Consider the following 41,304-nt stretch of genomic DNA (forward strand, 5'->3'; position numbering starts at 1 on the left):
TCAGCGTTGTTGATGAGCCCGGCTCCCTCCATTTCATCCGCCGCTTTCAGCAGTTTGTCGTAGTGTTCTTCACAATCCATCCCGGCCTCCGGTTCTCTCAAGAGCCGGTACCAGGCATCGAGGGCTGCCTTTTTTCGATCATCATTCATAGCCAAACTCCCGGGGACTGTTTGCTCTTGGAAGTTATTTCAGGAATGACCGTTCCTGGATTCCGACATATGGCTCCGACATACGGCACAGGTCGTCACGCATACTGAAAAACGGGAAATGTAATCTGTACATCCAGCGGACACCCGACGGTCTCTATACAGGGGCTTCGCCCTGCCCCGGCTCGGCCCCCGAGCCAGAATCGGGATACGACCTCGCATTCAGATACGTCATCCATCGCTCGTACGCTTCATGCTGCCATTTTGTGACCCGCTCCCATTCCGGGCCGCTCAACTGATGGGCCGAGATGAGTTTCATCATTTCCGTGGTTGCCGCATCCAGGTCAACAATCAGCTCATGCGCATGGTGTCTGAAATCATCGGTAGTCGTCATTCGAGATGGCCTCCCTAGCGAATAGATCATTACCTCAATACGACAGCAGAGCTGTTCACTCGCGTTAATGTTCCCGACCAATGGAGGTCCTTCCCTTCCTACCCCTTCACGCAGACCACCTGTCGCAAGGTGTGCAGTACTTCCACCAGATCACGCTGGGCGTACATGACTTTGTCGATGTCCTTGTAAGCCATCGGAATCTCATCGATGACCGCCGCATCCTTGCGGCACTCCACATGAGCGGTCGCGCGGATCTGGTCTGCGACAGTGAAAGTATTTTTGGCTTTGGTGCGGCTCATGGTCCGACCGGCACCGTGACTGCAGGAACAGAACGATTGTTCGTTGCCGAGCCCTCGAACGATGAAGCTTTTGGCCCCCATGGAGCCGGGAATGATCCCCAGCTCGCCCTTCTTCGCTGACACCGCGCCCTTGCGGGTGACCAGGACGTCTTCACCGAAGTGCCGCTCTTTCTGCACGTAATTGTGGTGGCAGTTCACAGCCTCCAGCGCGACCTCGAAAGGTTTGCGAATCACTTGCCGCGCGGCCTGAATCACCGCCTGCATCATCAACGCGCGGTTCTGCCGGGCGAAGTCCTGAGCCCAGCCCACCGCTTCGACGTAGTCGTCGAAATGCCGGCTGCCTTCCTTGAAATAGGCCAGATCGCGGTCCGGCAGATTGGCGATGTGCTGGCGCATGTCCGCCTGGGCCAATTGAATGAACAGGGTCCCGATGGCATTGCCAACGCCGCGAGAACCGCTGTGCAGCATGAACCAGACGCGATTGGCCTCGTCCAGGCAGACCTCGATGAAGTGATTGCCGGTACCGAGGGTGCCAAGGTGATGGCGGTTGTTGGTACTGGCAAGTTTCGGGTACTTGTCGGTGATCGCCTTGAACCGTGAACTCAGCGCCGCCCAGGCTTGATCGGCTTGATGTGGAACGTGATTCCAGGCGCCTTCATCGCGGCGGCCACGGCTCAACGTGCGGCCATGGGGCACGGCCTTTTCGATGGCGCTGCGCAGGCCGTGCAGGTTGTCCGGCAAGTCGGCGGCGGTCAGTGAAGTGCGCGCGGCAATCATGCCGCAGCCGATGTCCACCCCCACGGCCGCCGGAATGATCGCGCCCACGGTGGGGATCACGCTGCCGATGGTGGACCCTTTGCCCAGATGCACATCCGGCATCACTGCCAGGTGCTTGAAGATGAACGGCATCTTCGCGGTATTGATCAATTGCTGCCGGGCTTCGCTTTCAACCGGCACACCCTCGGTCCAGAGTTTGATCGGCTTGCCGTTGGCGACTTCCAGCAGTTGGTAGACGGGTTGTTGCATGATTTCGACTCTCTTGCGATCAGACGAACATAACGCTCCAGACAGGTAAATGGGACTACTATTTCGTAGCGGGGAATTGCAGGAGGTCATCATGTGGCTTAATGAATATGAACAGCAACTTCGGCGCGACCTGCAAGGTGTGGCCTCGGATCTGAGGTGGTCGGCGGTAGAGCTTTTGCGCATTGCAGAGCAGTTGCGCCTGGCCGGCAATGATGTGGACGCAGAGGCAACGCTAAGGCTGTGCGCGTTGTTCCAGGGCGATGAAGAGCGACTGGCGGGCTATGCTGAAGAAGTAAAAGCAAAATCCATCAGTCGGATGAAACCTCATTAGAGAGCGCTGCCATGAACAAGCGTCTATGCGCGCTGATCGCCGTGCTGGCGGCGTCAGGTGGCTGCAACACGGAATCACACGTTTATCGAGACCAACCGCTGGTCGCCAAGGTCGAGACCGGCATGAGCAAGGAACAAGTCCAGCAGATTGGCGGCCAGCCTTTATCGATAACGCAGCGCACGGTGGAACCTGGCACCTGCTTTGACTACAAGCTGACCCAGGCCGGCCATCAGCAGCCGTATAATGTCAGTTTCGACAGCCAGGGCAAGGTCGACCACAAAAGTTTCATGACCTGCGCGCAATGGAGTCGTGCCCAACAAAAAGCCAGAGAGTACTCCCCGTCCACAGGCGGGATGGGTGGCAGCGGTTACTGATCTCCACGCCTGACAGCGATTAAAAGCCCCGGCGAACCGGGGCTTCAGGCGCACTATTTGTCTGATTTGTGGCTTTCTGATTTGTGGCTGCGCGACGCTTTACCCGACCGGGCTCTGTAGGCGGGAAGCGAAGCCGCATAGGCCAGTGCTTCCTCTCTGCTGCCAAAGGCTCCAAGCCGGTCACCTTTGGTGCACACCCGCCAGGGGCCGTTGTTCACGCTGAGTACGTCATAGCCGTTCATGTGCATTTTAGTCAGCATCGGAACGCTCATAGTCACCTCCATTTCGGCAGTGATAGTCCTGGATCGACTCAACTACCTTACACCCGACCTTCACTGAGGTGCCAACCAGACGTCGCGTCAGGATTCCGGCATTTCATTGCACTTTCAGCCGCCCTGTCGACTCCAACCCTTGAAGCAGACACTTCTGCGGATTTCGGTCTGAATATTGCATTTTCATAACTGTTTTGTGACAGATAGCAGTCGGGTAATCCATGAAAGTACGTGCAACCGTCATTTGCGAGCAGGATCGGCATATCCTCTTCGTGCGCAAACCCAGGGGGCGCTGGACCCTGCCGGGCGGAAAAATCGAGCCTGGCGAAACTGCTGCGGGCGCGGCCACAAGAGAGCTTTACGAAGAAACAGGGCTTGAGGTCGACGACCTGCTGTACTTGATGGAGTGGGAGACGACCAGCACTCGGCATCATGTCTACGAGGCGTTGGTCGTAAACTTGGCAAAGGCTCGGCCACAAAATGAAATCTTTGATTGCATCTGGTATCCGCTGGACGCGGTACAGAACCTGAACACAAGCGACGCCACACTCAGAATCGTCAAAGCGTTTCAGCGTCGCTTGTAGATCACAGGTATTAACCGCGCGACTGCAAGCCACTCAACCCAAATCACCGCCACCGACCGGCATGATCATGCCGGTGATGTAGGAGGCTTCGTCGCTGGCCAGAAACAGGATAGCGCTTGCCTGCTCATCCAGCGTGCCATAGCGCTTCATCAAACTGCTGTCGAGGGTCTGGTCGACAATCTGCTGGTACCAGAGTTTTTCCTGAGCGCTTTGCTGCGCGGTGTTGCGCGGGATCAGCCGTGGCGGCGCCTCGGTGCCACCGGGGGCAGTCGCGTTGACCCGCACGCCACGACCGGCCGTTTCGAACGCCAGGCAAGCGGTCAGCGCATTGACCCCGCCCTTCGCCGCACCGTACGGCACGCGATTGACGCTGCGGGTCGCAATGGACGAAACGTTGACGATGGCGCCGCTGCCTTGCTCAAGCATGAACGGCAGCGCAGCATGGCAACACCACAACGTAGGGAACAATGAACGGCGGACTTCGGCCTCGATCTGCGCCTCTTCATAGTGCTCGAAAGGCTTGGCCCAGATCGTGCCGCCAACGTTGTTGACCAGCACATCGAGGCGATCAAAACGTTCGACAGCGGTGCGCATCACGCGGCTGCATTCGCTGTACTGCTCAAGGTCGGCGGTCAGGGCGAGCACCTGGCTACTCTTACCCAATTCCTTCTGGAGTTCGAACACCAGATCGGAGCGGTCGACCAGAATCAACCGCGCACCTTCGGCGGCCATGCGTTCAGCCACACGCCGGCCGATGCCTTGGGCGGCACCGGTAATCAGCGCGACTTTTTCGTGGAATCTGTTCATGTGTACCTCTATTGCGAAAATTGTTTTCACGGGAAACACGATCTGTAGCAGCTGTCGAGCTCCAGCGAGGCTGCGTTCGGCTGCGAAGCCGTCGTAAAATCAGAAACTGCGATACATCAGGCAGACCGCATTAGCCGGACTCACGACTGCTTCGCAGCCGAACGCAGCCTCGCTGGAGCTCGACAGCTGCTACAGCCGAACGCAGGCTTCGCCAGCTGCTACAAAGGTGCATCGCCGCGAAAATACTTACGCCGCGCTGGCGGCAAATTTTTCGTAGTAGAAGTTCACCGGCGCAATGCCTTGTTCGCGGATGAACTGGCTGACCGCTTCGACCATCGGCGGCGGGCCGCACAGGTAGACGTCGACGTCGCCATCGTTCAAATGCCGCGGCTCGATGTGTTGGGTCACGTAACCCTTGAGCGGGTGCCGACTGTCGGGATTGGCCACGCAGGCGCTGAAGCTGAAGTTCGGAATGCGTGCGGCGAAAGCTTCAAGCCGATCGAGTTCCACCAGATCGAAATCGTTGGTCACGCCATAGATCAAATGCAGCGGATGCTCGCTGCCCTGTTCGGCGATTTTTTCCAGCATCGCGGTGAACGGCGCCAGACCGGTGCCACCGGCCAGCAGCAACAACGGACGGCGGATGTCGCGCAAATAGAAGCTGCCCAACGGTCCGGCCAGGCTCATGCTGTCGCCGGCCTTGGCCATGCCGGTCAGGAAGCTGCTCATCAAGCCGCCAGGTACGTTGCGAATCAGAAAGCTGACTTCGCCGTCACGCTGCAACGAGCTGAACGAGTAAGCGCGAGTCTGCTCGCTGCCGGGAACCCCGAGGTTCACATACTGCCCCGGCAGGAACGCCAGTTTGCTCAAGGCTTCGCCCTTGATCGACAGCGCGATGGTGCTGTCAGACAACTGACGCACGGCGCTGATGGTCGCGTCATAACTGGCCTGACGGGTACGGCAGACATCCGATGAAACCGGCACCCGCACCACGCAATCGCTCTGCGCCCGCATCTGGCAGGTCAGGACAAAACCCTGTTGCGCTTCGTCGGCGCTGAGGGCGTCTTCGATGTAGTCCTCACCCAAGTCGTAGCGGCCAGCCTCGGCGAAGCACTTGCAGGTTCCGCAAGCGCCATCTCGGCAGTCCAGTGGAATATTGATGCCTTGGCGATACGCGGCATCGGCCACGGTTTCCCCAGCATTGGCGTCGATGAATCGGGTGACGCCGTCTTCAAAATTGAACGCAATGGAATGAGTCATGACGGCCGCCTCAGAGGTGGTAAACATCAATGACCTGTCGAACGTAGTCGTTCTTCAGGATCACTTTCTTGGCCTTGATCAACGGGTTTTCTCCGCGCACATCCAGGGTGTAGAAACTGCTGCCGAAATAGCTGTCGACGGTCTTGTAGCGAAAGCTCAGGGTGTGCCAGTTGAAGCGCACCTTGCACAGCCCGTCGGCCTGTTCGATCAGCTCGATATTGCTGAGGTTGTGCGAGGTGCGGGTGTCCGGCACGCTGGCGCTGGAGCGTTCGGTCTTGATGCGGAAGATGCGATCTTCCAGGCCCGTGCGGTTGCCGTACCAGATCAGCGAAATTTCCCGCTGCGGGTCTTCAGTCAGCTCGTCGTTGTCGTCCCAGGACGGCATCCAGAATGTTGCGTCCGGTGCGTACAACTCCAGCCAGTCATCCCATTGTTTGTCGTCGAGGTAGCGTGCTTCGCGGTAGAGAAAATCGCGCACCGCGTCATAGGTAATGGTCATTGCACGGCCTCCACTGCAATCAGTTCGGACTGTTCAGCGGCCAACGCCTTGAGCATCGTTTGCTGCCAATACTTGTGTTGCAGCACGAACAGGCCTTCGTCTTCGGTGCGCACGCCGCTGAGCAGCGGGTGCAGGTCGATCTCTTTAGCCGCGTCATCCGCGCCTTCCACCCAGTGTTCGGCGCCACGGGACATGTCGTTCCAGGCGGTAACGCTGCCCTGGTAACCCGTCTGGCAGGAGCGAAACTCTTCCAGATCGTCCGGGGTCGCCATGCCGCTGACGTTGAAGAAATCCTCGTACTGACGAATCCGGCTCGAACGAGCGTGGTCGCTTTCGCCTTTGGGGGCGATGCAGTAAATGGTGATTTCCGTACGGTTGACCGAGATCGGCCGGGCGATGCGAATCTGCGAGCTGAACTGGTCCATCAGGTACACGTTCGGGTACAGGCACAGGTTGCGCGAGTTCTCGATCATCCAGTTGGCGCGGGCCTGGCCGAAGTCCCGGGCCAACTCGTCGCGACGCTCGTACAGCGGGCGGTCCTCGGGGTTGGACCAGCGGGTCCAGAGCAGCATGTGGCCCTTGTCGAAGGAATAGAAACCACCGCCCTGCTTGGCCCAGGTGCCGGCGCTCATGGTCGGATTGCAATCGCCGGCTTCGCGCTGTTTGCGCTGGTTCTGGGTCGCCGCGTAGTTCCAGTGCACCGAGCTGACGTGATAGCCGTCGGCACCGTTTTCGGCGGTGAGTTTCCAGTTGCCTTCGTAGATGTAGCTGGAGGAACCGCGCAGCACTTCCAGGCCATCGGCGGACTGATCGACGATCATGTCGATGATCTTCGCCGACTCGCCCAGGTGCTCTACCAATGGCACCACGTCAGCCCTGAGGCTGCCGAACAGGAAACCGCGATAGGATTCAAAACGCGCGACTTTGGTCAGGTCGTGGGAGCCTTCGCAATTGAAGCTCGCCGGGTAGCCGGCCGCCGCCGGGTCCTTGACCTTGAGCAGCTTGCCGGAGTTGTTGAAGGTCCAGCCATGGAAGGGGCAGGTATACGAACTCTTGTTGCCGGTCTTGTGCCGGCAGAGCATCGCTCCACGGTGGCTGCATGCGTTGATAAAGGCGTTCAGTTCACCGTCCTTGTTGCGCGCGATGAAGATCGACTGACGCCCCATGGTGGTGGTGTAGAAATCGTTGTTGTTGGGGATCTGGCTTTCGTGTGCGAGGTACAGCCAGTTGCCTTCAAAGATGTGTTCCATCTCAAGGTCGAACAGCCGCGGATCGGTGAACATCTCGCGTTTGCAGCGATAGATGCCCTGCTCAGGGTCTTCTTCAAGCAGGGAGTGAAGGTATTCAGGTCGCAGGGTCATGGCCGCCGCCTCCATTGTTTTTATTCAGGCAGGGCCATGCTAGGACGAGGGGATGGGGCGCACTATCCGCCGGGTGCAGACCTGTATCCGTTTTGTGCAGAGGGTATCGCGCACGCCCGTAACATATCGGGCGGACACAAAACTGTAGGAGCTGCCGAAGGCTGCGATCTTTTGATCTTGTCTTTTAAAAACAAAGTCAAAAGATCGCAGCCTTCGGCAGCTCCTACAGGGATTGGGGGCACGTTCAATGGCGGCGCTTGAGGGTGTCCGATGGCAATTCGCCGAACTGTCTGCGGTAGCTGTCGGAGAACCGGCCCAGGTGCAGAAAGCCGTAATCCATGGCCACTTCCGTGACGTTGCGCACGTTGCAGGTCGGGTCGCTCAGGTTGGCGTGGATGCGTTCGAGCTTTTTCTGCCGGATGTAGTTTTTCGGCGTGTCCCCCGCATTGCGTTCGAACAACCCGTACAGCGAACGCAGGCTCATTCGCGCCTGGCGTGCCAGTTCTTCGCTGTCGATGTCCTGCTTGAGGTTGCACGCGATGTAATCGACCAGCGCCTCGAACGTGGCCGAGGGTGAGCCGGGATCAGTGCGCATAACGTTGGTCTTCATCAGGCCAAGCATCTTGCTGACAACGATTTGCGCATAGTGCTCCTGCACCCGGGGAATCTGCTCGGTGGCCTCGGCTTCCTGGCAAATCATCGCCAGCAGACCGACGAAACCTTCCAGCTCATTGAGCTGATAACGGTTCTCCAGAAACCGCACGCCCTGCCCTGGATACCGCCAGCGCTGCTCTTCGCACACCGACTCCAGCAGCCGCGTGGGAACTTTCAGGATGAATTTTTCGCAATCACTGGAATAGGTCAGATCCACCGGATCATCGGGGTTGATCAGCAGTAACTCGCCAGGCGCGAAGTAATGTTCCTGACCATGGCCACGCCACAGGCAGTTGCCGCGCAGCAGCACTTGCAAGTGATAGATGCTGTCCAGCGCATGGGACACAACCCCCACGCTGGCGCCGTAACTTATACGGCACAGGTCGAGGCTGGCGAATTTGCGATGATCCAGGCTGGCCAGCGGCCGGCCGGACCTGGGCATCTGGAGGCAATGATTGCCGACATGCTGATTGACGTAGCCTGATACCGCGTAAGGGTCGGCGTGGTCGAAGACTCTGCTGCGATGACTCAACAATTGCGCTTGCATCATCGGTTCGCTCTCATTGTTGTTTTAGGGTGCGTCGGGCGATTCTAGAGCAGTGCTCGCATCGATGTGTCAGTTGACCGACCTGTGGGAGCGGCCTGCTCGCGAAAGGGTCATCAGCTTCAACATCAACGTTGACTGACACTCCGCTTTCGCGAGCTGGCTCGCTCCCACAAAGGTTCGGCTGATCGAAGGTATCAGTCCTCGAGCGCGCGAACCCGTTCGTGGCGTTGCTGCTCCTCAGGCTGGGCAGACGACTGCAGCGTGAAGTCAAAATCGATTTCGGCAAAACGACCGCTGACGCCATGGGCCGCCGCACGCTGCGGATCATCGCTGAAGGTGATTTTGGCAATCAGCTCATCACGGGTGGCATAGGCAAAATCGTCATGCAGGTACTGATCGCCGTCGAGGTTGATCTGGGTGGTCAGGTGACGATGATCCGCTGCCGAAATGAAGAAGTGGATGTGCGCCGGCCGCTGACCATGACGGCCCAGTTGATCGAGCAGTTGCTGAGTCGGACCGTCCGGCGGGCAGCCGTAGCCCGACGGCACGATACTGCGAAAACGGTAACGGCCCTCGGCATCGGTGACGATGCGTCGACGCAGGTTGAATTCCGATTGAGTGGTATCGAAGTAGGAATAAGTGCCGCCGGTATTGGCGTGCCAGACATCCACCACCGCGCCGGCCAACGGTTCACCGGCGGTGTTGCGCACTTGGCCTTGCATGAACAGCACCACACCCGGATCGACGCCGTCATCCAGCCGCGCTTCGCCTTCCGATATTGGCGCACCCGCCACGTACAGCGGCCCTTCGATGGTCCGCGGTGTGCCGCCGGCCTTGCCGGCCTGCTCGTCTTCGGCGTCCATCAGCAGGTCGAGGTAATGCTCCAGACCGAGCCCGGCCACCACCAACCCGGCCTCTTGACGCGCGCCCAGCACGTTGAGGTAGTTGACGGCTTTCCAGAACTCTTCCGGGGTCACGGCCAGGTCTTCGATGATGTTCACCGAATCGCGCAGGATGCGATAAACCAGCGCCTTGACTCGCGGATCGCCGGCGTCATTGAGCAGACCGCTGGCCTCTTCGAGAAACTTCTGGACACTGGCAGTGTGGGAAATCTTGACGTTCATGGTGGTTCCTCATCTTGTAATTATTAGCGTAGCGAACTGAACAGGCTGGGTTCAGCGGTCATCCTCGCGAATGGAAGAAGGATGCCGGCACAGCGCGTTGACCTCGATGGCCATGTACGGGTACAGCGGCAATTGCATCAGCAGGTCGTGCAGGTCCTGAACGCTGTCGACATCGAACACGCTGTAATTGGCATAGAGCCCGGCGATGCGCCACAGATGACGCCACTTGCCTTGCTCTTGCAGGCGCTGGGCCAGGGCTTTTTCGTCGGCCTTGAGCTGAGCGGCGCGTTCCGGGTTCATGTCGACCGGTAAATTCACAGTCATTTTTACGTGAAACAGCATGATGCCCTCCTCAGGCTTGATGAACGGCAGTGGATGTGGCATTGGATATTTTGTCCCGACGGAAAAACGCCAGGCGCTCTTCATCCAGAACAAGGCCCAACCCCGGTGTTTGCGGGACGTGCAATTGGAAATCGCGGTAGACCAATGGCTCACTGAGGATGTCTTCGGTGAGCAGCAGCGGGCCGAACAGCTCGGTATCCCAGCCCAGTGTGTTCAGTGTGACAAAGGCATGGGCCGAGGCCAGCGTGCCGATACCGCCTTCAAGCATGGTGCCGCCGTACAGGCCGATGCCGGCCGCCTCGGCAATCGCGGCGGTTCGCAGCACGGCGCGTGGGCCGCCGTTCTTGGCGATTTTCAGGGCGAATACCGAAGCGGCGCCCTCGCGGGCCAGGTTGAAGGCATCCTCCACGCATTCGATGGACTCATCGGCCATGATCGGCGCCGGGCTCATGGCATTCAGGCGCACCATGCCGGCGCGGTTATTGCGCGAGATCGGTTGTTCGATCAGGTCGATACCGTTGGTTCCGAGGATCCGGCAGGCCCGCAGGGCAACCGCTTCGTCCCAGGCCTGATTGACATCGACCCGCACGCTGGCGCGATCGCCCAGCGCCTTTTTGATCGCAATGACGTGGGCCAGGTCGCGGTTGACCTCGCCAGCGCCGATTTTCAGCTTGAAGATCCGATGCCGGCGCAGGTCGAGCATTTTTTCCGCTTCGGCGATGTCCTTGGCGGTGTCTCCGCTGGCCAGGGTCCAGGCCACCGGCAGCGCATCGCGAACGCGGCCGCCCAGCAGTTCGCTGACCGGCAGGCCCAGGCGCTTGCCCTGGGCGTCGAGCAAGGCGCTTTCGATACCCGATTTGGCGAACGTGTTACCCCGAATGCTGCGCTCCAGGCGCAACATCGCGGCATTCACATTGCCGCTGTCCTGGCCAAGCAGCAATGGCGCGAAGTGTTTATCGATATTGGTCTTGATGCTGTCCGGGCTTTCGTTGCCATAGGCCAGACCGCCAATGGTGGTCGATTCACCGACCCCTTCAATGCCGTCGGCACAGCGCACACGAATGATCACCAGGGTCTGGTTCTGCATGGTGTGCATCGCCAGCTTGTGCGGGCGAATGGTCGGCAGATCGACGATGATCGTCTCGATCGATTCAATGGCAGTTGCACGCATGTCGATACCCGTCAGGTTCTTAAAGTTCTGGAACGGATTCTCGTACGGCTTTTTCCGGACGGCCAATATAGAATTGGTCTGGCTCGATACCTTATAGGTATTTAACAGATCAACGTTCGGAGGCCTCATGGAACTGCGTCACCTGCGGTATTTTCAGGTGTTGGCTCAAACCCTCAACTTCACCCGCGCCGCCGAACTGCTGCACATCGCCCAACCGCCGCTGAGCCGGCAGATCCAGCAGCTGGAAGACGAACTCGGGGTGCTTCTGCTGGAGCGCGGCCGACCGCTGAAGCTGACCGACGCCGGGCGGTTTTTCCATGAACATTCCACCGCCCTGCTCGAACAGTTGGGCAAGGTGTGCGACAACACACGACGGATCGGTTTGGGTGAAAAGACCTGGCTGGGCATCGGCTTTGCGCCATCGACCCTCTATGGCGTGCTGCCGGAACTGATTCGCCGACTGCGCAGCGGCGAGCCGCTGGCGCTTGAGTTGGGGCTCTCGGAAATGACCACGTTGCAACAGGTGCAGGCGCTCAAGGCCGGGCGCATCGACATTGGTTTCGGGCGGATCCGCATCGACGACCCGGCGATCATCCAGACTGTTTTGACTGAAGACCGGCTGGTCGCCGCCCTCCCCGCCGGCCATCCATTACTGGCCGGGCCCATCAGCCTTCGTGAACTGGCAAAAGAACCCTTCGTGCTCTACCCCGGCAACCCGCGCCCCAGTTACGCCGATCATGTAATCGCGCTTTTTGAATCCTATGGCGTACACATCAACGTGGCGCAATGGACCAACGAGCTGCAAACAGCCATCGGTCTGGTGGGTGCGGGGATCGGGGTGACGTTGGTGCCGGCCTCAGTGCAATTGCTGCACCGCGACGACATTGGCTTCACCCCGGTGCTGGAAGACAACGCCACCTCGCCGATCATCCTCAGCAGGCGCGTGGGCGATGTATCGCCGGGGTTGAATCATTGTTTGCAGATGATCGATGAACTGCTGCCGCGCGACAGGCTTGAAAACTAAGCCATTACCCCGGCGAAGGCTCTGCGCCCGGCGCGCATTTCGGTGCGAAGTTCGCCGATCAGGTTGGAAATATCGCGGACACTGGTCAACTCATCGGGCGACACGCCGGTGATCAACAGCTCAATCCGCCCGGTGCTGTGATCGAAGACCTTGATCCGCAACGTTTCATCGCGATTCACGGTGCATTCGCAGGACAACGGTTTGAAACCGGACTCCACAATGCTGCAAAGCTGGGGAACTGGAACCATGGCGGGCGCCCTCGGGGACGGTTTTCCGATTGGATCCACTCAGAGTAGATCAACTTGCGCAACGCGCCAGCGAGTTTTGTAGCAGCTGTCAATCGTCCGGCATCGTTCAGTGAGCATCCCCGTCCCACAACCAGTTCCAGATCCCTGGTAGCTCAACCGCCTCAGAACTGTCACGGACCGTACGCGCCATGGCCGCCCGCTGCAGCGCTGCCGTGTCGTCGTAAAACGCTTTATGCGCCGTGACCAGACCTGTGGCACTGGCACTGTCGAGAAGGATTTGCAGGTATTCCCGGGTATGCCGGGCGGTATAACGATTCAGGTCATGAAAGGTCACTACCACCGGTATCACCCCGTCCACCGCCGGCAACTCGCCGAGGGCAATGCGCTCGCGGACTTCGGACAGTTGCCGCAGCATATTGGCCCGCCGACGGGGGCTGGCGTTGAAGCCCCAGATCTTGCCGTCATTGGCGCTCAGGTCGGTCAGCAGTACGTGCATGCCATGCTGTTGATAGGCCGCAAAGGTGCGCTTGTCATAGTTCCAGAACGGCGGACGGACCAGGGTCGGCGAGGCGCCAGTGATCGCGGCGATGTCTGCGCTGCCATCAGTGAGCGACTGCTCCAGTTCTTCCGGGTCCAGTGAACGATGATTGGTGTGCCGGGGCGTAGCCGTGTGGAAGGCCAGCAGGTGTCCTTCGGCATGTTCGCGACGCATGATCTGTCGACCCGCTTCACCGCCGCCGGCGCGTGAGTCACGGGTCTGCACGAAGAACACGGCTTTAATGTCGGGTTGCAGCGGATTGCGCGCGAGGCTATCGAGCACGGTGACGGTCGGGTTGTAAAAACCGGACGCGCTGGGCCCGTCGTCGAAGGTCAGCAGAAAGCGGATCGGCGCTTGTGCGCGCAGACCCTGTTGCGTCTGCGGCGTCATTTCAATGGGCGCGGCGATGCAGCCAAACAAGCCGACTGCGATGGCGAACGCGGAGAGAACCTTGACCAGCTGCTTCATGTTTTGCCTTGGACCAGACCTTGCGGTCATCACGTTTAATGGCAAAAACCCCTCGCCCATTCATCCCTTGACCGGCCCGCAGACCGCTGCAAGCCGAGGTTGGATAAGGGTACACAGTGTTTGGTTCCAGCGCCCGCTCTCGGAGGCGCCCGTCAGATTGTTTTGCCCCCAAAAATCAAAAGATCGCAGCCTTCGACAGCTCCTACATTAAATGCGTAGGAGCTGCCGAAGGCTGCGATCTTTTGATTTTGATTACCAGCCGATCAGGGCTTCAGCGGGCGCTCCTGGTCACGGTCTGACAGTTCTTTACCGTCGTCAGGATGCTTCCAGTCCGGCCTCGAACGCCTTTGCTGCTCGAGCTCCTCCTCCGTCGGTTCATCGATGTCCTCATCCGGGTCCGGACGCGTTGGTTCAGTGGCCATGTCCACCTCCCTTCCTTTCTCAAAAAGATCTGTCATCTGTTTTAAGCGTAGAACAGTTTCGGATAAGACGACTCAGAGCCACCACCGCAGCAAAAAGAAGAACCCCATGCTCAACAACATGCTGAGCAAGGTGTTGCGGGTGTAAAGCACCAGGCCCACGGCCACCAGCGAACTGATCAGATAAGGGTTGTCCCACTGCAGGTTCAACTGCTTGTCGGGCATGAACACGATCGGTCCGCAGATTGCTGTAAGCATGCCCGGCACCGCGAAACCGAGGAATTGCCGGGCATTGCTGCTCAAGCGCACCGGCAGCCGAGGCTCGAGAAATACGTAGCGGTTCAGGAACACCAACAGGCCCATCCCGATAATCACAGCCCAGACCATCATGTGCGCCCCACATAGAGTTTGTTGCAGATAAAGCCCGCGGTCATGCCCGCCAACCCCGACAACACCAGGGCCGAGCCCCATTGCCAATAGCTGAACAGCACCGAACAGAACAGCGAAACCGCCACGCAGACCACCGTCGGAACGTTGCGCACCACGGGTGTGATCAAGGCGATAAAGGTCGCCGCGATGGAGAAGTCCAGCCCCAGGTGTTCAAGACCCGGAATGCTGCTTCCCAGCACAATGCCCGCCAGAGTGAAGAGGTTCCACGCGATGTAGAACGTCAGGCCCACCCCCAGGGCGTACCAGCGATTGAACTGCTGTTTGTCATGCTGACTGGTCAGGGCGAACAACTCGTCGGTGAGCAAAAAGCCCAGCCCCACACGCCAGCGGCCTGGCAACGGGGAAATCACTGAACGCATGCTCATCCCGTAAAGCAAATGCTGGGAGGTCAGCAACAGCGTGGTCAACAGAATCGAAAAGACCCCGGCACCGCCCTTGAGCATGCCGATGGCGACCAATTGAGCCGCGCCGGCAAACACGATGCTCGACAGCCCCTGGCCTTGCAGCGGTGTGAGATTGGCCTCGATGGCCATGGATCCGGCCAGCAACCCCCAAGGCGCAGTCGCCAGGGACAACGGCATGATGGCCGCGGCACCGCGAAGGAATGCACTGCGCGGCATGAGTGAGTTGGACATAACGCTCTACAACCAGGGAAGGACCCCAGACTGTGCCAGCAGTCGCGGTGGATGGCTTGAACAATCTTGCGCAATTGCACGCAACCGGTGCTGATTTTCGAGATTGACAAATATCGCGCCAACTTTTAAAACTGAGCACCTCATTCAGGGTGTAAGCAACCATGTCCGCAACCTTCAACCTCAACACTGTCGTCATTGGCTTGAATGCCAAGGCGCAAGGTTGCGTTGCGCACGCCCTTAAATCGAAGAAACAGTCGCTCATGTGACCGGGGCGCGCTGTCCCGTCAGATGAGCTGACAGGACATTGAGCGCGGCGGACACTCCCTCCTTCTTGCTGACTTCCTTCTACGCTTCTGACGGTGACGAAATCGGTCAACCTTCAGGAGAAAGTGCATGTCATCGTTTCAAGGTATCTGGGTTCCCATCGTTACGCCGTTTCACCATGGAGCGATCGACTTCGACGGGTTGCGGCGGCTGGTCAGTCATCTGCTGGAAAAAGGCGTCGATGGCATTGTGGTCTGCGGCACCACCGGGGAAGCCGCAGCGCTGGGCAAACATGAGCAGCTGGCGGTGCTCGATGCGGTGCTGGAACTGGTTCCGCCAGAACGTGTGGTCATGGGCTTGGCCGGCAACAATCTTGCCGAATTGCTGACATTTCAAAGCGAAATCCTGAAACGTTCTCTGGCGGGTTTGCTGGTTCCACCGCCGTACTACATCCGCCCGTCCCAGGCTGGCCTTGAAGCCTTTTTCAAGACCGTCGCCGATGCTTCCAGCGTCCCGGTCATTCTCTACGACATTCCCTATCGCACCGGCATAGCCTTCGAGCAGGCAACCTTGCTCCGGATCGTCGCCCATGAGCGGATCGTCGCGATCAAGGACTGCGGCGGCAATCCAGCCACCACGCTTGCGCTGCTCGCCAGCGGCAAGGTTGACGTGCTGTGCGGTGAAGATAACCAGATCTTCGGCGCTTTGTGTCTGGGTGCCAAAGGCGCGATTGCCGCCTCGGCCCATGTTCATCCCGAGCTGTTCGTGGCGCTGTATCAACAGATCCGCGACAACCGGTTAGCGGCCGGCCGAACGACCTTCTTCCAGTTGCTGCCGCTGATTCACAGCCTGTTCATCGAGCCCAATCCTGCCCCGGTGAAAACCGCCCTGGCCCTTGAGGGGTTGATCCATGACGAGCTGCGCGCGCCGATGCAATGCAGCAGCGAAGCCACGGCGGTGCGTTTGAAAGAAGTATTGGCAGTGCTTGAAAACAGCAATCGATAGAGCACACGCACCCAGCCCGAGTAACATGGAGCGATTCACATAACGCGTCAGGGAATCGACATGCTTTACCGAATCGCCGCCGACGGGCTGGTGCTGTCTCACTTGTTGTTCATTCTGTTCGTGCTGTTCGGCGGGCTGCTGGTGCTCAAATGGCACCGCCTGGCCTGGTGGCACCTGCCCGCCGCCGCGTGGGGCGTGATCGTGGAAGTTTTCCACCTGACGTGCCCACTGACCGATTGGGAAAACCTCATGCGCCAAGCGGCCGGGCAAACCGGCTACGGCGGCGGTTTTATCGAGCATTACGTGTGGCCGATTATTTATCCGGCCGGGCTGACACCCACGATTCAGCTGGGGCTGGGCAGCGTGGTGCTGGCGATCAACGTGCTGATCTACCTGCGGCTGATCCGCTTATGGAAGCTGCGGCACCCAACCCGTTCGGGGCAGTGACCGGTCTGGCTGAGTTCAGTTGGCAATGACACTCATGTTCCGGCCACTGGCCTTGGCCACATACAGCGCCTTGTCTGCTGCGCCGATCAAATCTTCGGGCTGGCTCTGCGCCGTCTGGTTGTAGGCACAGACCCCCAGACTGACCGTGACGAGGCCTTCGGGACTGCCACTATGCTTGATGTCCATTTGCTGAACCGCGCGACGGATCTTTTCCGCCACCAGAAACGCCCCCACATAATCGGTGCCGGGCAGCACCACCGTAAACTCCTCGCCACCGAAGCGGGCAGCAAGATCGCCGGGGCGCTGGATATTGTCAGTGATGATGGTGCTGATCTTGCGCAAACACTCATCGCCCGCCAAATGACCGTAGTGATCATTGAAACTCTTGAAATGATCGACATCGATCATCAGCAACGCCAGGCTGGTGTGGGTACGCCTGGCACGGCCCATTTCCGCCAGGATGAACAGGTCGAATTGACGTCGGTTGGAAAGCCCGGTCAGTGCATCCTCCAGAGCCAGCAATTTAAGGCTGTGGTTGACCTCAATGAGTTTTTCCTGAGCCTCCAGCAATTCGTTCTGAATATGATTCTGCTGCTTCATGACGCGGATCAGGCGATAGCCGAGAACGCCCAGGAACCCCAGCAGCAATGAGACGATGCCCGCACTGAGTATTGACTCCCGCAGCCAGCTGGCCAGGACTTCTTGCTTGTCGAGCGCGGCAAAAACAATAAGCGGATAACCCTCGACCCGCCGAAAACCCACCACCCGCTCCACCCCGTCCACGTAGGATTTGACGATTGCCGTACCGGAATCGCCCTTGGGCAACAGCTGGGTAAACAGCGGCCCCTTGGCGACACTGGTGCCGATATCGGCTTCGTTGAACGGGCGGCGAACGACGATGGTGGCGTCGTCGGCGATCAGATTGACCACCCCGTTACTGCCCATGTCGATGCTGTTATACAGGTCCAGGAAATGGTTGAGATAGATCGAAGCCGCCACCACGCCAGCAAACCGCCCATCGGCGTGATTGATCCTGCGTGACACGGTCATGACCCACTCACCGGTCGAGCGACTTCTTATCGATGGACCGATATGAGGACCGCGGTCGGGATGATCACGGTGGTAGATGAAATATTCACGGTCAGAGTTATTGGCATTGGGCAGGACAGCGTTATTGGAGTTGGCGAGCCAGCGTCCTTCTTCGTCGTAAACGAACAGCCCATGGATCTGCGCCAGCTCACCGCGCTGGGCGTGGAGCAAACGTTGCAGTCTGGGAATTTTCGCTGGTTCCATGCCATCGTTTTCGAGACGGTCCACCACGGCAAACAGCAGCGTGTCGGCCTGTTTGATCGATGCTCGCGCCTGCGAGGCCAGTGTTTGCGCCAGGTTAGACATCGCCACTTCGCTGTTACGCAGATGATACTGCCGCGCGTTCCAGCCTTCCCCGATCACAATGGCCGTCATGGACAGGCACACCGCAACGAGCAGGATGACTGCGTATCGAACCTTGAGTTTCGACTCAACCTGCTCGGGTACCCAAGGCGTGGCGAGCCGGGTGCTTTCAGTACGATCTTTGACGAACGGATGCCCCATGACGCTCCCTTAATCCCTTATGACATGGCGAATTTTCCCGTTCGCCCTTTTAGCGCCAGCCAGCCGTGGCTGGCGCTCGGACCACTATGACTCATCAACGAATACGATAGGTGATTTGCACGAAATTGCTCATCGCCAGTGATCGTCAGCCTACATCTGCGTCTGCTTCACCGCCTCAAGCCAGGCCGGATTCAATTGCGTCTGTTCGGTCTCGATGCCCAGCGCCTCCATCCGCGCCTTGTGCTGGTCCATCTCACGGGTCAGCTGGCTATGGTCGCTGGAATTGCCGTCCAACTGGTGCATCTGGCTCAGTCCCAGATGATAAAAACGCAGCAGCTTCATGGCGCTCGGATCGCCCTTCTCCACTGCCGCCGTCACCTGGTGCATGACGTTGGTGATGCTCATCAGGCTGCGTTTGAGCTGCCAACCGTAGACCGCTGGCGCCATCCATTCCTGGGTCCAGAACTTGCCGCGCATCAGCGCCGCCATCAGCAACAATGCGGCAAACACGCCACCCACGTTAAAACGCAGATTGTCACCGCCGGGCTCACCGAACAGCGCCACCGCCGCCGTGGACAGCACCATCGCCAGCGCCAGGAACATCAGGGCGATGATTACCGTGCTGCGTCGCGTCTGGCGTCGATAGGTTTCGGCATTCATTGGCTGGATTTCGAACATCGCGACGGGGTTCCTTGCATCAATGGGAAAGGCTCTGTAGCAAAAAGACTGCGGGGCATTATCGCCTCCCCGAAGGATTTAGCTATGCTGGGGCTCCTTTTCATCTTTCCATCGTCAAACGGGGAACATGGCGATACAGCGCAGTTCGTGCCATCTTCTCCATGGATACACACTATTCGGATGCCATGCGCCTGCCGGCGGGTGACATCGTTTTAAGGATCATTGAATGACCCAACGACATGTAATCAACGCCTCGGTCAGCCCTAAAGGCAGCCTGGAAACACTGTCCCAACGTGAAGTACAGCAACTGAGCGAAGCCGGAACCGGCCTCACCTACACCCTTTTCCGCCAGTGCGCCCTGGCCATCCTCAATACCGGCGCCCACGTCGATAACGCCAAGACCATCCTGGAAGCCTACAAAGACTTCGAAATCCGCATTCACCAGCAAGACCGTGGCGTACGCCTGGAACTGCTGAACGCCCCGGCCGACGCTTTCGTCGATGGCGAAATGATCGCCAGCACCCGGGAAATGCTCTTCAGCGCCCTGCGCGACATCGTCTACACCGAAAACGAACTCGACGCCTTGAGCATCGACCTGAGCACCTCCCAGGGCATCAGCGACTACGTCTTCCACCTGCTGCGCAACGCCCGCACCCTGCGCCCCGGTGTCGAACCGAAAATCGTGGTGTGCTGGGGTGGCCACTCGATCAACACCGAAGAATACAAGTACACCAAGAAAGTCGGCCACGAACTCGGTCTGCGCAGCCTGGACATCTGCACCGGTTGCGGCCCGGGCGTGATGAAAGGCCCGATGAAAGGCGCGACCATCGCCCACGCCAAGCAGCGCATCCACGGTGGCCGCTACCTCGGCTTGACCGAACCCGGGATCATCGCCGCCGAAGCGCCGAACCCGATCGTCAACGAACTGGTGATCCTGCCGGACATCGAGAAACGCCTGGAAGCGTTCGTCCGCGTCGGCCACGGCATCATCATTTTCCCGGGTGGCGCGGGCACGGCCGAAGAGTTCCTGTACCTGCTCGGCATCCTGATGCACCCGGACAATGAAAGCCTGCCCTTCCCCGTGGTCCTCACCGGGCCGAAAAGCGCCGCGCCGTATCTGGAGCAGTTGCACGCCTTCGTCGGTGCCACCCTCGGTGAAGCCGCGCAGCAGCACTACGAGATCATCATCGACGACCCTGCTGAAGTGGCGCGGCAGATGACTCAAGGCCTCAAAGCGGTCAAACAGTTCCGTCGCGAGCGCAACGACGCGTTCCATTTCAACTGGCTGCTGAAGATCGACGAAGGCTTCCAGCGCCCGTTCGACCCGACCCACGCCAACATGGCCAACCTGCAACTGAGCCGCAACCTGCCCTCCCACGAACTGGCCGCCAACCTGCGCCGCGCGTTCTCCGGCATCGTCGCCGGCAACGTCAAGGACAAGGGCATCCGTCTGATCGAAGAACACGGGCCGTACCAGATCCGTGGCGATGCCGCCGTCATGCAGCCGCTGGACAAACTGCTCAAAGCCTTCGTCGCCCAACACCGGATGAAACTGCCGGGTGGCGCGGAGTATGTGCCGTGTTATCAGGTGGTGGCTTAATACGCAAAACCCTGTGGGAGCGGGCTTGAGTTGCCGTTTAAACCACCGAAAACAAGAAACCACGCGTGATGCGGGGTTTCTTGCATTTGGAGGACTCAGTCAGGACCCCATTGTGGCGAGGGGGCTTGCCCCCGTTGGGTTGCGAAGCAACCCCAAAACCTGCAACTGCATTTATACAGGCACACCGCGTAGGCCGGTTTTACGACTGCTGCGCAGCCGAACGGGGGCAAGCCCCCTCGCCACAACAAGCCCCATTGCCATAGATCTTTTGGTTTTTCTGTCTAGCCTCGCGGATCGAGGTTATCCAGCACTCGATTCACCGCCAATTCACCAAGCATGACCACCTGTTGAATCCCCAACATCATGTTGCGATGTGGCATGTCCATCAATCCGGCGAACTCGCTGAGCATCATGCTCGCTGACGCCAGGGATTCGCAGGCGTTGACCAGCAGGGTTTCGTTATCGACCTTCTCACCCACATGGTAAATGGTGCTGGGCTTGCGCTTGGTGTCTTTGGGGATGGGCGGTTTGAGGTAGTGGTCGAGGGCGCGGTCGGCGGCTTCGTTGAGTTTTTTTGAATCGAGGGAATCGTAGGGGGGTGTTGGATCGGTTTCCGGTGGGTTGGGTGTAGGTTTGATCATAGATGAAGCTCCTAGAGTCATGGAGCCGCCACGGTTCGCTGCGAGACGAAAAGAGGTGGCAGCTATACGCAGGTCGCAGACCGGGACTCTAGAACCGGCAGACCCGAAGGTCTCCCACGTACAGCCGCCATAACATGAACGGACAGGCATACCTGTTCACGAACGGAGGATGTTGTGCGTCTAGAGATACACGGGCTGCGAGACCCGATCGCTGATTCGTCAGCGACCGGCAAACGATAGAGCCCGCCCCCAAGGCGCACAAGCCGGCGGATTCTGGCGTAGTCGTAGGCAACGGCGCAAGGCTGTGTAGCCTGAGTGCGTATCTGGAGATGTCGATTAAACATCGTCTGTTTATTGGTCTGACTGTGGGTTTTGCGGAAGCATTAGGGGACAGACCACGCTTTTGCTTACCATCAAAAAAAACGTGGTCTGTCCCCTATTCCCCCCTTAGATATACAGTCACCATAACCCCCTTCATAAAGCTCAGCGGATGTTATTGCGTCTATAAGCTTTCGCATTTCTACTGCATTTTTCATAGTTATCTACCAAATAATTTTTCTGCTGAACCTTGCGCTCTATTAATGCCTCCCTGATGTTCTACACCTCGTGACATAAGGGGATTTATTTTCTGACCATGCGCCCGAAGCAAAAAAAATAAATCCATCCCCTTTTCCTGATACCAGTTGAGAGCGGATAAGTAGCAGTTCGGTAGCTGCCGAATAGCAGAAAAGAATCAACAGTTCGGCAGATAAAACAACACCGGCACGAGGCCGGTGTTGAAGGTTGGCAGGGTTCAAGAGAACTCTATTTTGCACTCTAACAGAGGGATCGAGCGGCCATCGGAGATAACAAATTGATCACCTTCAATTCGGGCAAGAAGCAGGCCACGAGCCTTTGCTCCTGACTCAACTGCCTCCCGCCAACCATCTATATCTCCATGGTAAGACAACACATGAAACAGATGGCCATCCGGCATATAAATTTTGCAACTGTCGGACACAACGCCACCGCTAGTTGCCCTTATTGAACCTGCAGAATCCAAGATGGCGTTAAATTGCTTCTTGGCTTTACTCTTCCCATCGTCTTCGTAGTAAACAAACTCCACCCCCTCAACAGGTCTTAAGCCTGGCAGCGTACGTTGCCCACGCTGCTCAATTGTTCCGCCAAGAATTTGTTCCAACACTTCCCGATCACTACTCATTACACGCCTCACTTAGTCGCCGGAGTGATTAAAAACTTAAAGTTTTCGACGCCTGCCTCGGTAAATACTTTTGAATAGAAACTCGCCAACTCTGGGCTGTTCGTATGATAAATAGCGCCTCCATCGAAACCTGAAGAGTACTTCTTCGCTTGATCAACCATTTTCGTCTGTTCCGCCACTGACCAAGGCTTCGATCCTGCGGGGCTTGCTGGATTCCGAATAGAGCTACCCCAGTCGTCCACAAACTTCGCTTCGATAGCTGTTTTCTTACCGCCTATAACAGCAACTTCGTCTGCAACACCATTTACAATTTTCCCATCCACAATCGTTCTGAACTGACGTTCCTCAAATGCCGTAGAGCCGCCATACATCCCGCGTACACCGCCCTCGTAGCTTTGCGCTTTATCGATGGCCCGACTACCACTCACAACAATGGGATTGGTTGTTTCCAGCGCAGTACCTGCGCCTTTTGCACCACCTGCAAAATAATCAGCAGGCAGATCACAAGGCCCCGTATTGTGTACCCAGGTCTTGAGATTTCCAACGTAAAACGTATGCCCCACATCGACCGTCAGGTTGTAGGTTTTACCCTCGGGCAGGTACAGCTCAAGCGACTCGACTTCGGACGAGGTATTTTCGGTGTCGCCATCAGCCAGTGATTGCAGCAGGTCGCCAGGTTTCAGGTTGATGACTGGAATGAAGTCGCGCTTGGCCGGGATGTAGAAGGGGTGGCTTGGCGTGACCATCAGGGTTTCGCCTTCGGCTTTGCCGTCGCCACGAACGTTTTTGAGCTTTAGGCGATAGATCGGCTGGTCCGAACGCTGATGTGTCGCCAGGATGGTAGCGGCGAACGGCTTGCCGCCCTTCTCGGGTTTGCTCCAGACCACATCGCCGACCTTGAGCGATTCAATCGTGCGATCGCCTTGCGGTGTAGAGACTTTTGTTCCTGCGGCGAAGCAGCAAGGTCCTTTGTTTTCTGCCAGAGCACGAGTAATGGACAGTCCGTTTGCCTGTTTGCCTGCTGCTCCAAGCTCCGCCAACGTCTTAACCCGGTTCACCGGAAGGAAGTTCAACGCAAACTCAACATCACTTTGCGCCCGGATCGCGGCACTGGCGGCGGTGTTGCCCTGCATGTCGTAGAGGCTCGCCAACGCCGCTTTGGTTTGGCTCGCCTCGACACTGCTCATCAAAGAGTCGACCGGGTGCTTGGTCAGCCCTACCAGGCCATTGGCGATTTGTTCGCTGCCTTGCACCGGATTGCTCAGCAAGGCCCACGCCGAACCCGCTGCCTCCGACAATGCCTTCCCCGCACCTTGGGTGCTGCCGGTTACCGTTCCCCAATCCGTCAGGCCCGGGCCGACTGCCAGGTTTTTGCGGTAGTAATTGGCGTATTCATAACTGAGATCGCCGGTGTAGAGCCCTTGCAGGTTGATGGCATTGATTTTGGTGTCCGCGTACTGCGCCGCATGGGTGCTGCTGTAGTTGGCGATTAACGCGGCGGTTTCGGTGGGGGTGTAGGTTTTCGCGGGACCGGTTGCCGGAATATCCGTCGCTGCTGCGGGTGCGTACGTGGCGCCCAGCGGCGAGAGCGCGATGCCCAAGTGTTTGACCGTCAGGGCATCGGGTGCAGCACCTTGGCCGCTCAGCACACCATTCCAGTCTTTGTCGGTGTAATAAACCAGCGCTTTGGCCAGGCGTCTTTCCGCTTCTGCAGGGCTGAGTCCGGCTTCCTTCGCCAGACTGTCAGCCTGTTTCTTCAGAAGCGGAATTTCGTCTGGATGAAGTTGGCGGTTGTACTGATCGGCCATCAGCGAAACCCAGGCCGCTTTCTCAACGTCTTTACCGGCAAGACCGGCGGCGGTCAGGCCGACAATCTGTGCAGCGGCCTCGCGATATTCCGGCTGCGTTTTGAAGACATCATTCAAAGCGCCAGCCATGGCCTGGCTGGCACCAGCGGCCACCGCACCGGTCGCGAAGTCGCCGCCGGTGGCCGAGGACATCGCGCCGCCCATCATGGCGTGCAACGCGGTTCGTCCGGCTCCACCCTCGGCCCACAGCGCCATGCCGACCGAGTCTTTATCAGCCGCTGCCTTGAGGTACTCTTTCTGAGCGAAGCTGCCGACCTGGCTGAACCCCACAGCCGCGGCAACGGTCCCGGCCTGGGCAACGAGTTCATCGACCAGGTTGTCGCCCAAGCTGCCGCCGTTAACTGCGGTTTTGACCACGCCCGAGGTAACGCCTTGTGCGCCGGCATGCACGGCGAAACCACCTATGCCCTCAAGGGTGGATAAGTCAAAACCCTTGGTGATGCTGTTGTAAGGCTTGGTTGTCCCGCCAAATTTCGGGTCGATTACGCCGGTGGTAAACCCGGCGACCATCCCGGAAATGGCGGCATTTTTCAGGCTGTCGCTGCTGAAAGTGTCTTTAACAGCCGCGCCCAAATTACCCTTGTTGTTGATGACGCTAACGGCACCCGTGCTGGCCATGGACGTCATCGCCGCCGTGGCCATGACATTGCCCCAACCAGCTCCTACATAGGTCGCCCCGGCGGCCACGGCCTCAGCAGTCGTCGCCGCCGCCATGGCGGAGGCGGTGCCGGCCTGAGCCCCGGCCGCCGCGCCAGCCAGACCACTGGCCGCACCTGCGGTGAGGATCGTCACGATGATGATGATCGCCAGCATCGCACCCTGGCCCAGGCTGGAGTGGCTGTACTTGAAGGAGTCATGCACCTCCTTCACTTGGCGCCAGTCCACATCCCCGCGTTTTTCCGCTTCCTTGACCCAGGCCAGTTGCGGGTCGGCCTTGACCATCGCATCGATGGTCTGGCTGACGGTGTTTTGATTGATCTGTTTGATGTCGATTTTCAGCCCATCGACAGCCCGAATGGCCAACGAGCCTTGGGCAATCAGCGTGCTCTGACGTAACGTCTCATCGGTATTGCCCTTGCCCTTGGAGCTGGTCCAGGCCAGGTCGCTCTTGCTCTTGGTGTGGCTTTCGTCGTGGTAGTCCTTGACGCCCTCAAAAGCGATGGCACCGCCGCTTTCAAGGATCAGGTCTTTGCCACTGTTGAGCTTGGCGACCTGGTAGCGCTGATCGCCGGCACTGGCGAGAGTGAGGCGGCCGCCGGTGTTGATCTCGGTACCGACGTGGGTGATCTGAGTGACTTCATCGCGCTGGGCCTTCTTGGCGCCCCAGTTACCCTTTTCCTTCATGTCATACAGCGTATGCATACTGTTCTGCGCGGCCAGCAGGCTCAGCTTGTTGCCGCTGTACAGATACGCTTCGTTGCCGGCGCTGATTTTGCTGGCGATGAGGTTGATGTCGCGGGCGGCCTGGGCGTTGAAGTTGTTGCCCGCGCTCAGGACGCTGGCGGCCTGGGTGGTGCGGTCGTTTTCTTCGGTGATGCGTTTCTTGCCGTCCTTGGTTTTGCTGGCGACGTTGTGGATGTCGTCGGCAGAGGTCACGTTGAAGTCCTGGCCGGCCTTGATGGTTAGGTTGTTCCCGGCCTTGACCTGGCTGGCGATGACATTGACGTCGCGGCCCGCATCCACGGTCAGGTTGCCGCCGACGGTAACGGTCGCGGCGAGGTTTTTCACGTCGGTGGTGATGCTCGACTTGTGGCCGCCGTCGCTGAATTCGTGTTTCTCGCTGGTGTCGGTCTTGGCCGCCAGGTTGATGTCCCGGCCCGCCGTCAGGGTCGCGTTGCCGCCACTGTTCAAGGCGCCGTGGTTGGTCAGGTCGCGGCCGGCCGCAACGGCCAGGTTTTCCCGGGCGCTGATGCTGCTGCCCGCATCGGTCAGGGTGCGCATGCCGGACCCGTCACGAACCTGAATCGCGGTGCGATCGTTGATGATGTCGCCTTTGAGCGCGACAAGGCTGACCTGGCTGGCGCGGATCTCGCCGGCCATGGCGTTGCGAATGCTGTCTTGCGCCAGTATTTGCAGGTCGTTGCCGGCCTCGACCAGCCCGCCCTGGTAGACGCTGCCGGCGCTTTGGACGTTGAGGTTGTTGCTGGCGCGCAGCGTGCCGACGTTGACCAGATCGCCGCCGGTGAACAGGTTCAAGTCCCGACCCTGGATCAGGCTGCTGCCGCGTACGTTGCGGCTATCCGCCTGGGCCAGGTACAGCACCGGCACGAGGACTTTTTGCCCATCGACGATGCGATTTTCCATCCAGACAATGTCATGGGTCAGCGCGCTGACCTGCTCGCCCGTCAACGAGACGCCAAGGCTCAGGCGCAGTGCATCTTTGCTGGCGAGGGCGTTATCCATCAGGTAGCGGTATTGGTCGTAATCGCTGGTCAAACCGCCGGCGAGAAAACGCTGGCCGGTTTTCGCCAGCACCGCATCGCGAATCAGGCGCTGCTCGTACAGGCCATCGCCGAGTCGACGCCAAGTGGCGTCGGCGTTGACGTTCAATTGCTTGAGCAGGTAGTCAGAACCAAAGAACTGCGACAGGTTCGTGAGGTTCCGGTTGGTCTCGATCAGGTAGCGGCTGGTCGGGTCGGGGTTCTTGATGAACAACCCGTAATCGCCCTTGGGCGTTTGGAAATTCGGCCCGGCCGTCGGGTCCACGGAGGTGAAAGGTAACCCGCTGTAATCCACCGGTTTGAAGACGGTCTGTACGCTGCCATCCGCCGCGATACGATCGATGAGCTGCACAGCGGCAGGCGTCACGGCGGCGGCACCGGTCGCCTGCGGGTTGATGTTGATATTGACCTCGCCAACCCCGACGCCGGTCTGGTCGTCGCCCAGCGTACCGGTCAGTTGTTCGAGCGTGTTCTGGTGCAGCGTTCCGTTTTGCACGGTACGCGTGACGTTGAGGTTGACGGTGGCGCCGGCCTGAATGGTGGCGGCGTAGGTCGGCTCAGGGTTGTCGGTCCAGACGGTGACGTTGCTTTGCTCCTGGAAGCGGCTGTCGCTGGAGCGAGATTTCAGCAGCTCGAAGCGAGCGTCGTCGTAGTTGCCGGCGGCAACGGCCGCGTTGAAGGCCGGGACGTCGGTGAACTCCATCTGGTCCCAGTAACCGGTGGAAATGCGCCCCGGCGTACCGATCTTGATGGTGTTCTGGCCGGTGCGAGTGGACGCGCCCTGGTTGAGCAGGTCATCGGCAATGATGGTCAGGTTGTTGTTGGCGGCCAGCAAGCTGTAGCGATTCTGCACGCTTGAGGCCTGGATGTTGAGGTCTTTGCCTGCGACCAGCCGGGCCGAAGCAGAGTCCTTGATGGCGCGCTCGATGAATGTTTGGCCGATGGTGATCTGGCCGCGTTTGAAGGAGTCATGACCGCCACAGTGTTGGCCGCACACCCAGCTCAAGGTGCCGCTCACCCGTTGTTGGCCCAGTTCGAATTCGGCTTTGGCATTTTCCAGCGAGACGGCGTGAAGGCTGATGTTGCCTTGGCTTTCGACGGTCCCGGAGAGGTTTCTGAAGCTTTGCGCGGCGGCGCCGTTGATGCCGGCGAAGCTTAGATTGCCGGCGCTGTAGAGGTCGCCATACCAGTTGAGCAGGCTACTGGCGCGCAAGGTCATGTCGCCGCCGCTGAACAGCAATGTATCGGCGCCGTTGGTGATGCCGCCGGTGGCGGTGAGGTCGACTTTGCCTTGGGCACCCAGTGTGCCGTGGTTGTCGATTTGCGCCGCGTCGATACGCAGGTTCTGGCGGGCAGTCAGGTAACCGAGGTTATCCAGCGTACCGCTCAGGTTGAGGCGTGTGTCGGTGCCGGCCCCCATGCGTCCGCCGTTCTGACGGACGTCATGGGCGGTGATATCCAGCATTTTTTGCGCGGATAACCGGCCGCTGTTGAACAGATCGCCCGTAAGGTTCAGCGTGAGGTCGCCATCGCTGAGAAGCTCGCCGCCGTTGCTCAGGCTGCCAAGGTTGAGCACCAGTTTGGTGCTGCTGGCCAGGCGATCGCCAGACTGTAGCGTCAGCGAATCGTTGGTGTAAGTCAGGGCCTCGTTGAGCTGTGCATGCCCCAGTCCATTCACCGCGCCGAAGTTCCAGTCGCCACTGCCCAGGCCGGTGATATCACCACCGGCACCGGTCAGGCTATCGAGGTGCAGGGTAAATAACCCGGTGTTGGCGTGTTCGAGGGTCCCGGTACGGTTATCCAGCGTGCTGGATTTGAAACTGAACGACGAGTTACCGACCTCGATGGTGCCGTTGTGGTTATTGACTGTGTCGCTGAAATCGAGCGTGCTGATGTCGTCTGTCGAGACGCGAAGAGTACTGACGTTGTTGCCCAGAGCACGGATTCGTCCCGAAGCGCTGTTGTCCAGCGTGCCGCCCTGGAGTGCAAGCCAGGTGTTGGATTCGATCAGGCCACCTTGGTTAGTCAGTTGGTCGGCCGTCAGGTCAACGGTGTTGCCACTGAGCTGTCCACCGCTGTTGTCCAGCGTGGAGCCTTTGAACACCAGCGCGGTCTTGGCGAAGAGTTTGCCGGCGCGGCTGGTCAGCGAATCAACGGTCAGCTTCAGTTCACCCGCCAGGCTGGCGATCATGCCAGCCTTGGTGCCCTCGCTGCTGTTATCGAGACTGCCGGCGGTCACCTCGACGGTGTCGCCCTGGATCGTGCCGCCAAGGTTGCCGATGCTGCCCTTGCCGAGCTTCAGGCTCGCAAGCCCACCGTCGGCGAGAATAACGCCACCGCTGTTGTCCAGTCGGTTCCCGCTGTAGGTCAACCCACCGGAGCCTGCGACCAGTTGCCCCTTCTGACCGTTGAGCAAAGTGCTAGCCTGAAGGTCCAGTCGCTGGCCGCGAATCGTGCCGCCCTGGTTATCGATCAGGCTCGCGCCGGTGACGGTGACCGTGCTGTTACCGGCATCGATCACACCGGTCAGGTTGCTCAACACGTTGCTGACATTCAGGACAACGTCGCCGCCATTGCTGACCAGTGCGCCCTTGCCGTTGTTGATCAGGCGTTGAGCATCGACCTGGATGGTTTTACCGAGCACTGTGCCCGCGCTGTTGTCCAGCCAGCCACCTTGCAGCAAAAGGCCGCCGTCGCTCTGAATGCGCCCCTTGTTATTGAGCAGCTGCGCCTTGAGGGCTGCCGGATCGAAAATCAGGCTCATGCCCTGGGCGCCTGCCGCCAGCAGTCCCGCGTTGCTGTTGTCGAGCCCCGAGGCGTTCAGATCAATGCGCTCACCGACGATTTTCCCGCCGCGGTTATCGACCTGCCCACCCGGCGCACGAATGCTGACCTTGGCCCCCAGCACGCTGCCGAGCTGGTTATCGAGGCTCGAGGCTTTCAGATCGAGGTCACCGTTGACCGCCAGCAGCCTGCCGCCCTGGTTGATGACCTCCTGGCCCGTGACTGAAAGCTGGTTTTGCGCCTGGAGAGTACCCGAAGTGTTGTCGAACCTGCCGCGGGTGTTCACCTGCGCATTACCGGCGCTGGCAGAAAGCAGGCCGGAGCGATTATCAAGCGTTGTGGTATCGACGATGAGGCCGCCAGCGTCGATTTGCCCGCCACGGTTATCCAGCTGGCGGGCGGTGATTGTCAGGCTGCCGCCCAGCACCTGGATCAGGCCTTCGCGGTTGTCCAGGCTGTCGAGTTGCAAGGACGCCGCCTGCGCCGCGCCAAAGCGGATCACCCCTGCCAGGTTGACGATGGCCGGCGTATTGATCACCAGCTGCTGGTCACCGACGATTCGCGCAGCAGCGCCCTGATTGGTAACCCGGGCGCTGGTCAGATCGACCGCCGCGCCCTGAACCACGCCCTGGTTGGTCAGGTCTTTGCTCGCACGGATACTCAACGAGCGACTGGCTTCGAGACTGCCGCTGTTGGTCACGGAGGGGCTGGTGATGCTCAAGTCGCCCGTGGTGTTGCGGCTGTTATCGGCCTCGATGCCAGCGGCAATCACGCCGGAGTTACTGAGTTTGTCGGCATTGATGTCGATGCGGTTGCGGGCGGCCAGGCTCTGCCGGTTGACCAGCTCGCCGGGCGTGCGCACATCGACGCTGCCGGCGTAAGCCTTGCCGGTCATCTCGACACTCTGCGCGTTGACCCGCAAGGCACCTTGGGCCGATGTCTGCGCCATGCTCAGATGGCCGCCGGCATCGATTTGAATATCGCCGGCACTGGCGGCCATGTTGCCCGCCAGCTTGACCCCGACACCCTGCTCGGTGCCCACCAGTTTGATGGTGTTGGCATACATCCCGCCCAGCGCCGCCGCATCGATTGCCAGTTGAGGCTTGTCGGCATCACTGGCCGCGCGAGGCGTGGTAGCCAGGCTGTCGGCGTTGACATTGTTGGCACCAGTGATGACATTCAACTGCCGGGCATGGATGTCTGCGTTGATCTTCGCCGAACGGGTGATCAGGTCGAATTGATCAATGTTGGCTGCATCAAGCCCCATGCCATCGATGGTGATGCTGCCGCCATCAACCTCGAAGTGATCAAGCTTGCCGGAGCCGTCGAGTACAGGCTTGCCGGTGCTGAGGATCACGCGCGGCGTGTTGATGAAACCGCAACCGTTACAGCTCACGCCGTAAGGGTTGGCGATGATGACCCGCGCTGACTGGCCTGCCACTTCGGTGTAGCCGTTGAGCTGGCTGGGGCTACCGCCGTTGACTTCGTTGAGGATGGTGCCGGCTGCCCGTCCACCGAGCTGGCTGTTGCCCAGAATGTGGCCGCCCAGTTGGGTGTTCTGCACCGCGTTCGTCGCGTTGTTGAGGATCACGCCCTGGCGACCGACGTTGTAATCCTTGAACTGGTTGTGCGAGAGCCCGGCACCGTTGGGTGCGGCAATATTGATCACCGGTACGCCGTTGCCAGCCTGCCCTATGCCGGTCTGCGTGTTGCCGCTGACGGCGATGCCCTCAGCCTGAGCCCAGATCGGCTGCCAGAACATGACGTTCGCCAACAGCAATGCCAGCAAGCGTTTGGGCATGCCCAGGAAGTGCGTGCGAGGGGCCAAGGCAGCCGAAGGCTGGCGGGACAGAAAGGCAAACTGGTGAACGTCCATATTCAGAATCTCGACGCGATAACAAATGAATTAAAGAAACAGGTCGACCTGGAAGTAGATCGGCGCCTCGCGCTCGGTGAGCACGGAGGGGCGTTCCAGCGAGTGGGCGAACGTCACGCGAGTGGCGAGGTACTTGCCACGGGCGAAGAGTTCCAGAGAGTTGCTGGACATTCGGCCATGCACTTCGCTGTTGTATCGGTCATTGCTGATCACGCCTTGGTCATAGCCGACACTGGTGCCGTACTCGCTCAGTGCCGGGCGCAGCCAATCGACAGTCACCGGGCGGGTCCAGCGCAGTTCGTTGCGCCAGTAGCCGCCGCTGTCCCCGGATAAAAACTGGTCTTTATAACCACGCACCGATGAGCTGCCACCCAGGCTGATGCGTTGCGGACTGAACAACACGTCTTCACTGCGCTGGCCCGTGGCGAGGCTGCTGAACGTGAATGACTCGCCCAGCCAGTTGAACGGCAACAGGAAACTGGCGGTGGCGGTGTACTTTCGATAGCGAGCGTTGGCGGTAAGATTGCCGGCATCATCACGACGCTGGTCGTTGCCTTGTGCATCCAGCGCGCCGATGCCCTGCTGCATGCCCAGGTCCAGGTTGACGAACGAATGGCCGATACGCCGGCCGTGGTTGATACCCAACTGGGCTTCGGTAATACGCTGGCTGCTGTTATCCAGACGGCTATCTTCGATGTAGTTGTTTGTGCGCAGATGGGCGAAGCCGGCATTGATCGAAGTTTTGCTCACCGCATCGCGATGGACGAGGCGCTCGGCGCGAAATTGATGATTCTCGCTGTCGCCGCTCTGGCTGAAGTTGAAACCATTGCCTTGGGCCTGGGAGCGGTATTCGCTCTGGCTGTAGGTATAACTGAAGTTCCACCAGCCCCAAGGCACGTTGTAATAGAGCATGGCGTTTTTCGAGGTTTTCTGGTGATCGCTCACCGCGTCATGGCCGCCTCGCAACATCAACTGGTCGGCCAGCCCCAGCGGGCTGTCCCACTCAAAGCCTGCGCCCCACTGTTGTTCACCGGTGCTTTTCTGACCGTCGTTGTTACGGGACAAGTTGGCACGCCAAGGCTTTTGCGGGTTGTTCTTGACCAGCACGCTGCTGCCGCCAACCTGAACGCCAGGGGTCAGTTCCATTTGCGCCTGGTTGGAGGGCAAGCGGTTCAACTGATCCACCAGTTGTTCTATTTCACGAAGATTGAGCAATTCGCCCGTTTTACCGGGGAAGGTCATCGACAGTTCCCGATCGGAGATATGGCTGTCGTCAGCGCCCTTCAAACCCTCGAGTTTGCCCTCGACTACAAACACACTTAAGTGGCCGCTGGAGAGGTCTTGCTGCGGCAAGTAAGCGCGGCTGGTGATCATGCCCTTGCCGATGTAATGGTCGGTGATGACCTTGAGCAATTCGTTGAGTTGCGAGACGCCCAGGCATTGACCGATATAAGGCTTGAGCAAGCGCTCGCGGGCGGCAGCGGACAGACTGTCGGCGCCCTTGAGTTCGATGTCTTTGATAGGAAAGCAACGGGTATCCACCGGGGCGGCCGGTGTTGCGGGCAATGTTGGCTTGCCCGGCAGTTCCTTGAGTTCTTCAAGGCGACGCTGCTGTTCTTCAATCAGGCGGTTCTGGCGATCGCGGATCAGGTCCTGGTCGCCCGGCGTTGGCAGGCTGGCGCCATCGGCGCTGCTCTGTGTACCCAAGCCAACCAATAGCGCGCACAGCACCGGCCACATCCGTGGGGAGATAAGCATAACGCTCCATGTCATAAGTGCTGAGGGCGCACATTGAAGCCCGCAGGGGAAGGGTCGTGGTCACCCTGAAATTGATGTCAGAAATACTGGCTAAATGACGCCAGCCATCATGGACGGTAAACAGACCCAACATATTTTGAAAAATTCAGCCGACAAGGAAATTAATTCCAACTGTGTCAGGCCAACTGAACCACGCAGCGGGCTCGATACAGCGGCGAGAGGCTTGCCCCCGTTGGGTTGTGGCCAGCAGGGTTTCGTTATCGACCTCGGGGTCGACGTGGGAAATGGTGCCGGGTTTGCGTTTGATGTCTGTGGAGGGTTGGCGGGTTTGGGTAGTGTCGAGGGCGCGGTTGTAGGCAGTGGTGCAAGGCCGAATGGCCTGAGTGGGTATCTGGAAGTGTCGTTTAAACAATGCTTGTTTAGTGGCCTGACACCGAACCTTGTAGCGGCTGTACTGGCCTCATCGCGGGCAAGCCCGCTCCCACAGGTATCTGCTGTGACCAAAGGATTTGTGAACGACACCGATCACTGTGGGAGCGGGCTTGCCCGCGATGAGGCCAGAAAAAACACCGTCCAACTTTCGGTCAAACCACTGGATAAATAAATTCTTTCCCTTTTCCCGCTCACTTCGGGTTTTGTGGTGAATGGGCTAGCCCTATCGCGGGCAAGCCCGCTCCCACAGGTATCTGCTGTGACCAAAGAACTTGTGAACGACACCGATCACTGTGGGAGCGGGCTTGCCCGCGAAGAGGCCCGAAAAAACACCCTCCAACTTTCAGTCAATCCACCAATCGCGCCGCAAGAAACTTGGCCTGGCTCGCTACATCAGTCACCGCCGTACTCTCCCACCACATCCCGCGCAACGGTGGACCCATGGCGAACAAACGGCGGGCGGCCTGCCCATCGGCGCTTAGCACTGCGCCGTCATCCGCCGCCGCAATGCCCAACGCCAATGGCCCCGGCCGCACTAGCCCACGCGCCAATAACTGCTGCGGCAATGGCCGCGCCACCCGGCGCCAGTCGTATTCGATGCCGCTGGAGTTGATCAGCGCCGCGCCATGCACCACGCAGGTTTGCGCCTCGCCCCGACGACGAATACGAATGCTGACCTCCCCGCTCAACGAAGGCTCCAACCCTTTGAAAGATGCAGCCTGAATCCGCAACCGCCCTTCCCCGTGCAGCCGCGCCACCAACTCGGCACTCAACGGCGGCGAGCGATGGTGATGGCTTTCCCACCATGGCCGCACATGCCGCACAAACTGCCGACGTTGCACATCCGTCGCCTGACTCCACAACCGCCCGATGTGCACCCGCACGGTGTCGAGTGGCGCTTGCCAGTCGATGCCTTGGGCGATGGCGTCGCGGCAATGCCGGCGCAGTTCGCGCATCAACTGTCGTGGCGTGCGAATGCTGTGATCCTCGGCGAGAAAATCCGCCCACACCGGCGGCTGCCGCCGTACATGGGGCAATAGCCCATGCCGGGAAAACACTTCGATCGGCCCACGATGTCCGGCCTGTTCCAACGACACCACGGCATCGACCATGGTCAGGCCCGAACCGATGATCAGCACCGTCGACTGCGGATCGAGCTGACGCATGGCGGTCACATCCCATGGATCGAGCGCCGCTGCGTTCAAGCCGCTGGACTCGGTTTGCGGCGTGCGCGCGGCGGGGAACATGCCAGTGGCCAGCACCGCATAGGCGCCCTGTAAACGTTGCCCGTCACTCAAGGTCAGCAATACAGCGTTGTCCAGGGTTTGCAGGTCGACCACCTCGGCCCGTACATGCTCGACACTCGAACCATTCAATGCGCCCACCGCCTGCGCCTCGGCCAAACGCTGCTGCACATAAACGCCAAACAGCCCGCGCGGCGGAAACAGCTCGCTGATCGGCACATGCTGCTGATCCGACTCCGACCAACCACCCGCCGCAATGTACTCGGTCAGCCATTGGGTCAAATCATCAGCGTTGTCAGGATCGACGCTCATCCGCGCCGCGTTGCCGTTGAGCGTATGGCCCAACTCCACCGCGCTGTACGCTTCGCCCCGACCGAGTTCGGCGCGGGGTTCGATCACCAGCACCTGACGCTTGCCCGGCAAGCGCAGCAACTGCGCCGCCAGCATCGCGCCGCTGAGGCCGCCGCCGATGATCAGGATGTCCGCGTGGCGGATGGCGTCGCTCGCCTGTCCGCTTTGGGTGTCAGTCATGGCGTTCTCATTGATCAGTGTTTACCTAAATAGAAGTCGTGCAGATCGCCCCGTGCCAGCAACTCATCGGCGGTGCCGGACAGCACCACGCGACCAGTGTCGAGAACGTAGGCCTTTGAGGCGTACTTGAGTGCCACGTTAATATTTTGCTCGGCAATCAGGAAGCTCACCTGCTCGTCTCGATTGAGTTGCGCCACGATTTCGAAAATCTCCTGGACGATAATAGGCGCCAAACCCATGGAAGGTTCATCGAGCAGTACCAAAGTAGGACGTGTCATCAACGCGCGGCCAATGGCGACCATCTGCTGTTCACCACCGGAGGTCAGCCCGGCCCGGGTCTTGCGCTTGGTTTTCAGGCGTGGAAACCAGGCGTAGATGCGCTCCAGATCCGCCGCCAGGTCCTTGCGGCTCAGGCCGCGAACGAAGCCGCCGCTGCGCAGGTTGTCCTCCACCGTCAGTTGTGGGAACACGTGCCGGCCCTCCAGCACATGCACCATGCCCTGGCGCACGCGAACGCTCGGATTAACCCCTGCGGTATCGCGCCCGAGAAACTCAATCGTCCCTCGACTGACTTCCGCGCGCTCGGCCCGCACCAACCCGGAAATCGCCTTGAGCGTGGTGCTTTTGCCCGCACCATTGGCCCCGAGCAACGCGACGATGCCGCCCTTGGGCACCGTCAGCGACACCCCGGCCACGGCCAGGATCGCCCCGTCGTAGATCACCTCGATGTCTTTGACTTGCAACAGGTCATTGGCGGCAATGTCGCTGGCGGCTTGGCTCATACGTTATTCATCCCCGGTGCAGGTGCGTGGCGTCAGGCCTTTTTCCTTGGCGAACGCAGCGGATTTTTCATCGATCAATGGCCGCAGCAACGCGCGGTCGGCGGGGATCCAGTCGCTGATCAGCGTCCAGTTGGCGCCGTCCCACTGTTGCACCCGCGCCGAACCGCCACCCTCATGATCCTTGCAGGACAGCTTGAGGTTCTGCATCAAGCCGAAGTAGCCCATGTCCTTGAGCCGCGCGTCGTCGATGTTCAGGTGCTCCAGGCCCCAGCGCCCTTCTTCGCCGTTAAGCGGCCGCTTGCCGAATTTGCCTTGGGCGGTACGGATCGCTTCCACCATCACTGCCGCGTTCACCAGCCCGGAGTTGTAATAGACGCTGCCGAAATTCTTCAGGTCCTTGAGGTCGCTTTTGCCCTTGTCGAGGATGGCTTGCTTGAGGCGTTTATGGATCTCGAATTCGCTGCCGGCCGGGTATGGCGTCAGCGCCAGATAACCTTTGGCGGCGGCGCCCGCGGGCAACACGTCTTCGCTGGAACTGGCCCAGATGTCGCCGACGATGTGGTCTACCGGGAAGCCGAAACGCGCGGCCGTCTTGACCGCCACCGGCGTCGACACGCCCCAGGTGCGCAGGAACACCCAGTCCGGGTTGGCCTGGCGCACTTGCCGCCATTGCGCCGATTGCTCGTTGCCTGGATCGGCTACCGGGATCTGGATGTTTTCGAAGCCGTATTTTTCAGCCAGCAATTTCAACGGACCGAGGGTTTCTCGACCGTAAGCCGAGTCGTGATAAACCGTGGCGATTTTCTTGCCCTTGAGTTTGTCGAACCCGCCCTCGCGCTGAGCGATGTAGTTGATCAGGCTCGAGGCCTCGCTGTAGAAGGTCAGCATCACCGGAAAGTTGTAAGGGAACACCGTGCCGTCGGTGGCTTCGGTGCGACCGTAGCCGAGGGTGATCAGCGGGATCTTGTCGACTTCCGCCCGCTCGCTCAGCGCATACGCCGCCGGTGCACCATTGGGTGAATAGATCGCCACCGGGGCACCATCCAGACCTTTCTTGAAGCGCTCATAGCACTCGATGCCCTTCTCCGCCGTCCACTCGGTTTCGCATTCCTGCCAGACCAGTTTGACGCCGTTGATCCCGCCTTCCACATCATTGATGTAGTTCAGGTAATCGAGCATGCCGGCCCACACTTGCACACCGCTGGAGGCGTAAGCGCCGACCCGGTAAGTGGCCAACGGGAAGAACTGCTGGTCTGGCGAGGCCTGAACCATCGGCACCGCACTGCCGAAAATCGCCAGCGTCAGAGCGGCGCCGGCCAACGAACGTTTCAAGGATGCACGCATGTTGTCTCTCTACCAGGTTGGGGATTCAGAAGCGCAGCGGCCAGTGACTCAGCCGTTCACGAAGGTTGCTCAAGAGGCGAATCAGGCCTTCCGGTTCCTTGATCAGAAACAGGATGATCAGCACGCCGAAGATGATTTTTTGCAGGTTCTGCAACTGGCCGGCGTCCACCGAACCACCGAACAAGGCTTGCCCGGCGTGGCTGAGCAGGATCGGCAGCAAGCTGATAAACGCCGCGCCGACGAAGTTGCCGGCGATGCTGCCCATGCCACCGATAATGATGATGAACAGGATCTGGAACGACCGGTTGATATCGAAGCTGCTGGCGCTGGCCGTGCCCAGATAAGCAAAGGCCCACAGCGCCCCGGCGATGCCTAGGTAAAACGAGCTGACGGCGAACGCCAGGTGCTTGTAGCGCACCACCGGAATGCCGATGACTGCGGCGGCAGTGTCCATGTCGCGGATCGCCATCCAGTTGCGGCCGATCTGGCTTTTCACCAGGTTCACAGCAACCCAGGTCAGTAGCAGAACGGTAGTCAGAGTCAGCAGGTAGCGGCCCAGCGGCGTGTTCAGATCATGGCCGAACAGGGCCAGTTTCGGCGCGGAAATGGTCCCGGACGAACCGTAGTTGTAGAACCATGGGAATTTGACGAACAGCCACTCCAGGAAAAACTGCGCGGCCAATGTGGTGACCATCAGGTAAAAGCCCTTGATCCGCGAACTCGGCAGGCCAAAGACAAACCCCACCACCGCGCTGATCACCCCGCCGCCGAGCAGCGCCACCGGCAAGCCCAGCTCTGGCAAACGCAGCAGAAAACCGTAGGTGGCAAAGGCGCCGACCGCCATGAACCCGGCCGCGCCGACCGAGGTCTGGCCGGTGTAACCGGTGAGCAGATTGAGGCCAAGCCCGGCCAGGGACAGCACCAGGAACGGGATCAGAATCGCGTTCAGCCAATAGTCGTTGCCGGTCAGCGGCACGACCACGAAGGCGATCAACAACAACGCAATCAAACCAATCGGCACACGGCGCTGGATCAACACCGCCGGCGCGGTTTCGCGGGTAAGGGAAATCGACATGGGTTCAGACTCGCTCGATGGCGCGCTCGCCGAACAGGCCGGCGGGACGGATGTACAGGAAGGCCAAAGCCAGGACGTAAGCGAACCACGGGGTAATGCCACCGCCGATCAGCGGGCCGATGTACACCTCGGCAAGGTTCTCCGCCGCACCGACGATCAACCCGCCGACAATCGCCCCGCCAATCGAGGTGAAGCCGCCGATGATCAACACCGGCAAGGCCTTGAGCACCACCAGCGACAGCGAGAACTGCACGCCTTGGCGCGCGCCCCACAACAATCCCGCCACCAGCCCGACAATGCCGGCCACCGCCCAGACGATCTGCCAGATGCGGTTGAGGTTGATGCCGATCGACAGCGCGGCGGTGGTGTCATCCGCCACCGCGCGCAGGGACACACCAATGCGGGTTTTGTTGAACAGCAGCGCCAGCACCGTCACCAGCACGATGGCGGCCGCTGCGGCAATCAGGTCGAACTGGCTGACCATCATCCCGCCGATGAACAGCGGCACGTCGTCGATGCCCAGATCCAGCGCCCGCACTTGCGAACCCATCAAGCCCTGAGCCAGACCTTCGATGATGAACGACAACCCGAGGGTGGCCATGAACAGGGTGATCTGCGAGCGATTGACCAGTGGCCGCAACACCAGCCGTTCGATCAGCAGCGCGCCGATGATCATCACCACAACTGTCAGCAACAGCGCCAAGGCGAACGGCACGCCTTGATCGTGCAGGCTGACAAAGGTCAGCGCGGCGAACAGCAGCATCGCGCCCTGGGCGAAATTGAACACGCCGCTGGCCTTGTAGATCAGCACGAAGCCGATCGCGACCAGCGAGTACATAGTTCCGGCGAGTAAGCCGCCGAGCAGGGTTTCGAAGAAGAATGTCATCAGTGCACCACGCCCAGATACGCCGCGATGACGTCGGGATTGGCCTGCACCTGGGCCGGCGTGCCGTCACCGACCTTGCGCCCGTAATCGAGCACCACCACATGGTCGGACAGGCCCATGACCACGCTCATGTCGTGCTCGATCAATACCACCGTGGTGCCGAGGTCGCGGTTGATGTCGGCGATGAAGCGGGCCATTTCCTGCTTCTCTTCGGCGTTCATCCCGGCCATCGGCTCATCGAGCAACAACAGGCTGGGGCCAGCGATCAAGGCACGGCCAAGCTCCACACGTTTTTGCAGACCGTAGGACAGCTTGCCCACCGGCACATCGCGATGGGCTTGCAGTTCGAGGAATTCGAGAATGCCCTGGGCCTGCCGACGGAAGTCTTCAGCCTCACGCCGGGCTCTTGGCAGGTTCAGCGCCTGCTCAATGAAACGGCTGCGCAGGTGCCGTGACAGGCCGGTGAGGATGTTGTCGATCACGCTCATTTTCTTGAACAGTGCGTTGTTCTGGAATGTGCGGCCGATGCCCCGGCGTGCGGCGCTCAGCGGGTCGATACGCTTGAACGGCTGTTGCTCGAACACAATCGATCCGGCATCGAAGCGGTACACGCCGTTCAGCACGTTGAGCAACGAACTCTTGCCCGCGCCGTTGGGGCCAATCAGCGCGCAGACCTCGCCCCGGCGCACATCGAACGACAGTTCATTGATCGCCTTCACGCCTTTGAAGGACAGGGAAATACCGCTGACTTGCAGAATGGAGTCGGTCGAGCTCATGCGATGTCCCGTTTGAATTCAGCGAGCCAGGTCGGCTCGGGTTGAGCATCGGAAATGCGGGGGGCTTGCCAGATGAAATGCAGGTTGTGGAAGCCCAACAGGCGGCGAACGCGGTTCTTGATCAAGCGTTGCAGGCCTTTTTCGGGATGGGCGATGGCCCAGTCGCAGAGGTGTCGACGCCAAGTGCCATTGGGGGCGAGGCGGCTTTCGATTTCTGCGGCCAATAGTTGCAGGCGTTCGGTGGACAGCAGCAGCCCGGACGGTGCCACTTCACGACGGTCGCGGCTGGCGCTACCGGGGCTTTCCGGGAAGGCCAGGGATTGGCCGCTGGTCAGCCATTGTTCCAGCAGCACCGTCAGGCCGTGCTGCCACTGGGTGCCCTCTTCGCTCCACAGTTGCGCGTCTTGATTCCAGCGGTTAAGGCGTTGCGCAGGTTCTACCGGGCCGAACAACTCGGCGAAATTCAGCAGCGTCAGGCCTTGGTTGATCCAGAGTTGCTGCGTCTGTCGTCCCTGGACGAACGCGTGGGTCGGGCGGCTGCGCCATAGGGCTTTGTGCAGGGCTTCGGAGTCAAGGTTGTCCGGCAGTGTCAGCAGTTCAGCGCCGATGTGCCGGGCGGCCAGTGCGAGCAGCAACAGATTTGGCTCGAACGCACCGCTCAAGGCCAGGCGCGAGTCTTCGGTAAAACCCTGCTGTCGCAAACCATCGGCCAACCGCTCGACATCGCGCAAAACATCGATCCAGCGCCAGACGAACCACTGACCGTGACGCTTGTGGCGCAAAGCCGGCTGCAACGGACTGACCTGCGCCCAGTGCTGCAGCTGCTCCGGGGCGCGAGGCGCCTTGACCTGCCATTCCGCGGTGTCCGCGATGGGCGGACGTTTGAGTTCATGCACGCTCATAGGCTTACCTTTTATCCATGGGCAAAAGCGTGCGGTGGTCCGCTGGGCTGGAATCTGTAAAACACCACCGTCCCAATGTGGGAGCAACTGTCTTGATGACCTTTATTTTGAAGGCATATTGATAGACAGCTGAACTCCCACAGCTTTAGGCCATGCGATGCCCTACAGGAACACCGCGACCCGTTTAGGCCAAGGGTTCTTTC

At 59.6% G+C, this 41,304-nt stretch carries 38 protein-coding genes (1 of these 38 only partly in view); 8 read left to right on the forward strand and 30 right to left on the reverse strand.

Going from position 1 to position 41,304, the window contains the following annotated elements:
- The 3 genes from KGB18_RS11245 to KGB18_RS11255 form a co-directional block, all read right to left on the reverse strand.
- A protein-coding gene (locus KGB18_RS11245; protein ID WP_123722292.1) for a hypothetical protein crosses the window boundary here: on the reverse strand, nt 1-149 show its 5' portion. 82 nt of this gene lie to the left of the window's left edge; the window shows 149 of its 231 coding nt (coding positions 1-149); the start codon lies at nt 147-149; the stop codon falls past the left edge of the window.
- A 154-nt stretch (nt 150-303) separates the two neighbouring features.
- Nucleotides 304-540, reverse strand: a complete 237-nt coding sequence (locus KGB18_RS11250; protein ID WP_052964462.1) for a hypothetical protein — start codon at nt 538-540, stop codon at nt 304-306.
- A gap of 98 nt (nt 541-638) precedes the next feature.
- Nucleotides 639-1,865, reverse strand: a complete 1,227-nt coding sequence (locus KGB18_RS11255) for an RtcB family protein (RefSeq protein ID WP_223569894.1) — start codon at nt 1,863-1,865, stop codon at nt 639-641.
- Between the two features lie 91 nt (nt 1,866-1,956).
- Here KGB18_RS11255 and KGB18_RS11260 point away from each other — a divergent pair, with 91 nt between their 5' ends.
- Both KGB18_RS11260 and osmE read left to right on the forward strand, forming a co-directional pair.
- Nucleotides 1,957-2,196 (forward strand): hypothetical protein, encoded by a 240-nt coding sequence (locus KGB18_RS11260; protein WP_223569895.1) that lies wholly within the window; start codon nt 1,957-1,959, stop codon nt 2,194-2,196.
- An 11-nt stretch (nt 2,197-2,207) separates the two neighbouring features.
- Entirely contained in the window at nt 2,208-2,570 is a 363-nt protein-coding gene (osmE, locus tag KGB18_RS11265; RefSeq protein WP_123722290.1) for an osmotically-inducible lipoprotein OsmE, read from the forward strand.
- A 53-nt stretch (nt 2,571-2,623) separates the two neighbouring features.
- Here the strand turns inward: osmE and KGB18_RS11270 are convergent, their stop codons facing one another.
- On the reverse strand, nt 2,624-2,842 hold the full coding sequence (locus tag KGB18_RS11270) for an SPOR domain-containing protein (protein WP_123722289.1): 219 nt from the start codon (nt 2,840-2,842) through the stop codon (nt 2,624-2,626).
- A 221-nt stretch (nt 2,843-3,063) separates the two neighbouring features.
- Here KGB18_RS11270 and KGB18_RS11275 point away from each other — a divergent pair, with 221 nt between their 5' ends.
- Nucleotides 3,064-3,426, forward strand: a complete 363-nt coding sequence (locus tag KGB18_RS11275; protein WP_123722288.1) for an NUDIX hydrolase — start codon at nt 3,064-3,066, stop codon at nt 3,424-3,426.
- A 33-nt stretch (nt 3,427-3,459) separates the two neighbouring features.
- Here KGB18_RS11275 and KGB18_RS11280 read toward each other — a convergent pair whose 3' ends face one another.
- From KGB18_RS11280 to KGB18_RS11315, 8 genes are all read right to left on the reverse strand, one after another.
- Nucleotides 3,460-4,233, reverse strand: coding sequence for a 1,6-dihydroxycyclohexa-2,4-diene-1-carboxylate dehydrogenase (locus KGB18_RS11280; protein WP_123722287.1), 774 nt, complete (start codon nt 4,231-4,233; stop codon nt 3,460-3,462).
- Nucleotides 4,234-4,479: 246 nt separating this feature from the next.
- A complete protein-coding gene (gene benC, locus KGB18_RS11285; protein WP_007895558.1) occupies nt 4,480-5,493 on the reverse strand; it encodes a benzoate 1,2-dioxygenase electron transfer component BenC in 1,014 nt (337 codons plus the stop codon).
- 10 nt (nt 5,494-5,503) lie between these two features.
- The gene (gene benB / locus KGB18_RS11290) at nt 5,504-5,992 is read right to left on the reverse strand and encodes a benzoate 1,2-dioxygenase small subunit (protein ID WP_095632602.1); all 489 of its coding nucleotides are present in this window, start codon (nt 5,990-5,992) and stop codon (nt 5,504-5,506) included.
- Nucleotides 5,989-7,353, reverse strand: coding sequence for a benzoate 1,2-dioxygenase large subunit (gene benA / locus KGB18_RS11295; RefSeq protein WP_223569896.1), 1,365 nt, complete (start codon nt 7,351-7,353; stop codon nt 5,989-5,991). The genes benB and benA overlap by 4 nt, the downstream gene beginning before the upstream one ends.
- 244 nt (nt 7,354-7,597) lie before the next feature.
- Nucleotides 7,598-8,557: an AraC family transcriptional regulator gene (locus tag KGB18_RS11300; RefSeq protein ID WP_317850971.1), complete on the reverse strand. Its 960-nt coding sequence runs from the start codon at nt 8,555-8,557 to the stop codon at nt 7,598-7,600.
- Between the two features lie 191 nt (nt 8,558-8,748).
- A complete protein-coding gene (catA, locus tag KGB18_RS11305) occupies nt 8,749-9,678 on the reverse strand; it encodes a catechol 1,2-dioxygenase (protein ID WP_201060750.1) in 930 nt (309 codons plus the stop codon).
- Nucleotides 9,679-9,729: 51 nt separating this feature from the next.
- Complete coding sequence (gene catC, locus KGB18_RS11310) at nt 9,730-10,020, reverse strand: muconolactone Delta-isomerase (protein WP_123722282.1); 291 nt, start codon at nt 10,018-10,020, stop codon at nt 9,730-9,732.
- 10 nt (nt 10,021-10,030) lie between these two features.
- Nucleotides 10,031-11,191: a muconate cycloisomerase family protein gene (locus KGB18_RS11315; protein WP_223569897.1), complete on the reverse strand. Its 1,161-nt coding sequence runs from the start codon at nt 11,189-11,191 to the stop codon at nt 10,031-10,033.
- A gap of 127 nt (nt 11,192-11,318) precedes the next feature.
- On the opposite strand from KGB18_RS11315, the gene KGB18_RS11320 reads away from it, so the two are divergent.
- A complete protein-coding gene (locus KGB18_RS11320; protein ID WP_123722280.1) occupies nt 11,319-12,215 on the forward strand; it encodes a LysR family transcriptional regulator in 897 nt (298 codons plus the stop codon).
- Here the strand turns inward: KGB18_RS11320 and KGB18_RS11325 are convergent.
- The 5 genes from KGB18_RS11325 to KGB18_RS11345 form a co-directional block, all read right to left on the reverse strand.
- Nucleotides 12,212-12,463, reverse strand: a complete 252-nt coding sequence (locus KGB18_RS11325) for a DUF1652 domain-containing protein (RefSeq protein ID WP_038982798.1) — start codon at nt 12,461-12,463, stop codon at nt 12,212-12,214. The genes KGB18_RS11320 and KGB18_RS11325 overlap by 4 nt on opposite strands.
- A 106-nt stretch (nt 12,464-12,569) precedes the next feature.
- Nucleotides 12,570-13,469, reverse strand: a complete 900-nt coding sequence (locus KGB18_RS11330) for a polysaccharide deacetylase family protein (protein ID WP_123722278.1) — start codon at nt 13,467-13,469, stop codon at nt 12,570-12,572.
- A 263-nt stretch (nt 13,470-13,732) separates the two neighbouring features.
- A complete protein-coding gene (locus KGB18_RS11335; protein ID WP_187326474.1) occupies nt 13,733-13,891 on the reverse strand; it encodes a hypothetical protein in 159 nt (52 codons plus the stop codon).
- A 72-nt stretch (nt 13,892-13,963) separates the two neighbouring features.
- Nucleotides 13,964-14,275, reverse strand: coding sequence for an AzlD domain-containing protein (locus KGB18_RS11340; protein ID WP_162830927.1), 312 nt, complete (start codon nt 14,273-14,275; stop codon nt 13,964-13,966).
- Nucleotides 14,275-14,973, reverse strand: coding sequence for an AzlC family ABC transporter permease (locus tag KGB18_RS11345; RefSeq protein ID WP_032830637.1), 699 nt, complete (start codon nt 14,971-14,973; stop codon nt 14,275-14,277). The genes KGB18_RS11340 and KGB18_RS11345 overlap by 1 nt, the downstream gene beginning before the upstream one ends.
- Before the next feature lie 393 nt (nt 14,974-15,366).
- On the opposite strand from KGB18_RS11345, the gene dapA reads away from it, so the two are divergent.
- Entirely contained in the window at nt 15,367-16,242 is an 876-nt protein-coding gene (gene dapA, locus KGB18_RS11350) for a 4-hydroxy-tetrahydrodipicolinate synthase (protein WP_223569898.1), read from the forward strand.
- Nucleotides 16,243-16,302: 60 nt separating this feature from the next.
- Nucleotides 16,303-16,689 carry a DUF2784 domain-containing protein gene (locus KGB18_RS11355; RefSeq protein ID WP_123722276.1) on the forward strand — a complete coding sequence of 129 codons (387 nt, stop codon included), beginning with the start codon at nt 16,303-16,305 and terminating at the stop codon, nt 16,687-16,689.
- 15 nt (nt 16,690-16,704) lie between these two features.
- On the opposite strand, the gene KGB18_RS11360 is transcribed toward KGB18_RS11355, so the two are convergent.
- A complete protein-coding gene (locus KGB18_RS11360) occupies nt 16,705-18,282 on the reverse strand; it encodes a sensor domain-containing diguanylate cyclase (RefSeq protein ID WP_223569899.1) in 1,578 nt (525 codons plus the stop codon).
- 150 nt (nt 18,283-18,432) lie between these two features.
- Nucleotides 18,433-18,960 carry a DUF3087 domain-containing protein gene (locus KGB18_RS11365; protein WP_123494201.1) on the reverse strand — a complete coding sequence of 176 codons (528 nt, stop codon included), beginning with the start codon at nt 18,958-18,960 and terminating at the stop codon, nt 18,433-18,435.
- Nucleotides 18,961-19,186: 226 nt separating this feature from the next.
- On the opposite strand from KGB18_RS11365, the gene ppnN reads away from it, so the two are divergent.
- Nucleotides 19,187-20,560, forward strand: a complete 1,374-nt coding sequence (gene ppnN, locus KGB18_RS11370; RefSeq protein WP_201121300.1) for a nucleotide 5'-monophosphate nucleosidase PpnN — start codon at nt 19,187-19,189, stop codon at nt 20,558-20,560.
- 281 nt (nt 20,561-20,841) lie between these two features.
- On the opposite strand, the gene KGB18_RS11375 is transcribed toward ppnN, so the two are convergent.
- The 4 genes from KGB18_RS11375 to KGB18_RS11390 all read right to left on the reverse strand — a co-directional run bounded on the left by KGB18_RS11375 (nt 20,842) and on the right by KGB18_RS11390 (nt 33,111).
- On the reverse strand, nt 20,842-21,201 hold the full coding sequence (locus KGB18_RS11375; RefSeq protein WP_223569900.1) for a DUF6124 family protein: 360 nt from the start codon (nt 21,199-21,201) through the stop codon (nt 20,842-20,844).
- A 793-nt stretch (nt 21,202-21,994) separates the two neighbouring features.
- Entirely contained in the window at nt 21,995-22,402 is a 408-nt protein-coding gene (locus KGB18_RS11380; RefSeq protein ID WP_223569901.1) for a hypothetical protein, read from the reverse strand.
- A gap of 8 nt (nt 22,403-22,410) precedes the next feature.
- A complete protein-coding gene (locus KGB18_RS11385; protein WP_223569902.1) occupies nt 22,411-31,371 on the reverse strand; it encodes a DUF637 domain-containing protein in 8,961 nt (2,986 codons plus the stop codon).
- 30 nt (nt 31,372-31,401) lie between these two features.
- The gene (locus KGB18_RS11390) at nt 31,402-33,111 is read right to left on the reverse strand and encodes a ShlB/FhaC/HecB family hemolysin secretion/activation protein (protein WP_223569917.1); all 1,710 of its coding nucleotides are present in this window, start codon (nt 33,109-33,111) and stop codon (nt 31,402-31,404) included.
- Nucleotides 33,112-33,223: 112 nt separating this feature from the next.
- Between KGB18_RS11390 and KGB18_RS11395 the strand changes: the two genes are divergently transcribed.
- Nucleotides 33,224-33,733: a hypothetical protein gene (locus KGB18_RS11395; RefSeq protein ID WP_223569903.1), complete on the forward strand. Its 510-nt coding sequence runs from the start codon at nt 33,224-33,226 to the stop codon at nt 33,731-33,733.
- A 175-nt stretch (nt 33,734-33,908) separates the two neighbouring features.
- On the opposite strand, the gene KGB18_RS11400 is transcribed toward KGB18_RS11395, so the two are convergent.
- The 7 genes from KGB18_RS11400 to KGB18_RS11430 are packed head-to-tail and all read right to left on the reverse strand — an operon-like array spanning nt 33,909 to nt 41,101.
- Complete coding sequence (locus KGB18_RS11400) at nt 33,909-35,336, reverse strand: FAD/NAD(P)-binding protein (protein WP_223569904.1); 1,428 nt, start codon at nt 35,334-35,336, stop codon at nt 33,909-33,911.
- A 14-nt stretch (nt 35,337-35,350) separates the two neighbouring features.
- A complete protein-coding gene (locus KGB18_RS11405; protein WP_123722269.1) occupies nt 35,351-36,118 on the reverse strand; it encodes an ABC transporter ATP-binding protein in 768 nt (255 codons plus the stop codon).
- Between the two features lie 3 nt (nt 36,119-36,121).
- Nucleotides 36,122-37,462, reverse strand: a complete 1,341-nt coding sequence (locus tag KGB18_RS11410) for an ABC transporter substrate-binding protein (protein WP_123722268.1) — start codon at nt 37,460-37,462, stop codon at nt 36,122-36,124.
- A 25-nt stretch (nt 37,463-37,487) separates the two neighbouring features.
- Nucleotides 37,488-38,537 (reverse strand): branched-chain amino acid ABC transporter permease, encoded by a 1,050-nt coding sequence (locus KGB18_RS11415; RefSeq protein WP_201060762.1) that lies wholly within the window; start codon nt 38,535-38,537, stop codon nt 37,488-37,490.
- A 4-nt stretch (nt 38,538-38,541) separates the two neighbouring features.
- Nucleotides 38,542-39,423 carry a branched-chain amino acid ABC transporter permease gene (locus tag KGB18_RS11420; RefSeq protein WP_123722266.1) on the reverse strand — a complete coding sequence of 294 codons (882 nt, stop codon included), beginning with the start codon at nt 39,421-39,423 and terminating at the stop codon, nt 38,542-38,544.
- The gene (locus tag KGB18_RS11425) at nt 39,423-40,199 is read right to left on the reverse strand and encodes an ABC transporter ATP-binding protein (protein ID WP_123722265.1); all 777 of its coding nucleotides are present in this window, start codon (nt 40,197-40,199) and stop codon (nt 39,423-39,425) included. Before KGB18_RS11425 ends, KGB18_RS11420 begins: the two co-directional genes overlap by 1 nt.
- A complete protein-coding gene (locus KGB18_RS11430) occupies nt 40,196-41,101 on the reverse strand; it encodes an AMP-binding protein (RefSeq protein ID WP_123722264.1) in 906 nt (301 codons plus the stop codon). The genes KGB18_RS11425 and KGB18_RS11430 overlap by 4 nt, the downstream gene beginning before the upstream one ends.
- Nucleotides 41,102-41,304 lie beyond the last annotated feature (203 nt).

Source organism: Pseudomonas sp. BF-R-26 (assembly GCF_019947395.1).
In the GTDB taxonomy this organism is placed as follows: Bacteria; Pseudomonadota; Gammaproteobacteria; order Pseudomonadales; family Pseudomonadaceae; genus Aquipseudomonas; species Aquipseudomonas farris.

Coding starts and splice junctions, on each gene's coding strand:
- benB (WP_095632602.1), bottom strand. CDS start 5,992: ATGACCATTACCTATGACGCGGTGCGCGATTTTCTCTACCGCGAAGCA.
- osmE (WP_123722290.1), top strand. CDS start 2,208: ATGAACAAGCGTCTATGCGCGCTGATCGCCGTGCTGGCGGCGTCAGGT.
- KGB18_RS11280 (WP_123722287.1), bottom strand. CDS start 4,233: ATGAACAGATTCCACGAAAAAGTCGCGCTGATTACCGGTGCCGCCCAA.
- KGB18_RS11355 (WP_123722276.1), top strand. CDS start 16,303: ATGCTTTACCGAATCGCCGCCGACGGGCTGGTGCTGTCTCACTTGTTG.
- KGB18_RS11320 (WP_123722280.1), top strand. CDS start 11,319: ATGGAACTGCGTCACCTGCGGTATTTTCAGGTGTTGGCTCAAACCCTC.
- KGB18_RS11275 (WP_123722288.1), top strand. CDS start 3,064: ATGAAAGTACGTGCAACCGTCATTTGCGAGCAGGATCGGCATATCCTC.
- KGB18_RS11415 (WP_201060762.1), bottom strand. CDS start 38,537: ATGTCGATTTCCCTTACCCGCGAAACCGCGCCGGCGGTGTTGATCCAG.
- benC (WP_007895558.1), bottom strand. CDS start 5,493: ATGACTCATTCCATTGCGTTCAATTTTGAAGACGGCGTCACCCGATTC.
- KGB18_RS11340 (WP_162830927.1), bottom strand. CDS start 14,275: ATGGTCTGGGCTGTGATTATCGGGATGGGCCTGTTGGTGTTCCTGAAC.
- KGB18_RS11395 (WP_223569903.1), top strand. CDS start 33,224: ATGACGCCAGCCATCATGGACGGTAAACAGACCCAACATATTTTGAAA.
- KGB18_RS11425 (WP_123722265.1), bottom strand. CDS start 40,199: ATGAGCTCGACCGACTCCATTCTGCAAGTCAGCGGTATTTCCCTGTCC.
- KGB18_RS11300 (WP_317850971.1), bottom strand. CDS start 8,557: ATGATGCAAGCGCAATTGTTGAGTCATCGCAGCAGAGTCTTCGACCAC.
- KGB18_RS11390 (WP_223569917.1), bottom strand. CDS start 33,111: ATGTGGCCGGTGCTGTGCGCGCTATTGGTTGGCTTGGGTACACAGAGC.
- KGB18_RS11330 (WP_123722278.1), bottom strand. CDS start 13,469: ATGAAGCAGCTGGTCAAGGTTCTCTCCGCGTTCGCCATCGCAGTCGGC.
- KGB18_RS11250 (WP_052964462.1), bottom strand. CDS start 540: ATGACGACTACCGATGATTTCAGACACCATGCGCATGAGCTGATTGTT.
- ppnN (WP_201121300.1), top strand. CDS start 19,187: ATGACCCAACGACATGTAATCAACGCCTCGGTCAGCCCTAAAGGCAGC.
- KGB18_RS11405 (WP_123722269.1), bottom strand. CDS start 36,118: ATGAGCCAAGCCGCCAGCGACATTGCCGCCAATGACCTGTTGCAAGTC.
- KGB18_RS11270 (WP_123722289.1), bottom strand. CDS start 2,842: ATGAGCGTTCCGATGCTGACTAAAATGCACATGAACGGCTATGACGTA.
- KGB18_RS11375 (WP_223569900.1), bottom strand. CDS start 21,201: ATGATCAAACCTACACCCAACCCACCGGAAACCGATCCAACACCCCCC.
- KGB18_RS11410 (WP_123722268.1), bottom strand. CDS start 37,462: ATGCGTGCATCCTTGAAACGTTCGTTGGCCGGCGCCGCTCTGACGCTG.
- KGB18_RS11255 (WP_223569894.1), bottom strand. CDS start 1,865: ATGCAACAACCCGTCTACCAACTGCTGGAAGTCGCCAACGGCAAGCCG.
- KGB18_RS11380 (WP_223569901.1), bottom strand. CDS start 22,402: ATGAGTAGTGATCGGGAAGTGTTGGAACAAATTCTTGGCGGAACAATT.
- dapA (WP_223569898.1), top strand. CDS start 15,367: ATGTCATCGTTTCAAGGTATCTGGGTTCCCATCGTTACGCCGTTTCAC.
- KGB18_RS11345 (WP_032830637.1), bottom strand. CDS start 14,973: ATGTCCAACTCACTCATGCCGCGCAGTGCATTCCTTCGCGGTGCCGCG.
- KGB18_RS11260 (WP_223569895.1), top strand. CDS start 1,957: ATGTGGCTTAATGAATATGAACAGCAACTTCGGCGCGACCTGCAAGGT.
- KGB18_RS11335 (WP_187326474.1), bottom strand. CDS start 13,891: ATGGCCACTGAACCAACGCGTCCGGACCCGGATGAGGACATCGATGAA.
- KGB18_RS11430 (WP_123722264.1), bottom strand. CDS start 41,101: ATGAGCGTGCATGAACTCAAACGTCCGCCCATCGCGGACACCGCGGAA.
- KGB18_RS11315 (WP_223569897.1), bottom strand. CDS start 11,191: ATGCGTGCAACTGCCATTGAATCGATCGAGACGATCATCGTCGATCTG.
- KGB18_RS11420 (WP_123722266.1), bottom strand. CDS start 39,423: ATGACATTCTTCTTCGAAACCCTGCTCGGCGGCTTACTCGCCGGAACT.
- KGB18_RS11325 (WP_038982798.1), bottom strand. CDS start 12,463: ATGGTTCCAGTTCCCCAGCTTTGCAGCATTGTGGAGTCCGGTTTCAAA.
- catA (WP_201060750.1), bottom strand. CDS start 9,678: ATGAACGTCAAGATTTCCCACACTGCCAGTGTCCAGAAGTTTCTCGAA.
- KGB18_RS11365 (WP_123494201.1), bottom strand. CDS start 18,960: ATGTTCGAAATCCAGCCAATGAATGCCGAAACCTATCGACGCCAGACG.
- benA (WP_223569896.1), bottom strand. CDS start 7,353: ATGACCCTGCGACCTGAATACCTTCACTCCCTGCTTGAAGAAGACCCT.
- KGB18_RS11385 (WP_223569902.1), bottom strand. CDS start 31,371: ATGGACGTTCACCAGTTTGCCTTTCTGTCCCGCCAGCCTTCGGCTGCC.
- KGB18_RS11400 (WP_223569904.1), bottom strand. CDS start 35,336: ATGACTGACACCCAAAGCGGACAGGCGAGCGACGCCATCCGCCACGCG.
- KGB18_RS11360 (WP_223569899.1), bottom strand. CDS start 18,282: ATGGGGCATCCGTTCGTCAAAGATCGTACTGAAAGCACCCGGCTCGCC.
- catC (WP_123722282.1), bottom strand. CDS start 10,020: ATGCTGTTTCACGTAAAAATGACTGTGAATTTACCGGTCGACATGAAC.